This window comes from Acinetobacter sp. 3657 (assembly GCF_031456775.1).
Lineage (GTDB): Bacteria > Pseudomonadota > Gammaproteobacteria > Pseudomonadales > Moraxellaceae > Acinetobacter.
The window spans coordinates 57,672-115,342 of sequence record NZ_JAVDVH010000005.1 but is presented as its reverse complement, the minus strand read 5'-3'; the positions used below and the strand labels follow the sequence as shown (position 1 = coordinate 115,342).

The 57,671-nt window shown below is 39.5% G+C and carries 53 protein-coding genes (2 of these 53 cut by a window edge); 19 read left to right on the top strand and 34 right to left on the bottom strand.

The features are described 5' to 3' along the window. From J2Y37_RS07655 to J2Y37_RS07640, 4 genes are all read left to right on the top strand, one after another. Nucleotides 1-542, top strand: partial view of an RNA methyltransferase gene (locus J2Y37_RS07655; protein ID WP_349032443.1) — the 3' portion only. Its footprint begins 235 nt before the window's first position; 542 of the gene's 777 nt are visible here — the last part of the coding sequence; its start codon lies off the left edge, out of view; the stop codon is at nt 540-542. A 157-nt stretch (nt 543-699) separates the two neighbouring features. Beyond that, nucleotides 700-1,311, top strand: coding sequence for an RNA polymerase sigma factor (locus J2Y37_RS07650; RefSeq protein ID WP_349032532.1), 612 nt, complete (start codon nt 700-702; stop codon nt 1,309-1,311). Further along, nucleotides 1,304-1,630 carry a hypothetical protein gene (locus J2Y37_RS07645; protein ID WP_004668927.1) on the top strand — a complete coding sequence of 109 codons (327 nt, stop codon included), beginning with the start codon at nt 1,304-1,306 and terminating at the stop codon, nt 1,628-1,630. The genes J2Y37_RS07650 and J2Y37_RS07645 overlap by 8 nt, the downstream gene beginning before the upstream one ends. Further along, nucleotides 1,620-2,009, top strand: a complete 390-nt coding sequence (locus J2Y37_RS07640; RefSeq protein WP_349032442.1) for a DUF3106 domain-containing protein — start codon at nt 1,620-1,622, stop codon at nt 2,007-2,009. The genes J2Y37_RS07645 and J2Y37_RS07640 overlap by 11 nt, the downstream gene beginning before the upstream one ends. Nucleotides 2,010-2,089: 80 nt before the next feature. Here the strand turns inward: J2Y37_RS07640 and J2Y37_RS07635 are convergent, their stop codons facing one another. The 4 genes from J2Y37_RS07635 to cxpE all read right to left on the bottom strand — a co-directional run bounded on the left by J2Y37_RS07635 (nt 2,090) and on the right by cxpE (nt 8,436). Continuing rightward, nucleotides 2,090-4,519: a CSLREA domain-containing protein gene (locus tag J2Y37_RS07635; protein WP_349032441.1), complete on the bottom strand. Its 2,430-nt coding sequence runs from the start codon at nt 4,517-4,519 to the stop codon at nt 2,090-2,092. Between the two features lie 14 nt (nt 4,520-4,533). Continuing rightward, on the bottom strand, nt 4,534-6,408 hold the full coding sequence (gene rbtA, locus J2Y37_RS07630; protein WP_349032440.1) for a rhombotarget A: 1,875 nt from the start codon (nt 6,406-6,408) through the stop codon (nt 4,534-4,536). Between the two features lie 112 nt (nt 6,409-6,520). Continuing rightward, nucleotides 6,521-7,219 carry a DnaA/Hda family protein gene (locus J2Y37_RS07625; RefSeq protein WP_005195758.1) on the bottom strand — a complete coding sequence of 233 codons (699 nt, stop codon included), beginning with the start codon at nt 7,217-7,219 and terminating at the stop codon, nt 6,521-6,523. Between the two features lie 20 nt (nt 7,220-7,239). Continuing rightward, nucleotides 7,240-8,436 carry a chloramphenicol efflux transporter CxpE gene (gene cxpE, locus J2Y37_RS07620; RefSeq protein WP_349032439.1) on the bottom strand — a complete coding sequence of 399 codons (1,197 nt, stop codon included), beginning with the start codon at nt 8,434-8,436 and terminating at the stop codon, nt 7,240-7,242. A 133-nt stretch (nt 8,437-8,569) separates the two neighbouring features. Between cxpE and purM the strand changes: the two genes are divergently transcribed. Beyond that, the gene (gene purM / locus J2Y37_RS07615) at nt 8,570-9,640 is read left to right on the top strand and encodes a phosphoribosylformylglycinamidine cyclo-ligase (RefSeq protein ID WP_004668934.1); all 1,071 of its coding nucleotides are present in this window, start codon (nt 8,570-8,572) and stop codon (nt 9,638-9,640) included. Next, nucleotides 9,640-10,278 carry a phosphoribosylglycinamide formyltransferase gene (gene purN, locus J2Y37_RS07610; protein ID WP_349032438.1) on the top strand — a complete coding sequence of 213 codons (639 nt, stop codon included), beginning with the start codon at nt 9,640-9,642 and terminating at the stop codon, nt 10,276-10,278. Before purM ends, purN begins: the two co-directional genes overlap by 1 nt. 58 nt (nt 10,279-10,336) lie before the next feature. Here the strand turns inward: purN and J2Y37_RS07605 are convergent, their stop codons facing one another. Both J2Y37_RS07605 and sppA read right to left on the bottom strand, forming a co-directional pair. Continuing rightward, on the bottom strand, nt 10,337-11,131 hold the full coding sequence (locus J2Y37_RS07605; protein WP_349032437.1) for an alpha/beta hydrolase: 795 nt from the start codon (nt 11,129-11,131) through the stop codon (nt 10,337-10,339). A 146-nt stretch (nt 11,132-11,277) separates the two neighbouring features. Beyond that, nucleotides 11,278-12,315: a signal peptide peptidase SppA gene (gene sppA, locus J2Y37_RS07600; RefSeq protein ID WP_005195750.1), complete on the bottom strand. Its 1,038-nt coding sequence runs from the start codon at nt 12,313-12,315 to the stop codon at nt 11,278-11,280. Between the two features lie 136 nt (nt 12,316-12,451). On the opposite strand from sppA, the gene J2Y37_RS07595 reads away from it, so the two are divergent. Continuing rightward, on the top strand, nt 12,452-13,405 hold the full coding sequence (locus J2Y37_RS07595; RefSeq protein WP_349032436.1) for a lysophospholipid acyltransferase family protein: 954 nt from the start codon (nt 12,452-12,454) through the stop codon (nt 13,403-13,405). A 1-nt stretch (nt 13,406) separates the two neighbouring features. Here the strand turns inward: J2Y37_RS07595 and J2Y37_RS07590 are convergent, their stop codons facing one another. From J2Y37_RS07590 to J2Y37_RS07570, 5 genes are all read right to left on the bottom strand, one after another. Next, the gene (locus J2Y37_RS07590) at nt 13,407-15,833 is read right to left on the bottom strand and encodes a DNA internalization-related competence protein ComEC/Rec2 (protein WP_349032435.1); all 2,427 of its coding nucleotides are present in this window, start codon (nt 15,831-15,833) and stop codon (nt 13,407-13,409) included. A 91-nt stretch (nt 15,834-15,924) separates the two neighbouring features. Further along, a complete protein-coding gene (locus J2Y37_RS07585; RefSeq protein WP_004668942.1) occupies nt 15,925-16,338 on the bottom strand; it encodes a type II toxin-antitoxin system VapC family toxin in 414 nt (137 codons plus the stop codon). After that, on the bottom strand, nt 16,335-16,592 hold the full coding sequence (locus J2Y37_RS07580; protein WP_004668943.1) for a hypothetical protein: 258 nt from the start codon (nt 16,590-16,592) through the stop codon (nt 16,335-16,337). Before J2Y37_RS07580 ends, J2Y37_RS07585 begins: the two co-directional genes overlap by 4 nt. Nucleotides 16,593-16,664: 72 nt before the next feature. Continuing rightward, entirely contained in the window at nt 16,665-17,351 is a 687-nt protein-coding gene (lolD, locus tag J2Y37_RS07575) for a lipoprotein-releasing ABC transporter ATP-binding protein LolD (RefSeq protein WP_349032434.1), read from the bottom strand. Continuing rightward, entirely contained in the window at nt 17,344-18,579 is a 1,236-nt protein-coding gene (locus tag J2Y37_RS07570; RefSeq protein ID WP_349032433.1) for a lipoprotein-releasing ABC transporter permease subunit, read from the bottom strand. The genes lolD and J2Y37_RS07570 overlap by 8 nt, the downstream gene beginning before the upstream one ends. A gap of 25 nt (nt 18,580-18,604) precedes the next feature. Between J2Y37_RS07570 and J2Y37_RS07565 the strand changes: the two genes are divergently transcribed. After that, nucleotides 18,605-19,192, top strand: a complete 588-nt coding sequence (locus J2Y37_RS07565; RefSeq protein ID WP_241323029.1) for a PilZ domain-containing protein — start codon at nt 18,605-18,607, stop codon at nt 19,190-19,192. A gap of 19 nt (nt 19,193-19,211) precedes the next feature. Here the strand turns inward: J2Y37_RS07565 and J2Y37_RS07560 are convergent, their stop codons facing one another. Next, complete coding sequence (locus J2Y37_RS07560) at nt 19,212-20,105, bottom strand: EamA family transporter (RefSeq protein WP_349032432.1); 894 nt, start codon at nt 20,103-20,105, stop codon at nt 19,212-19,214. A gap of 7 nt (nt 20,106-20,112) precedes the next feature. Then, nucleotides 20,113-20,583, bottom strand: coding sequence for a YaiI/YqxD family protein (locus J2Y37_RS07555; RefSeq protein ID WP_349032431.1), 471 nt, complete (start codon nt 20,581-20,583; stop codon nt 20,113-20,115). Between the two features lie 241 nt (nt 20,584-20,824). Here J2Y37_RS07555 and J2Y37_RS07550 point away from each other — a divergent pair, with 241 nt between their 5' ends. Both J2Y37_RS07550 and J2Y37_RS07545 read left to right on the top strand, forming a co-directional pair. Continuing rightward, nucleotides 20,825-21,763 (top strand): hypothetical protein, encoded by a 939-nt coding sequence (locus tag J2Y37_RS07550; RefSeq protein ID WP_349032430.1) that lies wholly within the window; start codon nt 20,825-20,827, stop codon nt 21,761-21,763. A gap of 36 nt (nt 21,764-21,799) precedes the next feature. Beyond that, nucleotides 21,800-21,943, top strand: a complete 144-nt coding sequence (locus J2Y37_RS07545; protein ID WP_004668950.1) for a hypothetical protein — start codon at nt 21,800-21,802, stop codon at nt 21,941-21,943. Nucleotides 21,944-22,022: 79 nt separating this feature from the next. Here J2Y37_RS07545 and serC read toward each other — a convergent pair whose 3' ends face one another. Next, nucleotides 22,023-23,102 (bottom strand): 3-phosphoserine/phosphohydroxythreonine transaminase, encoded by a 1,080-nt coding sequence (serC, locus tag J2Y37_RS07540; protein WP_349032429.1) that lies wholly within the window; start codon nt 23,100-23,102, stop codon nt 22,023-22,025. Nucleotides 23,103-23,448: 346 nt separating this feature from the next. Between serC and J2Y37_RS07535 the strand changes: the two genes are divergently transcribed. The 4 genes from J2Y37_RS07535 to J2Y37_RS07520 are packed head-to-tail and all read left to right on the top strand — an operon-like array spanning nt 23,449 to nt 28,361. After that, a complete protein-coding gene (locus J2Y37_RS07535) occupies nt 23,449-24,945 on the top strand; it encodes a TolC family protein (protein ID WP_349032428.1) in 1,497 nt (498 codons plus the stop codon). A 12-nt stretch (nt 24,946-24,957) separates the two neighbouring features. Beyond that, the gene (locus J2Y37_RS07530; RefSeq protein WP_349032427.1) at nt 24,958-26,118 is read left to right on the top strand and encodes an efflux RND transporter periplasmic adaptor subunit; all 1,161 of its coding nucleotides are present in this window, start codon (nt 24,958-24,960) and stop codon (nt 26,116-26,118) included. Nucleotides 26,119-26,121: 3 nt separating this feature from the next. After that, nucleotides 26,122-27,252 (top strand): ABC transporter permease, encoded by a 1,131-nt coding sequence (locus J2Y37_RS07525; protein WP_349032426.1) that lies wholly within the window; start codon nt 26,122-26,124, stop codon nt 27,250-27,252. Then, the gene (locus J2Y37_RS07520) at nt 27,249-28,361 is read left to right on the top strand and encodes an ABC transporter permease (protein ID WP_349032425.1); all 1,113 of its coding nucleotides are present in this window, start codon (nt 27,249-27,251) and stop codon (nt 28,359-28,361) included. The genes J2Y37_RS07525 and J2Y37_RS07520 overlap by 4 nt, the downstream gene beginning before the upstream one ends. A 74-nt stretch (nt 28,362-28,435) precedes the next feature. Here J2Y37_RS07520 and gyrA read toward each other — a convergent pair whose 3' ends face one another. The 6 genes from gyrA to xerA all read right to left on the bottom strand — a co-directional run bounded on the left by gyrA (nt 28,436) and on the right by xerA (nt 36,120). Further along, entirely contained in the window at nt 28,436-31,174 is a 2,739-nt protein-coding gene (gene gyrA / locus J2Y37_RS07515) for a DNA gyrase subunit A (protein ID WP_349032424.1), read from the bottom strand. Nucleotides 31,175-31,649: 475 nt separating this feature from the next. Continuing rightward, the gene (locus J2Y37_RS07510) at nt 31,650-32,294 is read right to left on the bottom strand and encodes a hypothetical protein (RefSeq protein ID WP_349032423.1); all 645 of its coding nucleotides are present in this window, start codon (nt 32,292-32,294) and stop codon (nt 31,650-31,652) included. A 165-nt stretch (nt 32,295-32,459) separates the two neighbouring features. Beyond that, nucleotides 32,460-33,395, bottom strand: coding sequence for an FAD-binding protein (locus tag J2Y37_RS07505; RefSeq protein WP_004668958.1), 936 nt, complete (start codon nt 33,393-33,395; stop codon nt 32,460-32,462). Nucleotides 33,396-33,412: 17 nt separating this feature from the next. After that, on the bottom strand, nt 33,413-34,162 hold the full coding sequence (locus tag J2Y37_RS07500) for an electron transfer flavoprotein subunit beta/FixA family protein (RefSeq protein WP_004668959.1): 750 nt from the start codon (nt 34,160-34,162) through the stop codon (nt 33,413-33,415). Between the two features lie 466 nt (nt 34,163-34,628). Then, a complete protein-coding gene (locus tag J2Y37_RS07495; RefSeq protein WP_349032422.1) occupies nt 34,629-35,210 on the bottom strand; it encodes a hypothetical protein in 582 nt (193 codons plus the stop codon). Beyond that, a complete protein-coding gene (xerA, locus tag J2Y37_RS07490) occupies nt 35,200-36,120 on the bottom strand; it encodes a site-specific tyrosine recombinase/integron integrase (RefSeq protein WP_349032421.1) in 921 nt (306 codons plus the stop codon). Before xerA ends, J2Y37_RS07495 begins: the two co-directional genes overlap by 11 nt. Before the next feature lie 351 nt (nt 36,121-36,471). On the opposite strand from xerA, the gene J2Y37_RS07485 reads away from it, so the two are divergent. Then, on the top strand, nt 36,472-37,083 hold the full coding sequence (locus J2Y37_RS07485) for a LysE family translocator (RefSeq protein ID WP_349032420.1): 612 nt from the start codon (nt 36,472-36,474) through the stop codon (nt 37,081-37,083). A 2-nt stretch (nt 37,084-37,085) separates the two neighbouring features. On the opposite strand, the gene J2Y37_RS07480 is transcribed toward J2Y37_RS07485, so the two are convergent. From J2Y37_RS07480 to J2Y37_RS07460, 5 genes are all read right to left on the bottom strand, one after another. Then, nucleotides 37,086-37,691 (bottom strand): alpha/beta hydrolase, encoded by a 606-nt coding sequence (locus tag J2Y37_RS07480; RefSeq protein ID WP_349032419.1) that lies wholly within the window; start codon nt 37,689-37,691, stop codon nt 37,086-37,088. A 58-nt stretch (nt 37,692-37,749) separates the two neighbouring features. Next, complete coding sequence (dapF, locus tag J2Y37_RS07475; protein WP_241322976.1) at nt 37,750-38,604, bottom strand: diaminopimelate epimerase; 855 nt, start codon at nt 38,602-38,604, stop codon at nt 37,750-37,752. A 6-nt stretch (nt 38,605-38,610) separates the two neighbouring features. Next, nucleotides 38,611-39,861, bottom strand: a complete 1,251-nt coding sequence (lysA, locus tag J2Y37_RS07470; RefSeq protein ID WP_130161067.1) for a diaminopimelate decarboxylase — start codon at nt 39,859-39,861, stop codon at nt 38,611-38,613. A 22-nt stretch (nt 39,862-39,883) separates the two neighbouring features. Beyond that, complete coding sequence (locus tag J2Y37_RS07465; RefSeq protein ID WP_004668966.1) at nt 39,884-40,123, bottom strand: lipoprotein; 240 nt, start codon at nt 40,121-40,123, stop codon at nt 39,884-39,886. 130 nt (nt 40,124-40,253) lie between these two features. Then, nucleotides 40,254-41,762 (bottom strand): alanine/glycine:cation symporter family protein, encoded by a 1,509-nt coding sequence (locus J2Y37_RS07460; RefSeq protein ID WP_004668967.1) that lies wholly within the window; start codon nt 41,760-41,762, stop codon nt 40,254-40,256. 354 nt (nt 41,763-42,116) lie between these two features. Here J2Y37_RS07460 and radA point away from each other — a divergent pair, with 354 nt between their 5' ends. Together radA and J2Y37_RS07450 are read left to right on the top strand one after the other, a co-directional pair. Then, a complete protein-coding gene (radA, locus tag J2Y37_RS07455) occupies nt 42,117-43,508 on the top strand; it encodes a DNA repair protein RadA (RefSeq protein ID WP_349032418.1) in 1,392 nt (463 codons plus the stop codon). An 81-nt stretch (nt 43,509-43,589) separates the two neighbouring features. Then, nucleotides 43,590-44,594: a Tim44-like domain-containing protein gene (locus tag J2Y37_RS07450; protein ID WP_349032417.1), complete on the top strand. Its 1,005-nt coding sequence runs from the start codon at nt 43,590-43,592 to the stop codon at nt 44,592-44,594. Nucleotides 44,595-44,717: 123 nt separating this feature from the next. Here the strand turns inward: J2Y37_RS07450 and J2Y37_RS07445 are convergent, their stop codons facing one another. Then, a complete protein-coding gene (locus J2Y37_RS07445) occupies nt 44,718-45,212 on the bottom strand; it encodes a hypothetical protein (protein ID WP_349032416.1) in 495 nt (164 codons plus the stop codon). Between the two features lie 310 nt (nt 45,213-45,522). Continuing rightward, a complete protein-coding gene (locus J2Y37_RS07440) occupies nt 45,523-47,151 on the bottom strand; it encodes an inorganic phosphate transporter (protein WP_349032415.1) in 1,629 nt (542 codons plus the stop codon). A 436-nt stretch (nt 47,152-47,587) separates the two neighbouring features. Between J2Y37_RS07440 and metH the strand changes: the two genes are divergently transcribed. Beyond that, nucleotides 47,588-51,274, top strand: a complete 3,687-nt coding sequence (gene metH / locus J2Y37_RS07435) for a methionine synthase (protein ID WP_349032414.1) — start codon at nt 47,588-47,590, stop codon at nt 51,272-51,274. 44 nt (nt 51,275-51,318) lie between these two features. Here metH and J2Y37_RS07430 read toward each other — a convergent pair whose 3' ends face one another. From J2Y37_RS07430 to J2Y37_RS07405, 6 genes are all read right to left on the bottom strand, one after another. Then, on the bottom strand, nt 51,319-52,593 hold the full coding sequence (locus J2Y37_RS07430; RefSeq protein ID WP_349032413.1) for a hypothetical protein: 1,275 nt from the start codon (nt 52,591-52,593) through the stop codon (nt 51,319-51,321). A gap of 292 nt (nt 52,594-52,885) precedes the next feature. Then, on the bottom strand, nt 52,886-53,254 hold the full coding sequence (locus J2Y37_RS07425; RefSeq protein ID WP_349032412.1) for a hypothetical protein: 369 nt from the start codon (nt 53,252-53,254) through the stop codon (nt 52,886-52,888). 272 nt (nt 53,255-53,526) lie between these two features. Continuing rightward, a complete protein-coding gene (locus J2Y37_RS07420; protein ID WP_349032411.1) occupies nt 53,527-54,804 on the bottom strand; it encodes a glutaminase in 1,278 nt (425 codons plus the stop codon). A gap of 154 nt (nt 54,805-54,958) precedes the next feature. Beyond that, complete coding sequence (def, locus tag J2Y37_RS07415; protein WP_349032410.1) at nt 54,959-55,441, bottom strand: peptide deformylase; 483 nt, start codon at nt 55,439-55,441, stop codon at nt 54,959-54,961. 136 nt (nt 55,442-55,577) lie between these two features. Continuing rightward, nucleotides 55,578-56,069 (bottom strand): DUF2505 domain-containing protein, encoded by a 492-nt coding sequence (locus tag J2Y37_RS07410; RefSeq protein WP_005195693.1) that lies wholly within the window; start codon nt 56,067-56,069, stop codon nt 55,578-55,580. Nucleotides 56,070-56,176: 107 nt separating this feature from the next. Continuing rightward, nucleotides 56,177-56,518, bottom strand: a complete 342-nt coding sequence (locus J2Y37_RS07405) for a hypothetical protein (RefSeq protein ID WP_349032409.1) — start codon at nt 56,516-56,518, stop codon at nt 56,177-56,179. Nucleotides 56,519-56,573: 55 nt separating this feature from the next. Between J2Y37_RS07405 and J2Y37_RS07400 the strand changes: the two genes are divergently transcribed. Then, nucleotides 56,574-57,014: a universal stress protein gene (locus J2Y37_RS07400; protein WP_004668980.1), complete on the top strand. Its 441-nt coding sequence runs from the start codon at nt 56,574-56,576 to the stop codon at nt 57,012-57,014. Nucleotides 57,015-57,072: 58 nt separating this feature from the next. On the opposite strand, the gene J2Y37_RS07395 is transcribed toward J2Y37_RS07400, so the two are convergent. Beyond that, nucleotides 57,073-57,671, bottom strand: the 3' portion of a protein-coding gene (locus J2Y37_RS07395; protein WP_349032408.1) for an alanine racemase. 565 nt of this gene lie beyond the right edge of the window; 599 of the gene's 1,164 nt are visible here — the last part of the coding sequence; the start codon falls outside the window, past its right edge — the gene reads right to left on this strand; its stop codon occupies nt 57,073-57,075.

The following is a 57,671-nucleotide window of genomic DNA, read 5'->3' as shown; positions in this document are numbered from 1 at the left end:
TCATTAGCGAGTCTTTATATAAAGATTTGAGTATTTTAGAAACGACGCTGCCTTGTTTAGCGATTATTGATATACCTCAAAATTCACAAGATATTGACTTTAGTAAAGACACACTCATTCTTGAAAATGTTCAAGATCCAGGCAATGTCGGAACACTTTTACGTTCAGCCGCAGCAGCCAACATCCAACAAATTATCTGTACTCAAGGCTCAGCATCACTCTGGTCACCACGTGTCTTACGTGCAGGCATGGGTGCACACTTTAGTTTGAGCTGTTTTGAAAATATTGAACTCAAGGACATTCTTTCACAATTTGAAATCCCTGTTTTTGTCACCAGTTCACATCGCTCCACAAGCTTATACTCACAAGATTTAACCCAAGCCTGTGTTTGGATATTAGGCAACGAAGGACAAGGTGCCAGTGACTACGCTTTAGAACATGCCCAAGCTGTAGCGATTCCTCAACCCGGTGGACAAGAATCTTTGAATGTTGCTATCGCAGGTTCAGTTTGCTTTTTTGAAATGGTTCGTCAGCGCCAATAAAACGTTAAATTACATTAAAGCCGATTTTTTTGATGCTGAAATCAATTACACTACAAAAATAATTGCTTCAGTTGTCAACGCACCCGCCATTTTCAACGTTATATGATTAATGAATTGAGAATAATGGTGGGTATCCATGACAGGATTTTCCATCTCTATGGATTTAGCACCGAAACAGGCTCGAACTGACAACAGTACTGATTGTAGTACGGTTGAACAACGTCTTCGTTTTTTTATGCAAGACGTGACAGGTCGTGCGTTGGTCATGATGGAAAGTGCAACTCAAGGCCAACAAGGCATTGCCATGGATTTAGTACAAGAGGCATTTATCTCTTTACATAAATCCTATGCCGAAAAAAATACTGAAGAATGGTATCCACTGTTCTATACGATTTTAAATAACAAATTACAAGATTGGAGACGCAAAGAAGCACGTCGCGCAAATCCATTTTCTTTATTTAAAAAAATGAATTTAGATGACGATGAAGAAGTCATTGATATCGTAGATGAATCCACACCAAATCCATTCGAATTTCTGAATCAAGCAGTCACGATGGAAGAGATTCAAAACGCGATTCATCAACTCCCTGTTCGTCAACAACAAGCATTTATGCTAAGGGCCTGGGAAGGTTTCGATACGATGACCACAGCCCAGATTATGGATTGCAGCGAAGGCAGTGTCAAAACACATTACCACCGTGCGATTCAAGGGCTTAAAGTTACGTTAGCGCATTTAAATCCACACACGGGAGGATCATCAGATGAATAATAAAGATGAGTTCACCAAACAAGTGACTTCCAAACTTGATCAGCTTGAGAAAGCACAACATCACAATAAAATGTTAGTGATGAATCAGGTTTTGGATAAGGTTCAAAAAAAATCAACGTCCTACTATAGTATTTGGAAAATGGGTGGCTTTGCATTAGCCGCAGCCATTACGGGAATTGTGGTTTTACCGAACTCTATAGAATTAGCAGATAAACCACAAAATCAAGTTGTTATCAATCCAAAACTTTCACCACAAATGGTAGAAGACATGGAAATGTTAATGGTCTTGGGTGAGGATAAGGTCAGACATGGCAGCTAAACGATTAGCACTTGTTGTGTGTACATTAAGTTTATTACAAACCAGTTTTGCTGGTTCAGAACGTTTTTGGCCATTTTCAAAGCCAATCAAAGCAACGACTGAAGAAGCGTGGGATGATTTATCCCCAGAAGAACAAAAAGTTCTTATTCAACGCTATCAAACTTTAAAAGAAATTCCAACCGATCAAAGTTCGCAACTGCAACAACGGATGGAATGGTTTACACAATTACCTGATGATGAAAAACAAAAAATGCGTGATGTATGGCAAAAGATGAGTACACAAGAACGAACTACATTACGTAAACGTATGCAAAACGCCAGCTTAGAAGAACGTGTAAACATCAGAGAAGAATACTTAACCAAGTACGCTGAATATTAATAAAATGATCTCTATTAACAAAATATAAAATCAATCCCAAAAAATAGCGCCATCGATAGGCGCTATTTTTTGGTCTTAATCTATTTTCTTAAACGACGATAAGCAAGCAAGCCCAACAAACCAAATAAAGAAAGGATACCCGTACTACCGCCTCCGCCATGACTAGCTTTACGTGAGTCATCCGTGGTAGTCGCTGTACTGATCACCTTAACAGTAGCGAGATTTGATATGCTTGCATCAGCATCATATACCTGATAATTAAATGCAAAGTTAAATGGATTAAAAGAATTTGCTTCTTTAATATAAATATTTCCACCCACACACTTTTCTTGTTGATCAGGAGCAGGACATTTCCCTTCACGATCAGCGGTAATGATTAAATTACTCGACACATTAGATAAACGAATCGGCAACTCTATACCATCTGCATTTCTCCAGAACTGAGGTTTATTCGGGTTGTTTATCGGCCCCTTACGGCTTTCACCTGTATCCCCTTCATCACTTGCAAAATCTAGTAAATCTAACGTTACTTTTTGATTTTCAAGATACTTCAAAGTAACCGTAGTATCTTTTGCAATTGGTGGAGTGTTTACAAATGCAGCTTTGATTAGTCCAGAAGAAGTTGTACCAGTAATATTTGATTTAATAGTATATTTACAGAAAACCTTATCACCGGCCTGAGTAATCTCATCGTCTTTCCTATAAATTAAGAATTGTTGAAGTTCCTTATTCCATTCACAAACAAGATTTGGATCTGCTTTAACATTATAAACTTGTTCCTCAATTATTCCCTTTCCTAAAGTTTCAACCTCCACCTGATAATTTTTATCATCAAAAAATTGTAATCGATGACTACCATCCATTTGTTGAATATCTTCAGGAATTGGTAAGCTATACCTTCTTAAATCTACAAATATTGTGCGATATTGCATAGCATCTTGTGTAGTTTTCAAAAGATTTTTATAAATCTCAAGAAACTCTTTATCAGATGTAACCAAATTGGGATCATCTGGATTTTTTATTAGATTTTCATAACGTGTAACTTGGAGTTTATATCCTTCTATTAAAAGACTGAGGGATGTGTTAGATAAATCAATAATATCACCCGCTGTCAGTGTCTTTAATTCAACCGAACCTATATCACAGCTATTTCTCGCATCTGGATTAAAATATAAAGTTCCGTCAACTAATCTAGATAATCCACGCTGATCTTGTAAGCTACATTTAATATCATCTTCATGTTTTACATTAATAAGAAGATTATTCTTCGGATAAAATAAAGGTAAGAAGTTATTTTCTTCTGAAGCCTTTTGTAAGGGGCTTAAAAGAGTACCAATATTACCAATGTGATCAACACTTATATTAGTATTCTTTTCACCAAGTAATTTTTCTGGTAAATCACATTTTTTTGTCCCACTAAGTGATAATGCATTGTAATCTAAAACCAAACCAGTGTTCTCTTCTACTTTTGCTTCTCCAAGCAAATATCTACAAGCATACCCTCCATCATTAAATGCAATAAGATTGAATCCAAGTTCCTTATAACCTAACTTATCATATAAAAATATTGTTTTGGCGGCATTACTAACGATTGTATTGCTTTTTAATAAAAATATAGAACCATCGCTTAATATACTTGGATTATTCTGGGAAGCAGAACCTGAAAGTGTATCTCCAGTAAATTTGATTAGATTACCATTATTGAGGCTAGCCTGATTACCTGTAATTGTATTTGTATTCAACGAAACACCAGGTTCACCACAAAACTCAAACATACTTAGAGATTGTAAGTTACCATTCCCAATAATACTACTAGAATTAATTTTTATATCGCGCTTAGGGTATAAATTATCATTAAAGCATGTCATCGCTACGACACTACCCTTTGGTGAATTATTAAACTGTATTAGAGAATTATTAACCTCAAGAGAAGCAGATGGACCAGCTAGAAAAACAGCTCCACCACTTACAGCAGCTTTTGAATTTAAGATTTTAGTGTTTTCTAATTTAACATCCGAACCGGCATAAATTGCTCCACCACGATCCGTTGTTTGTCCATCACTTAAGACCAAATTATTTAGTGCTAATTTTGTATTTGACACTGTTGTATTAAACAACCGTGTATTATTTCTGGCCCGTATAGTTGTTTTTAAATCGGTTCGAGCAGGATATGCATTTGTTAATACATTCTTCTTCTCCCAATCAACAGGTAACTTCCCCATGATAGTCAAATCAACTTTAGGTACTAACTCCCTATCTAATATATATACACCTTCGTCTAACTGAATTTTTTTTTCTTTATTGATATCGATATTACCAATTGAACACCCACCATAAGATTTACGTAATTCTGCTGTACGTATGGCTTCTCTTAGGGAGCATGCATTAGGATTTTCATCATCTTCATCAACGAAAGTAGTTACTATAATCGCATCATTATTGGTAGCAGCAATCAAAGACATACTCGTTATAACGACTGATACTAATAATGCTTTTTTATAATTTTTCATCTCATCATCCTTGATTATGACTTAAAACGACGTAATCCTATTAAACCAAACAACATGAAAATTGCACTAATTCCAACACTTCCACCACTCACATTTACTGTTTTACTAGGGAAATTAGTTGATGGCTCTTGAAAGATCGTCGTCGGAATTTGAATATAGTAATTTGACACATCATTGAACCTAGTTGTAGTCGTCATTACGCGTAAGTTAAATTTATCTGCTCCATGCCAATTTCCATTGGGAATATAAGTAACATTACCTTCTTGATCTAAAGTAAGCTTACCTTTTGATGGTGTTTCTGTCTGAACTATCTCTAAGCAACCAGCTTGCCATGCAGATCCATCACTTCTTTTACCTAAAATATTCTCACATGAGGCAGGATCTAATAATTCACCATCTAATAGACTATCTGCTAAACTAAATTTAGCAATTTCTTGAAATTTAATATCTTTACCTGCAATTGAGATTTCATCTCTATTGATTATAATTTCGACTGTTCCTAGGTCACACAACTCCTGATAAATACTTCTTTCTTTGCCTCTTTGATCGAACCTCTCACAGGTAGCCAAGCCTACAGAACTACCATCACTATAAATACGACCTTTATTAACAATTAGAGAATCAGATAACTGAGCATAAGACATTAGTAATCGTGGCTTAAAATAACCAAGCATTTGTTTTTCAGGTGTAAAATAAGGGCATAATAAGCCGTCTTTTGGAGGTAAATCACACTTGCCTTCTACTTCAGACCCAGCTAACAATTTCTGACTACCAATAAGGAAATTTGGTCTTTCAGCCGGTGCATTTAAATTACAATCTGTTTCAGTTAAATTACTTTGAACAACCGATGCATCCGTTGAACTCGCTACACAGTTTTTATTATTTGCAGTGATAATACTATTAGCAATAAAAGCACTAGTATTTTCTTTTATAGTTATTTTATCACCCTCTGTTACTGTTGACTTCCATTTTGGTGCTTCCAAGTATAAACCACCAGAATTTTTTATCATTGTAATATTATTTAATATCATTCCCTCACGAATATTAACTACATAACCACCTTTATTATTAAATACTGTTGTATTACGCAGACCAGAAATACGATTAGTTAAAACTACTGGTGTAGTCTCATCTGTAAATCCAGTTTGGGAATATAAAATTGCTCCGTTACTACTCGTTGATGTAACCTCATTATCACGAACAACAGACTGATTAATAGAGTAAAGTGGCATTTCACTATATATAACAGCACCTTGCTCTGCTTTATTATTTTCTAATAAACTATTAAAAATCGTAATTCTACCAGCAGTTTTTTTAGCATCTGTATCTGATAGGATACCTGCATTATAAATTGCACCACCGCTAATTGCATTTCCATTGATTAGACGTGAATATTCTATTCTTAAATCCTCTCGATTCAAAATTAGACCACCATTACTATTTATTTTATTTGCTGAACCCTTAAGATCTAGGTCAAACAAGTTAACAATAACTAAAGCATTCTCAATACTACCATCATAAATATCAAATAAACGATGCTGCCCTTTAACACTAATCGTAGCATTATTTAAACCTCTAGTTTTATTACCAAAATCAGTACTAGCCTGAGTCGAGATCGTCATTGCTACTTTAATTTCAATTGGAGAGTTTAATTTATATTCTTGATCGCGTTTTAAAAGAATAGTTGAGCTAGAATCCTTATTGCCACATCCTTTGTAGCCATTTTCATATTCTGGTTTAGTTCGATTATTTAAAAAAAATACAGCTTCACGCAATGAGCAAACGGCATCATCCTTGTCTTCATCAACTAATGTTGTAACTTGAATATCTGCAGCATATACATGTCCAGTAATCGCAAATAAAGCACAGGCAAGCGTCCGCTTGAACATACCGTTCTCCTTCTATTTTTCATTTTTCTTAATATTGCAAAATCCAAATTTCGCAATCACATCCTTTGTGCGTACTTTGTCATAGCTCTCGTAATTACTCAAGTAGTTTATGCTATTGGCGATATTCGTCTATTAATGCGTAAATCTGCTTGATGGTGGTATTAGAGAGTTTGGTTCTTTCGCCTTTTAACATTTTTTCAAGCTGCGCGAGCGTCTGTAACAAGATCGAAGCTTGATGAGGTCCGTTTTGCAATAAGTAATCCACAATTTGTTGATCAAAATGAATTCCTCGTCGCGTCATCACCGATTGCAACAGCGCTTGTCGATCTATAAATGAACTTCCGCTCGGAACTTTAACACTGACGGCTTGAGTCAATCTTGATTGCAAGTCAGGGAGTTCCAACCGCAATTCTATCGGGGCTGACCGTGAAGAAAATACCAGTTGCCCTTCATGGTTATTCATCAAATGAAAAACAGCTTTTTGCCAATGAGGAACACCACTGATCGCCTCAATATCATCTAATGCGACCAAATCATAAAACTCTAATGAGGTAATTGCTTCAATCGGCGCATCCAATAATTCTAACAAAGAGACTTTGATTGCTGGGCGACCCAATTCTAAATAAGAATCACAAATTGCAGATAATAAATGGCTCTTGCCTGTACCTGCTCCACCGTAAACATAAAATCGGTTAACCAAACCTGCATGTAATTGTCGCACTGCATCAACCATAGGTCCCCAACCTGGCCCCGAAAAATCACTGATTCGGGCATCAAGTTGTGGTTCAATATCCAATTGCAGTTGACGCATAGATTTAATTTTTTCCCCGCTTATTTGGAGCCATCATTAGGGTTTGAAGTCTCTGTATCTTGAGAGTTTTTTATTTCAATATCAAGTGCGACCTGCTCAGTTTCCACACTAATATGTTGAGCTCCCCCGTCTATAGCCACTATTTCAGTTGGCAAACCATACAAGCGACTTTTTATATAGTTATCCCGTGCATGTCTTAGCAAAACAACAATTACCGCAGCCACAGGTAACGCAATCAACATTCCAAGAAAGCCTGCAAGTTGTGCCCCTGCGAGAACTGCGAATACAACAGCGACTGGAGATAAACCAATTTTATCACCCAATAGAAAGGGTTGTAGTACGTATCCTTCTACCATTTGACCAAACAAGAATACGCCACCCACCAAAAGTAGATGCACCCAATCCAAACCGAATTGAAATAACGATGCGATTACGGCAGCGATAATACCAACAGCAAATCCTAAATAAGGAATAATACTGGCCAAACCCGCAATCATGCCAATAATTAGACCGACTTCTAAACCAATTAACTGTAATCCAACTGCATAAATAATCCCTAACAACAACATAACCAAAAATTGCCCTTTCACAAAAGCGCCTAATACGCTGTGGCATTCACGAATAATGGTTAAAGTTGATGCTTCATAAGGACGTGGAATCAAACGACGGAAGCTTTGCAGCATTCTGTTCCAATCCAGTAAAAAGTAGAAAGAAATGACTGGAATTAGGACAATAAGCCCACCCAACTGAATAAAGTTCAAACCAGATTGAGCGAGACGTAACGCAAATGTTTGAACACTATCCGAACTGTAATTGGTTTGAACATATTCCATAACGACTTTAGAGATTTGGTCGGTATCAAGTTCCATTGGCACCAAATCAAAAGTTTCAGAAAGCCAAGGTAAAAAGATTGCATTAATCCAATGAATTCCCGCAGGAATACTATCCCGCGCATACATCAATTGCTTCCAAACAAGTGGAACAAGAAACCATAACACGACGGTTAAAGTCACACCGATACCGATAAACACAACACTGATCGCCAGCCAACGCGGCAATTTAATCTTAACTAAAACATCAACCAGTGGGCTAAATAGATATGCAATAAAAAAAGCAGCGACGAAAGGAATGACAATCGGTTTGAGTAAATAAATTACCCAAATCAACAATGCTAACCCAGCGAGGATAAAGATACGGCGGAGAACCAGATCTTGCATAAAATTTAACCTTTGTTCGTGTAATCGTTATAAATGGAAATAATTTTTAATAAAGATAGCATTTTCGAGCATAAATAACATAAGAGTTTCGTATATTCAGGTTATAATCTGCCGCCAATGCGGAGACTTCATTATGAGCAACTCAACCTCTACCTTAAACACAAGCTTAAGCTACAAAGATGCAGGCGTCGATATTGAAGCGGGCGACGCATTGGTCGATCGTATCAAATCTGTCGCTAAACGCACCACTCGCCCGGAAGTCATGGGTGGTCTAGGTGGTTTTGGCGCACTTTGCAAAATTCCAAAAGGTTATGAAGAACCTGTATTGGTTTCAGGAACTGACGGTGTAGGTACAAAATTACGTTTAGCACTTAACCTCAATCGCCACGATACAATTGGTCAAGATCTTGTCGCAATGTGTGTCAATGATCTACTAGTGTGTGGCGCTGAACCATTATTCTTCCTTGATTACTATGCAACAGGTCATTTGAATGTCGACGTTGCAGCAGATGTAGTGACGGGTATTGGTAAGGGTTGTGAACTGGCTGGTTGTGCGCTGGTTGGCGGCGAAACTGCTGAAATGCCAGGTATGTATGAAGGCGAAGATTACGATCTCGCTGGTTTTGCAGTGGGTGTAGTTGAGCACAGCAAAATTATTGATGGCACTAAAGTCAAAGCTGGTGATGTGCTTATCGGTGTTGCATCAAGTGGTGCACATTCAAACGGCTACTCATTATTGCGTAAAATCTTAGATGTGAAAAACGTTGATTTAACCCAAATCGTTGATGGTCGTCCACTTGCAGATGTCGCAATGGAACCTACACGTATCTACGTTAAACCTGTACTTGAACTTTGCAAACAAGTTGACGTTCATGCAATGGCGCATATTACAGGCGGTGGTTTACCAGGTAACTTACCTCGCGTACTACCAAATGGCGCTCAAGCCGTGATTAATGAATCAAGCTGGGAATGGTCTGAGTTATTCCAATTGCTACAACGTGAAGGCAATGTAGAACGCTTTGAAATGTATCGTACCTTTAACTGTGGCGTAGGTATGGTCATTGCAGTTGATGCGAGCGAAGCAGAAAAAACAATTGAAATCTTAAATGCTCAAGGCGAAAAAGCTTGGAAAATTGGTCATATCCAAGAAAATGCTGAATCAGTTGAAGGCGCAGACGAAAAAATTCGCGTGATCTTTGCATAATGAGAATTGCGGTACTTGTCTCCGGTAACGGTAGCAACTTACAAGCCCTGATTGATGCCCAAACTGGGCATCAATTTTCAGGAAAAATCATTGGTGTTCTGTCCAACAAAGCGGATGCTTATGCACTACATCGTGCAAAAGATGCCAACATCGCAACTGCTGTCATTTCTCACAAAGACTTTCCAAATCGAGAAGGCTTTGATGAAGCCATGCATCAACAACTGCTTGTATGGCAGGTGGATTTGGTCATTCTTGCAGGCTTTATGCGTATTTTAACGCCTAATTTTGTCAGCAAATGGCAAGGCAAGATGTTAAATATCCACCCTTCTCTGCTTCCTTTTTATAAAGGAATTAACACACATCAACGTGTGTTAAATACAGGTGATCGCTTACATGGGTGTACAGTTCACTTTGTAACCGCGGAACTTGATGCTGGACAGAGCATTGCTCAATCCGTCATTCAAGTCGGTTTAAATGATACAGCAGAAAGCTTAGCGCAACGTGTACATGAACTTGAGCATTTCATCTATCCTCAAGTCGTACAATGGTTGTGTAATGGTCAGCTCTCTTGCGAAAACGGTCAAGCTTATTTCAATCAAAAACCTTTAAAACAGCCAATTCAATTTGCTCAGTTTTGATACTAAAAAAACACATCTTCGGATGTGTTTTTTTATCTTTGATCGATTAAACCGAGCCTCATAATTCAATCAAAATTTTAATCTTTTCTACCGTTTCCAATGGATGCTCCAATGGGAACATATGCCCGCCATCAACTACAGAAAAAGGAATGCCTAATTTCTTTTGAGCCACTTGCGGGAATTTCTCTTTTAAGAAAACGCTATCACTTCCAACCACCAAGTGCACAGGAACAGGCGGTTTTGGCATAGGCAACCACCACATCGATGGTGTGGTTCTAAATAATGCAACTTCATCCGCTTTTGGAATCGTTAAAGTCACTCCACCTCGCTGAGGATCATTGCTTAATGCATGATCAATATAGGCTTGAAAACAATCAGCATTAAAGTGTTGATAAAAACCTCTTGAACCCAACAGCTCTGCCGCTTGCTCACGAGACTCCCAATGATCACGGCGACGTACCGACAAGCCCGCGGGTGTAATTCGATCCACCAATTTAGGTTTAAAGATTTTAGCAAGATGAAAAACAAACGAAGCTTTACCAATGATCAATGGTGGATCCAACATAATCACTTGTGAGAATAACTCTGGACGACGGTAAGCAGCCATCAAAGTCAAGACTGAACCTAAAGAATGTCCTAAACCAATCACTTTTCGTCCTTGAGCCTGTTGCACAATGCTATCAATCACTTGATCAACCAAATGTGTCCAACCATGTGTGATTGGATAACGCTTGTCTGTTCCAATCTCAGCGACATAGATAATGTCGTATTGATCTTTCAATTGATCAAACAGCTTTTGATAAACTTTAGATGGGACACCATTGGCATGGGCAAAATGAATAATAGGTTTCATGACAGTCTTTTAAGTTTATTAATCGATAAATTATCTTCCTCTCAAACCGTGTCGCAATACAAGAAGAAGAACTGAAGAGTAATTTTTAAAAAAACTCAGGACCGTAAATCCTTACAGCCCTGAATTTAAAGATTTTATGTCGATTGTTATTGTATTTTTGCGTTTTGACTGGTTTGCAACTGATCCGCAAGTGAACTACTGATTCCCTCACCGATCTTTGCGCCCATACGCCCTAAAATAGATTCGAAAGGATTACGCTGTACCGTATAATCAACTTTTTGCTCTACCTTAAGATCTCGCATCAATGTCGTTAAACTACCACTACGATCTGCAACACCCAGAGTAATGGCTTGTTCACCCGTCCAGAATAAACCCGAGAAAATAGCCGGATCATTCGATTTCAAACGCTTACCACGCCCTTCTTTTACTGCATTAATAAAGTGTCCATGCACATTATCCAACACAGATTGCACATGTTGCTTTTGTGCAGGATCAAGAGGTTTGGTCATACTGAGAATATCTTTGTTGCTACCCGAGGTCATGGTGCGGTCTTCGATCCCCAGTTTTTGGGTCAAACCACTTAAACCGTAATTCGGCATAATCACACCAATCGAACCAACTAAGCTTGATGGATTGACAATAATTTCGTCCGCAGCAGAAGCAATATAATAAGCACCTGAAGCACCCATATCACCAATCACCGCATAGACTTTTTTATCTGGATGTTGCTTTTTCAGATAGCGAATTTCTTGCCAAATTTCATCTGACTGTACTGGCGAACCACCTGGAGAGTTAATATTCAAAGCAACAGCTTTACTACCACTCGCCTCAAATGCACGCTTAAGCGCCTTATTGGTATCATCACTGTTTACTGTAGATGAACCACTAGAGGAGTCGATCGTACCGATAATATCAACAACAGCCAAATGATCACTGCTGATATTGGTGGTTGATTTTGTGGTTGAGGTGGTACAACTCTTACTCATTGCAATCAAGACAATCAGCAGATAAGCAAAGCCTAAACATTTAAAAAAGATACTCCAACGACGACTACGGCGCTGTTCTTCGACAGAAGCCAAAACAGCTTTTTCTAAAATTTGCCATTCTTTGCCTGTCACATTGTTACTATTTGGAGAATTACTATTTGTAGATTCATTTTGTGGTTTTGGTGGCCAATCGGACATAAGACTCCAATCCAATAATTTTAAAGTGGCTTTATTATATACGCTGATTTATGCAAAACTGTTTAATTAACTTGTTTTAACTTATAATTATTTTTTACATTATACTTTTATCTTGTAATTTTTGAATCTTTGATACATGACCCAACCCAATTCATCTCACTCTAGTTATCATTTGCTTAAGCTAATTAGTCGCCAACCGATTCAATTAGGGCGTTTTTTTGCACGCTTGGTGGCAATGTTGGTCAATACTTTCCAACTCTCTAAGATCTCAAAAATCATACAACTAAACTTAAAAATCGCGTTTCCTGACCTACCAGACTCAGAAAGACAACAGCTCACCAAGCAAGCCATTCGGAATGAGATCACCTCTTACTTTGAATTTATCAGTATTTGGGGAGCATCTAATGCTAAAAATATTCAGCGTATTCACAACATACACGGTGAACATTATTTTCATGAAGCTTTAGCAGAAAAAAAGGGACTGGTTTTAGTCATCCCCCACTTTGGCACATGGGAAGTGATGAATTCTTGGTTATCAAAATACACTCAGATGACGATTTTATATAAACCGGTCAAAAACCCTGATGCGGATCGTTTTGTACGGGATGCACGAAGCCGTGAACAAGCCAATCTCGTGCCCACAGATGAAAGTGGCGTTCGACAGGTCTTTAAAGCCTTAAAGCAAGGCGGAACAACCGCAATTTTGCCTGATCATACCCCTGATCATGGCGGAGAAATGGTCAATTATTTTGGTATTCCCTTAGCATCAAGTAGTCTCAGCGCCAAACTTATTCAGAAGACCAAAGCGAAAGCCCTCTTCATTTATGCTGTGCGTAATGATCAAGATGGTTTTGATATGTATATTGAACCCATCAACCCTCAGATTTATGCGGGTCATGCCGAAGATGGCACACTCATTATTCATCAAACTTTAGAACAATTAATTAAACGTCACCCTGCGCATTATCATTGGAGCTATAAGCGTTTTAGTGCCAATAAAGCCTTAAAGAAAATATACGATATTGATGAGACGGAAGCTTTAACACGCGTCGCAGAAGTCCGATTGCAAACATCGCAAGAAAATGCTTAGGCTATTCTCGCTCTAACCATTTTACTTGCTGGCGCTGTTGTTTCAGTTGCACCATTCCTTTGTCAAAAACAAAGCTGAGTGTTCCTGCTTGCGCAGTATTAAGCAATGGAATATTTAAGGCATGTAAACGCTTTAATACTTCTTGACTCGGATGACCATAGCGATTGTTTAACCCTGCTGAAGCAATCGCCAATTTTGGTTGAATGTGCGCTAAAAAATCATAAGCTGAACTATGCTTACTGCCATGATGACCTAGGACTAAAACATCCACCTTTAAATCGGGATATTGTTGCAACAGTTTATATTCGGTTTCCCAGCCGGCATCCCCCATAATCAGAAAATTTTGATACGGCTGCGCATGAAGAAACTGCAGGTATATCACACAGGAATATTCATTTTTTTGTTGCTTGGCATAAACCAATTCCTCAGCATGAGGAAATAAAACCTCAATCTTCAGATTTGGATATGTCCATTTTTGACCTTGATGGCATAAAGAAAAATTGTCATTAAAAGGAAGCTTATCCCCACGTTCATTTGACTGAACCTGCCCGATGGGAAATGCTTTTTGAATCGAGCTAAATGCACCACTATGATCCTGATCGAGATGCGACAAAATCACTTGATCAAGTTGGCGTATGCCCTGCTGACGTAAAAATGGAATCACAACCCGCTCGCCTAAGCTGAATTTGCTTTCATCAAACGAACCACCCGTATCAATCATTAAGGTGTGTTGCGGATGCTGTAATAAAATCGCTTGTCCCTGCCCGACATCCAATACATTCAACACAATCGGTTGAGCCTTTACGCCAAGCAATATTGGCAAGAAACACAGCAATGCCCAAACTTTTGGGACCGTTCCTCTTGGTAAAAACAAAATGAAAATACCGAAGATCAAACTCACGATTGCCCAAGGGGTATAACTGACACCATATAAATCTGGGGAAATATGTTGTAAAGCATTCAATATCGACATCAAAAGCGATAAAAACAGATCATTGAGCTGAAATAATAATCCCCCCAATATTGGGATCAGCAGCCAAAGACAAGCGGCGATAATATCTAAGGGCACAATGATGCCACTCAATAATGGAATGGCGATCAAATTCGTTAGTGGTGCAAGCCATGACACTTGCTGAAAGAAAATTAAAACCAGAGGCAGTAAAGCGACAAAGATTTTCCATTGTGATTCGATTAAGACCTTGCCTGCCATACGCATTTTCTGCGTGGGAGTCGCTACTTGATCTTTGGGTAATTGCACGATGCTTTGATAAATCCTCAGCAGAATAAAGCAAGCGCCATAAGACAGCCAAAATGCAGCAGAAAGAATACTAAATGGATCATAAATCAATAATAAACTGGCGCTATAAACCAATATCGCCAAAGGTTGAATCGATTGCCTGAATATAAGAAAGATACTGGCAATCGTCACTGTTAATAGTGTTCTCATGGCTGGTATTTCAAAACCAACAAAAGCCACATACAGCAGAACACTCGACACAAAGGGCAACAGCAACAACAATTGCCGAGGCTGTTTGAGATATAAGTGTGGATAATAACGTTGCACTATTTTCCGCAACAACCAAGTCAACATCAAAGCAAAAATCAAAACATGCGGCCCAGAAATCGCCAATAAATGTGAAATCCCAAGTTGTTGAAACTGTCGTTTTAATGCATTCGACAAAAGACTTTCATCACCAGTCAATAAAGCCAAGAGCAAACCTTTGTGCTGTAAGTTCGAAGCTTGTAACATCTGCCGAAATGCTAGACGTTTCATTTCCACACGGAGTAAAAAGCGAGCTTGAATACCTTGTTGTTGCTTCAAATGTTGTGGGTAGCCTAAACGATAAACTTCATCCGTTGTAATCGGCTGAATCTGCTTGACTGAAAATGCAGACATCACATTTTGTTGTAAGAACCATTTTTCTTGATCAAATGCCCCTGCAACGGCATAACTATGGGCAGGTCGAATTTCGCCATATACGCGATAATAGTGTCCAAGTTTCAGCTCAGACTCAGCGTTGGGTGAGTCTTTATATTTCTTTAAGTAAAAGAACCAATCAACAGGCTGAGGATACCGATTGAGCACTTCAGCGATTTGTTTCTGCCCATCATCACTCAGTTCATCAATCTTTTTAATATAAACAATCGCCTCAAATGACTGTTTTTCAAGTTCTCGAAACTTAAGTCGCTGCTCCAAAGCGGAATCAGCAAAATAGCCACCTGTACAAAATAATGCCCATGTCGCACTGATTAAAACCAAAGCCTTGTACAGTGGACGATGAAAATAGAGATGTTTTTTATAAAAAACTAGACTTAAAAAACTGAACGCAACGAGACACCAAATCCACCATGTCGCAGTAATGAAAGGGAACGTTTTCCCCATGAATGCAATACCAGCAATCCACCCCAATAAAATAATTTTTAACATCAGTTTTTAATTAAGTTTTTGATTTTTCTAGATGCAAAATTAAAGCCCTTTTTCAGGGCCTTAACAAGAGATTTCATAAAATAATTTTAAATCATTCAAATGGATTAATGACGGCTAAACCAACTGCTTTAAATGGTGCAATATCTCTTGTTGCAATCATAAAACCTCGACTAGACGCAATCGCAGCGATATAACCATCAGGCGTTGGAAACCCTTTCCCAGCCAATCTCGCCTCAACTGCTAATTTTGCATAATGTTCCGCAGCCGTAAAATCAAATGCCAAGATACGCTGCTCAAATAAAGGAACAATTTGAGCAAGCAGACTGGTCAATGCCTGTTTTCTCCGTCCTTCCGCAAGCACGCCTATCCCAAACTGCAACTCTGCTATGGTAACACTAGAAAGATATAAAGTTTCGATGACCTGTTCATTTAACCATGTTCGAACCGTTGGATTAGGTTCAGGTTTCATCATTTCAGAAATAATATTGGTATCTAAAACAATCATAAGAACTCCAACGGTTGGGCTGGCATCACATTCCGTGTTTGTTCTAATGATTCCACATCAGCATTGCTCAATCCTTGCGATTGTGCGAGCAAAGCCAATTGATCGCCCAAGCCTATAGCTTGGGTTGATTTAACTGCATTTTCTAAAATAGAACGAATTTCAGCCTCTGCACTACGTCCATGTTGGGCTGCTCTCATTTTTAACGCACGATGTACTGAATCAGGAACATTTCTTATGGTTAAGTTTGCCATCATTTACACCCCACTGCTTTCAATGCTTACACTTTTGTATAATGATAGCACAAAAAGCAATGGTGTATAAAAAACCTATTTTTCGTTGATCCACAACCCATCTTGCATATGCAAAATAGAATCCGCAGATTGTGCCAATTGCTCATCATGGGTGACGATCAGCATTGCCATATTGAGTTCTTTTTTTAAGTCAGTCAGCAACTCAAAAACACTCAGGGCAGTTTTGCGATCTAAATTACCCGTAGGCTCGTCTGCCAGCACCACAGCAGGTTTAGTGACGAGTGAGCGTGCCAATGCCACACGTTGGCGTTCACCACCCGATAACTCACCTGGTTGATGGTCCATACGATGAGATAAGCCCACTCGATCAAGTAAATACTCGGCCTGAGCTTTGGCTGATTTATACTGAACGTTTGAACGCAACATTAACGGCATTGCCACATTCTCTAAAGCAGAGAACTCAGGTAACAAATGATGGAACTGATAAACAAAACCTAAATACTGATTTCGTTTAAAACCACGCTCTGCTTCGCCCAAGTTATCAAAACGCTGACCTTGTAAAAACACTTGACCTTGTGTTGGTTGTTCCAAACCACCTAACACATGCAGCAGCGTACTTTTACCTGAACCACTCGAACCAACAATCGAGACGAACTCACCCGCCTTCACTTGTAACGACAAGCCTTTAATCACTTCGACTTTACTTTTACCATCATCAAAATGCTTATAAATATCGTTGGCTTCTAAGACAATCTTACTCATAACGTAACGCCTCAGCAGGTTGAACTTTAGCTGCACGTAATGCAGGGTAAATCGTTGCCAAGAAACTCAAGACCAATGAAACAGAGACAATCACAGCCACATCTTGCCATCTGAGATAAGAAGGAAGGTAATGTACAAAATAAGCATCGAATAAGTTCAGACCAAGCACCGTATTCAACCAAGAAATGATGTCACTAATGGTCAATGCTAAAGTCACACCTAAAATCGTACCTGCAATCGTTCCAATCACACCAATCACCGTCCCTTGCACCATAAAAATTTTGGTGATCATGGAAGGCGAAGCGCCTAATGTTCGCAAAATTGCAATATCTGATTTTTTATCGGTAACCACCATTACTAACGATGACACAATGTTAAATGCAGCCACCACAATAATCAGAAATAGTAATAAGCCAACCAGCGTTTTTTCCATTTGAATGGCATTAAATAAATTGCCATGGGTATAGGTCCAGTTCGATGCATAAAAATTGCTTGGTAATTCACTCACAATTTCATTTGCCACTTTTGGTGCTGCAAAAATATTATCTAACTTTAAGCGAACACCCTGTGCCCCATCTGGCAGACGCAATAAAGTTGAAGCATCATTCAATGCGATATAACCGACCATTGAATCAACTTCTGCCCCAATACTAAAAATACCCACAATCTTAAATCGTTTAAAACGAGGTACAACCCCCGCAGGAGATGGCGTTGCTTCAGGTAAAACCAAGGTTACATTGTCATTTAATCCTAGACCAAGCGCATCAGTCATGTCCTTACCTAGAACAATACCGAACTCACCCTTTTGTAAAGCGTTTAAATCCCCAGTGACCATATGATCTTGGATGATTGAAACCTTTTTCTCATATTCAGGTTCAATCCCCGTCACCATAATGCCTGCGACCTGCCCATGAGCAGTCAACATTCCCTGTAATTGGGTAAATGGTGCGACACCTGTAACCTGTGGATGAGTCTCAACTTTTTTTACAAGCTCAGGCCAATCTGTTAAAATTTGAGTAGAAGAAACAGTGGCTTGTGGTACCATTCCAAGAACACGCGTTTTTAATTCGCGATCAAAACCATTCATCACAGACAACACTGTAATGAGGACAGCCACGCCTAGGGTTAAACCAATCATGGAAACCAAGGCAATAAAAGAAATAAAATGATTACTTCGCCGAGCGCGAGTGTATCTCAACCCTATATACAGCGAAATTGGCTTAAACATACCATTTAGTCCGAGGTGATTTATTATGGAAAATTCACAACATCATCTTATTGACGACAACGCAGAACGTCGCGTGATGTCTCGTATTGATGCCGTGTTGAGAATCAACTATCAAATCATTCCAGATGATGTCGCCCTGAATGACCCTTATGATTCTCATTTTGTACTGCCACGCTATTTTCTACTACTTGCTGAATTAGATCAATTTGATCATGCACTTCGCTACGAATTAGAACAATTAAATGAAAAAGATCAACAAATTGCTCGCATCTTATCCCTTTTTAATCAGAAATTAAATCTGATTACGGGATCTTTCTACGACAATATCGTGCAATCTCAGCTCCCTGTACCAGAACAAGTGAACTTTTCAGAGAACGGCTTGAGCTTCTTTAGCACCCAAGATATCAACGAAGGGACGTATATTCATATCACCTTAAGCCACCCTGAAAACTTCTTCCATATCGCGGCAACGGCTCAGGTTGCCTACAGTACAGCAGAAGAACAAGGTAAATTTCGTATCGGCGCTTACTTTATTACCCTAAACCCACAAGATCGAGCCAAACTCACAGCCAGTGTAAAACAAGCACAAAAACTGGAAGTCAATGAACGCTAAAACGAAGCAAAGATAAAATTTATATTTTTAAACGGCGATAGGCTTGTAGATCTTTAAAGAAATAAAGGAATAATCCAAATAAAATAATCGTTGCACCGGCAAATACCTGTACCGACAATTGTTCATTATTAAAATATGCACCGATCAAGATTGCTAACATCGGTGTCATCACCGTGGTCAATGACAATGTTGTCGCCTTTAAGTTTTGAACCAATTTAAAATAACAAAACATCGCAATTAACGATGCCACAACTACAGTGTAAGCCAGTGCCAATAATGATTTTGCCGAAGGAATTTGTGTCGGTGCGTACTGCCAAATCCAAGGTAACAGCAACAATGCACATAAAGTCGAAATGAGAATCGAACCCGTGGCTTGCGCCATCGGTTGTAGATCTGCATTGATCTTCTTTACCCAGAAAATTGACAATGAATAAGAAAACACGCTCAATAACATCAAAACAATACCGATCGGCTGCACATGTTTTTGATTGCCACTGAGACAAATCATAGCCAGTCCAACAATCGAGATTGCCATTCCCAACCATTGCCAAGCAGCAAGTTTCTGTTGAAAAGCAAATCGCCCTATTAAGCCCGCCATAATCGGGGCTAAACCAAACATCAATGCAATCAAACCAGAACTTAAATAAGCTGTTGAAGCATAAGTAAAAATTTGTGAGCCAATCAGACTCAAAGCACCAGCAATATAACTCAATAGCGCAACTTTATCGGTTGGAAATTTAACTTTTAAAAATACTAAAACCGATATTGCTAACGGTAACGCGATTAAAAAACGTAATAGTAATGCCCACATTGGATGTAAATCAGAAACACTCCAAACAATTGCTAAAGGCGTTGATGCCCAAATAAAGATCAGCAAACCGTAAGTAAGCATTAAATTAATACGTGAGGGCATATTCTGCTCAAGAAGTTGTTTTACGTTTTTGTTTGAAAATCGTTTGGTCTAATGCGCTAGAAAATTCTCGCTTATCTCTTTCCGAAATCGGCGGTGGTCCACCCGTCTGAACTCCAGCACCACGTAAAGTGTCCATGAAATCACGTAAATGTAGCCGAGCTTTGACATTGGCTGTGGTATAAACTTCGCCACGAGGATGGATTGCAATCCCTCCTTTTTCAATGACTTGTGCTGCAAGCGGAATGTCTTGTGTAATGACAATGTCATTTTTACGCATTCGATCTACAATTTCTTGATCAGCTTGATCCGCCCCACTCATCACTTGAATCGAATTAATACGCATGGAGGGCGTAATTCCTACATTTTGGTTCGCAACAAAGGTCACCTCTAATTGATAGCGGTCCGATGCACGCAAAATAACTTCACGTAAAATTTTAGGTAAAGCATCTGCATCTACCCATAATTTAAATGGCAGCACGTTAGCGAAAGCTCATATAAATAAAAATATAGTGTAGCAGATTGGCATAGCGATAGAGCTAGCGGAAATAAACTTAAACGAGATCAATAGCCCCTAATTGATATTTAAAATATCGAACCTGTCATTTGCACTTTACATCAAGAAAGTAAATTAAATTTATAGAATTACATATCCAGACTTGAAATATGACAGTTACCCTCGATTTAATAGAATAAGTTCAATCTTTTTGCATCGCGCTTTTATGAAAAATCAAAACAGTCCAGAAACGATTACAATTCAAGATCAAAATTTCGGCAACCATGTTGAACACTGGAACTTGTTGACCGACACACCTGAAACCGATGTTCCCAAGTGGTTAGGGCTGGCACTGGATGCACCTGTGATGCCAATGGGTCTCTGTGAAGATGAACAGGAGATGGATCAATCCTTTTGGCTCATTCAAGGACCAAGTGGTGAAGCCGTTTCAATAAATCAAATTATTGCAGTTGAAGATCAAAAACCACGTGCTTTAAAAACGGCTTTTCCAAGTTTTGAAAGTCCATATAAATATGATGCAAAAATCGAGCGAATTACTCGTTGTGATTCTGCAACTCAAGCAGTATTACGTTTAAGTTTAAATACAAATACCGTTATTTATGCCTTTGATAATTTATTCAGTGTAAATCACTGCAAATATGATAAGAACCAAACTTATCAAGTCCAATTTAATGCTTGGGCTTATGAATTAGAAATCGTTGCTGATGGTGAGAAAATCATTGTTGATGACCCTGCTTCAATTAAACATCATCGTGCATTAAATGCGATTTTGACCGAACATAATGGAATTGCACCAGAAAACTTACAAGAACTTATTAATGACTGGCAACCAAAAACCCCAGAAGATCAAGAACCTGTAACTGTCGACTTTTCTAAAATGGTGGCCTATTTATTCGGGGAAACATTAGGCCAAGAAGATGAAGCTTGGTTCCAAGGAAATATCGTGGGTAAAACCACAATGCAGTTTATGCAAGATGAATATACCCTGTATGACGTGACTTTAGTTTTAGAAGATGATCTCCCTGCAATCGTCATTCGTATTGCAACTAAAAATGTTTTGTATAAAAACTTTAACATTGGCCAATATATTCGTGGCAATCTATGGATTCAGGCCAATATTTATGCTAAAACTGCTTTAAAGTGACAAAAAATCACATAAAGGGCATTTTTAGGCGTTCTAATGAAAATTATACCGGAACAAACGACCACCAGTCTTATTCATTCGAGTGATCAAGGCCTTAAACTTGATGTTGGTGCTTATTGCTTTTTTTTACTTGGTATGTTTTTAGCAGCACTTATTTTTCATCAAATTGGCTTGTTCTAATTTTTTAATCATCACCCTATTTATAAATAAAAGCCCTCATTTTGATTTGAGGGCTTTTTATTTGTCTAGTTGCTATAAATTAACCATGACGTTTGGCAAACTCATCCATAAAGTTCACCAATGCTTGAACGCCTTCTAATGGAACAGCATTATAAATACTGGCGCGCATGCCACCTACTGAACGATGTCCTGCCAAGTTAAGCAAATGACTTTGCTCTGCTTCTTTTAAGAAGGTCTTTTCCAGTGCTTCATCCGCCAGTGTAAATGGCACATTCATCATTGAACGATTTGGCAGTGCAATTGGGTTGTTATAAAAATCACTAGAATCAATATAACCATAGAGTAAATTAGCTTTCTCTTGGTTAACTTTATACATTGCGTCTACGCCGCCCTGCTCAAGTAACCACTCGAAGACGAGACCCGACAAATACCATGCATAGGTTGCTGGTGTATTGACCATTGAGCCATTTTTAGCTTGATCTGCATACTTTAAAATACTTGGAATATCCGCTTTTGCTTGATCAAGTAAATCATCACGAACAATCACAATCGTTAAACCCGCTGGCCCGATATTCTTTTGTGCGCCTGCATAAATTAAACCGAATTTGCTTACATCTAATGGCGCAGACAAAATACTTGATGAATAATCACAAACTAAAGGTGCATTTACTTCAGGAATACCTGCAAATTGTAAACCACCAATGGTTTCGTTATCCGCATAATGCACATAGGCAGCATCTTGAGAAAGATTCCAAGTACTTTGCTCAGTGATTGCATGTTTACCATCAATTAAAGTACCAGCCTCAACAACATTGATGTCGCCATAGCGCTTCGCTTCTTTTAATGCTTTTTCAGACCAAATTCCAGTATGAATATAGTCAGCCTTATTATTGTTTCCTAACAAATTCAGTGGAATCGCTGAAAACTGTAAGGATGCACCACCTTGTAAGAACAAAACTTTATAGTTCTCTGGAATGTTCATGAGCTTTCGCAAATCAGCTTCAGCTTTTTCTGCTACAGCAACATAGTCATTGCTACGATGACTCATTTCCATGATCGACAAACCTTTACCTTGCCAATCCAACATCTCTTGTTGAGCTTTTTCTAAAACGGCAGTGGGTAATGCAGCAGGACCAGCGCAGAAATTATAAGCACGCATGAATTTTCCTTTGTCAAAGTGGAACAAATTGAGATAGGAATTTAAGCACAGATTGACGCAGCTTGCAGCAGCTTATCGAGTAAATATTTCAATCTAATCATCTAAATCTTATTAATTTTTCAATCATGTTTATCCTTTTAAATTTATTTTAATCATCATTTGGATACATATTTATAAGCTTCAAAAACGAGATTTATCTTGTTTTTACTAGACTAAAAACTCTATTTTTTACAAATTGAATACACCAATCGGAGCGATATAACTATTTAATTAAAAACATAATATTTAAATTTTATAAAAACAATTTAGACTAACTCAGGATAATATTAAATTGCGACATACCATAATGTTGAAACGACATGATCGACCAAGTTTTAAGATCAAACGGCTGCCTAAACAACTGAGCTTGAGTATTCACTTGATTAGCTGTGCTCTATTCTCGACTTCGCTATTTGCCCAGACGTTGAGTTATAACCAAGCCGAACAATATGTTGTCGAAAATGCTTATGCTTCACAAGCACAACAAGCTTTGCAACAAGCCTCACAACTTGAAATGGAAGCAGTCAAACATTTAGGTCTTCCACGCATTGATTTAAATGCACGTGCTTACTCTTTTCATAGTGAAACCAGCGTACCGTTAGAGTCAAGTAAACGCCGACTCGAAAACTCCCTGACACGTGGATTTGATGACAAATTATCACAGTGGGAAAATGTACTTTCGCCCGAGGCGATTGATCAAGTCAGTCAAGGTTTCGATCAAACCGTAAATGATGGTCTCAATAAAGTTCCAAATAATCTAGATGTCACCATTAAAGATCATGATGTCCGTACCTCAGTCTCGATGGTCATGCCACTTTACACAGGTGGGAAAATCAATAGTGCCAAACAAATTGCCAATATTCAGGCACAGCGCTCCAATATAAGTGTGAAACAACAACAAGATTCACAGCGTTTTGAAATGATTCAATCTTATTTCAATGTGCAATTACAACAGCAATTGCTCAACGCGAGTCTGTTTAATTTGAATGCCATGCAAGAACACTATAACAATGCCCTGAAATTGGAGCAGCAAGGCTTTATTAATAAAGGGCAACGCATGCAATTTGAAGTGGCACGCAATAATGCTGAACGTACTTATCAAAATGCACAGTCGAATTTGCGTGCCAGTCAGTTTAGTCTTCAAAATTTATTACAGACTAAAGAAGGCTTAAATCTCAGCACCCCCCTCTTTGTAAATACCGCAGAAAACCACTCTCTGGATAAATTGCTTGCCAGCTATGACCAAAATTCCAGCTTGGTCAAAAAGCTGCAGATGGATACTCAACTCGCCAATGAAAATGTAAGAATCCAACAAGCAGCCAAAAGACCCAGCCTTTTTGCTTTTGGTGAATATGGTCTAGATGACAAAGAAAACTGGATCGTCGGTGTTATGGCAAAATACAATTTATTTTCAGGAGTAGATAAAAATAAAAATGTGCATGCCGCCGAATTAAAACGTTATGCAGCCGAACTCATGACCGAACGAACCAAGCAAGAAATTGAAAATGTTTTATATAAATCTTATAGCGAATTAAATGCTTCCCAGACCAGTCATCAACTCCTGACTCAAAATACCAAAGCTGCACAAGAGAACCTACGTATTCAACAGCTCTCTTTTAAAGAAGGCATGGGCACAGCAACCCAAGTCATTGATGCTCAAAACGCATTAAGCGGGTTAAGAAGTGAAATGGCAGTGAACGCTTATAAATACATTTTATCTTTAGCGACTTTATTACAAAGCTACGGTTCAATTGATGAATTCAAGCTTTATGTGAACCAACCACGTACTGACTATATCCGTTAATTGGAGAATCTTATGAGCCAGAATCAATCCCCATCCAATTCAGAACGCGATACGAATGACGTGGAAAAAGTGACCGAAGCCGAAACACCAAAAAGCGTAAATGAACCAAGCTCTACGACAGAACAAGTAGACTCTGCTGATAATGCAGTTACATCTAATCCACCAAACTCGCCGACTGAGCCGCCTCAAAAATCTAAAGCTAAAATCATTGGCTTAATTATCTTGATCTTAATTCTAGGTATCATCGCGTTTGGTCTGTGGAAAGCTTATCAACCCAAAACCATTGAATTACAAGGTCGTGTAGAAGCAGAAACCGTGCATATCAGCACTAAAGTGCCAAGTCGTATTGAAGAGTTTTATGTGTCTGAAGGACAAATCATAAAAAAAGGACAACCATTAATTCGTTTTGTTAGCCCTGAATTAGAAGCCAAGAGAGAGCAAGCACAAGCAGCATTGCAAAGTGCGACAGCCTTTCATTCCACTGTCTATCGCGGCGCCCAACAGGAAAATATCGAAACCCTATATGCCAATTGGCAAGCGATGAAAACGCAAGCAGATTTAGCGGCAACCACTTATAAACGTGGAGAAACGCTATTCCAACAAGGCGTTATTTCTCGTCAACGTCGGGATGAAATGTTAGCAACTCAAATTTCGGCTCGTGAAACTGCGGAAGCTTCTTATCAACAGTATGCTCGTGCGAAACGAGGCAGTACTGAGCAACAAAAATCAACAGCCGATGCACAAGTTGCCATGGCACAAGCAGCAGTGAAAGAAGCCAATGCACTGACCGAAGAAACCAAACTCTACTCGCCAATTGACGGTACTGTTTCCAAAACCTATGGCAAACCAACAGAATTGGTCGCAATGGGTGTACCTGTGGTTAGCATCATTGAAGATCATGAATTGTGGGTGAGTTTAAATGTTCGTGAAGACATGTATAACAGTGTTTATAAAAGCAAAACACTTGAAGGCTTTATTCCTGCCCTGGATCAGAACGTCACTTTTAAAGTGAAAAATATTGATGTTGAAGGCGACTTTGCCACCATTAAAACCACACGTCAAACAGGCGGTTATGATATCCGTAGCTTTAAATTTCATTTAGTACCAGAACAATCCATTCCTGATCTCAAAGTCGGAATGAGCGTACTATTTAAAATTAAAGAGGCAAAGTAACCGATGTTTGCTGTCATACTTCGGGAGCTGCGTTATTTAAAACGCCATAAAGTAGATGCTTTTATGGCTATTATTATGCCGCTACTGGTGATTGTCTTTTTTGTCAGCATGCTTTCCGCCGGCAAAGCTGAACATTTACCAATCGCCATTATTGATCAAGACCAAAGCCAGTTAAGCCAAAAAATCATCCATAACCTGAGTATTAATCCCAGTCTGAAAGTGAAGACCATCAGCGCCAGCCAAGATGAAGTTGAACGGATGATTAATAATACTCAAGTTTGGGGTTTTGTTTTTATTCCAGAAGGCGCTGAACAACGACTGGTACAGGCAAAAAATGCTCAAATCAGCATCGCCTATAACCAATCTTTTTTTAGTATTGGCAATACAATTGCCTCTGCGATGCAAAGCAGTACCTTAAATGCAATTGGTGATTACTTAGGTAATAGCTATTTAGCTAACAAGATTCCCTATGCTGAGTTTCCAACACCGCATGTCAAAGTTTCTATGCTGTATAACCCGAGCATGAGCTATGAGCTATTTTTAGAACCCTTTATCGTGCCTGCGGTACTGCATTTATTATTGTGTTGTTGCATTGCATTTGCCATCGGGCAGGAATTTAAACGACATACCTTTGCGGACTGGATTGGTTCAACGCATATCGTGTCTCGATTCTTTGCCAAGATTCTACTCTATGTCTTCATTTTCTGTTTTTGGACATGGTGCTGGATGTTCTGGCTAACACAGATCAAAGGCTATTTTATTGCAGGTTCACTCAGCTTTCTGTTGATCGCTCAATTTGTGTTTTACTTTGCCTATGCCATGATTAGCAGCAGCGTTATTTTAGCCACAAAAGACCTGCCCAAAACCTTTGGTTTTATTGCATTGTACGGGGGGTCATCGATGAGTTTTGCTGGCGTGACGCTTCCTTTAAATAACGCACCGATATTTACTCAGTTCTGGTCAATGATTATTCCATTTACACCATATGCCAAGTTACAAACTGAACAATGGGTTATCGGAAGTGATATCGTGGTTTCAATTGCACCATTCGTAATTTTACTTGTTTTTGCGGTGCTATTTACTGCGTTAAGTCTTCGCTTATTAAAGAAAAATGTTCAGGAGATTCACTCATGAAATTATTTTTCTTCTATTACAAGCAGACCTTTAAAAATATTGTGAAAAACAATTCAGTGTTTACCACACTGATTGTCTCAATCATCATGTACAGCTTTTTCTACCCAACCGCCTACAAAGCACAGGTTGCGGAACATATTCCGATCGTCATTGTCGATGAAGAACAAAGTGTTTTAAGCTCTAAAATTATTAGTCAAACTGCAAATAGCCCACATATCCATATTCAAGCGGTCACGAGTGATTTTCTTGAAGCGGAGCAAATGGTCAAAAACCAAAAGGCTGAAGCCATTCTATTACTGCCTGAAAATCTAAGTCAAAGTCTCATGCGTGGCGAAATGGGTGGTATCGGACTCTATCTCAGTACTGCGTATTTTCTGCAAACCAAAGAAGCAGGTACAGGTCTTGCCACCTCTATCGAATATGCACTGAAAGATTATATGGAGAAATTTGGTGATGCTTCACAGTTTGAAATCGAAATGCCGATTCACGAAATCCCGCTGTTTAACACCTTATCGGGTTATGGCAGCTATATCTTTCCTGCAGTTGCCAGTCTAATTATTCATCAAACCATTTTGCTCGGCTTAGCAATGCTCATCGCCAGTTATCGTGAACAAGGCTGGTCAGCGCAACCTACCGAATTCTCGGCCATTTTTGCGACCATCTTTACGATTAGCGGCTTAGGAAGTCTCTATTTATATGGTTTTACCTTTTGGCTCTATGAATACCCACATGGTGGAAACTTCTGGGGAATGCTCCTCGCTGTACCGATCTATGTGAGCTGTGTCATTGGTCTTGGTCTGTTACTTGGTTCGCTTGTGGATATGCCTGAACGTGTCGGGCATTTAGTCGTAGTGACGTCCATTCCCCTGTTTTTACTAACAGGTGCAGCTTGGCCACATGCTGCTATGCCTGAATGGATGCAAGCACTCGCATGGATACTACCATCTACTCATGGGGTACAAATGTTTGTACAACTTAATCAAATGGGTGTACCAACAGCAATTGTCGCACCAAAGTTAATTTATTTGGCTACTGTAAGTGCAGTCCTATTGACGCTTTCCTACTATCGCTTAGTCATCATGAAACCCATCAATAAGGAAGCTCAGTAGCTTCCTTTCTTTTTTAAAGTAACCCCCATAAAAAAACCCAAAGATAACTTTGGGTTTTTCTGTTAAGAGATTAATTATTCTTCAATCGCATCATCTTTAGATTCAGATGAAATTTCGTCAGAAGTCGTGGTATCAGGAGAAGTATTTACAGCTTCTTCTGTAACCTCTAACACTTCATCATCTTCCACTTCAACAGCTTCAATCGAAACAACACCAACCAATGTTTCAGCTTCGCTTAAGCGAATTAAACGAACACCTTGTGCATTTCGACCTGTAGTGGCAACCTCTGACGCACGGGTACGAACTAAAGTACCACCATCAGAAATCAACATCAGCTCTTTGCTCTCATCAATCGAAACAGCACCTACTAGCTCGCCATTACGATCAGAAGTTTTGATCGCGATTACACCCTTACCACCACGTTTCTTGGTTGGGAAATCACCCACTGGAGTACGCTTACCATAACCATTAGCACACGCACAGAGCACTTCACCTGTTTCTGGAACAACCACAAGCGACACAATACGGCTGATGACGTTTAATTCAGCTACATCATCGCCATCATCTGATTCATCATTTTCAATGATGTCTGTCTCTTCGACTTCCAGCACACTACTCGCAAAGCTGACGCGCATACCACGGACACCTTTCGCAGTACGACCCATCGCACGAACATCGGTTTCAGCAAAACGAATTGCTTTACCTTCGTTCGAGAACAACATGATTTGCTGCTTGCCATCAGTGATTGCAACACCGATTAAGGTATCTTCTTCATTGAGTTCAATTGCACGTAAACCATTTGAACGGACATTGCTAAACTGTACTAGCTCGACACGTTTTACCGTACCCGATGCTGTTGCCATAAAGACATAATGATTTTCAGGGAAATCTTTGAGTGGCAAAATTGCAGTTACTGTTTCATTCGCATCAAGTGGCAGCAAGTTAACAATTGGACGACCTTTGGCACCACGCGAAGCCTGAGGTACTTCAAACACTCTTAAGCGATAAACTTTACCAACGTTGGTGAAACACAATACCGTGGCATGGTTTGAAGCAACAATTAAATGTTGGATGATGTCATCATCTTTCATTGATGTCGCAGACTTACCACGACCACCACGACGCTGTGCTTGATAATCAGAAAGTGGTTGGGTTTTCGCATAGCCTGTTTGAGAAACAGTAAGAACGACTTGTTCTTCTGGAATCAAATCTTCACGGCAGAAATCGACACCAGACTCAATAATCTCTGTGCGGCGCGCATCACCATACTGTTGGATGATTAAAGCAAGCTCTTCACGAATCAAATTCATCAACAAGTTGAAGTCATTGAGAATTGCTGTTAATTCAGCAATTTGCCCTAATATTTCAGTATATTCTGCATGTAGCTTGTCTTGCTCTAAACCCGTTAAGCGATGTAGGCGTAACTCTAAAATTGCAGAAACTTGTGTTGGTGATAAACGATAGATGTCACCAGACAAACCAAATGGACGAGTAGGATCTTCACCTTCAATCTCATCTGGACGAACAGAAATTGCACCGGCTTTTTCCAATAAAGCAATGACACCACCACCTGCCCACTCACCTGTTTGTAAACGCTCACGCGCTTCGGCTGGGTTTGCAGAAGTTTTAATGGTTTCAATGATCTTATCGATATTTGCTAATGCAACTGCTAAACCTTCTAAGATATGCCCGCGCTCACGTGCTTTACGCAATTCGAACATGGTACGACGAGTCACCACTTCTTGACGGTGACGAATAAACGCCGCAATAATCTGTTTTAGGTTCATCAATTTTGGTTGGCCATTATCTAGACAAACCATATTGATGCTGAACGAGTTTTGAAGCTGGGTATGCAGAAATAAATTATTTACAACAATTTCTGCATTTTCACCGCGCTTCAAATCAATCGCGATACGCATACCATCTTTATCAGACTCGTCACGAAGCTCAGAAATACCTTCTAATTTCTTCTCTTTAACCAACTCAGCAATACGTTCAATCGTTCTTGCTTTATTGACTTGATAAGGAATTTCAGTAAAGACAATCGTCGTTCGACCTGATTTCTGATCTTCTTCGAAGTGATATTTACCACGAATATGTAAACGACCTTTACCCGTACGATAAGCATCAACGATGCCTGCTTTACCGTAAATAATACCGCCTGTAGGGAAATCTGGACCAGTAATATGCTCCATCAATCCTTCTACAGAGATATTTGGATTATTTGCATAGGCTAAACAAGCATTGACCACTTCGGTCATGTTGTGTGGCGCCATATTAGTCGCCATACCCACCGCAATACCCGTGGTTCCATTGATCAGAAGATTTGGAATACGCGTTGGCATGACTTGAGGAATACGCTCAGAGCCGTCGTAGTTGTCTTCCCAATCGACCGTATCTTTTTCTAAATCAGCCAAAATTTCATGGGTCAACTTCTGCATACGAACTTCGGTATAACGCATTGCAGCCGCGCTATCCCCATCAACTGAACCGAAGTTACCTTGACCATCAACCAACATGTAACGCAAGCTAAAGTCCTGTGCCATACGAACAATTGTTTCGTATACAGCACTGTCACCGTGGGGGTGATATTTACCGATCACGTCCCCGACAACACGAGCAGACTTTTTGTATGATTTGTTATAATCATTGCCCAATTCATGCATTGCAAACAACACACGACGATGAACAGGTTTAAGACCGTCTCTTACATCTGGTAATGCACGAGATACAATTACGCTCATCGCGTAATCTAGATATGAATGCTTGAGTTCGTCCTCAATGGCAATCGGTCTGATTTCCGATACGCTCATGCATACTCCTTGTTTACAAGTAGATGGATCTACCTGTTTTTATGTCTTCAATCTTGCAAAATTTAGCCCAAAAACTTGAGCTAAAAATAAAAAAATACAGCGAAAAATTATAGCATAAAGCACAAGCTAACTGGGAGTTTAGAGATCTGAAAATAGCATTTTTTTACAATAAAAAAATCATTAGAATTAACAAGTTAAAAACACTAAGTGATTAACTGTCAGATAAAGCGCAATCTACTTTTTTTTTGAACAAAAGATCACCGATTTATTTTGTATTGGTATCGCATTTAATATTATAAAATTGGTGATACTGCACATATTCGCCCCAGAAAAATTAGAAATTCGCACTAATGTTTTTATTATATTTGGCATCGAATCCAAGCGACCGCGTCACTCAGATTCTCAATATCAAGTTTATGGCAATAAAACACCCCGATTTTAACAACTGCCGCTCACCAATGCCGCACCAGAACAATCACTTTACTTCGATCTGCTCTACATGAATCATTGATGTTTCATTGACGATTATTTTGTCCCACTGCATAAAATAAAAGGCTGCACAGAATAATGCTAAAATAAAGGGTACCTCATACAGCTCCTCTACCACATCAGGCTGAATGGTGTTACTCAACAACCATGTATCAATAAATCGATGGTGCTCAACGCTATCAGCAAAAAATAAAGAGACACACGCAATCAACAAGTACCAGAATGGGAATGGAACAGAATTGAATTTATATTTAATTTCTTCACGCAACTTTGAAAGAAAAGGCATGAACACAACAGGTGCAATCACGAAAATCGAAATGATTCGAAAATAAAGATGTGGAATATCAGGAAAATAATCACGTCCCCAGCTAATACTACGGCCAAAAAACATAAACCACCATGCAATCGCCCAAAGCCAAAATAGTTTTTTTGATTCTGTTAAGTGTTTCGGTTTCATATAGAACCATGTGAATGCTACACATGCCAATAACACCAAGGCTTGCGCATCTTCGATCAGATGAACTTTCCACGTCATTAAGAAATGTGAATCAACATTTGTCAAAAACAAGATCACCAACAACAGTGTCAGTAAAGCCACGGTCGTGTAATTAAAACGTAAATCAAACTTCATGGGAGAAAAAATATCCAAAATGGATCAAAGTGTATATTTTAGCAAAAGTGTACCAACAAGTACACTTAACCTCACTTCTAATAAAAAACGCTCCTGAGCAAAGCAGTAAAGCATCGCTTTAACTGCTTGCGCAAGAGCGCTTTTTTACCTTAATTCAAAAAAGAATTAAAGTTTAGATACCAATTCAGGTACAACAGTGTTCAAGTCACCCACTAACCAGTAGTCAGCAACGCTGTTGATTGGCGCTTCTTCGTCTTTGTTGATCGCAACAATAACTTTAGAGTCTTTCATACCCGCCAAATGCTGAATCGCACCAGAAATACCGATTGCCATATAAAGATCAGGCGCAACGATTTTACCAGTTTGACCTACTTGGAAATCGTTTGGTACGAAACCAGCATCAACCGCAGCACGAGACGCACCTTGAGCAGCGCCAAGTTTGTCAGCCAATGGATCAAGTACTTTGTGATAGTTCTCACCAGAACCAACACCACGACCACCAGAAACTACGATACGTGCAGCAGTTAATTCTGGACGATCAAGTTTCACGATTTCTTCGTTTACGAACTTAGAAATACCCGCATCATTTGCTTCCGCAACTGTTTCAACAGCAGCAGAACCGCCTTCAGCAGCAACCGCATCAAATGCAGTGCCACGAACTGTACCAACGATGATTGCTTCATCAGATTGAACAGTTGCGATTGCATTACCCGCATAGATTGGGCGCTTGAATGTATTTGCAGAATCAACAGCAATGATGTCTGTAATCATGCTTACATCAAGAAGTGCAGCAACACGTGGGAGCAAGTTCTTACCCGTCGTAGTAGAAGCAGCAAGTACGTATTTGTAACCGCCTTTTGCGATGTCAGCAACTAAGCCAGCAACGTTTTCAGCCAATTGGTTTGCATAAGCAGCGTTGTCAGCAAGCAATACTTTGCTTACACCAGCAACTTTAGCAGCAGCATCAGCAGCTGCTTGAGCGCCTGAACCCGCTACTAATACAGTAATATCACCACCGATTTTTTGAGCTGCCGCAACAACGTTTAAAGTTGCACCGTTAAGTGTCTGGTTGTTGTGATCAGCGATAACTAAAATACTCATGATTTTATCCTTCTGTATTAGATCACTTTCGCTTCATTTTTCAATTTTTCTACAAGCTCGTCTACAGACTTCACTTGCACGCCAGCTTTACGTTCAGCAGGTGCTTCAACTTTAATTGTTTTAAGCTTAGTACCAGTTGAAACGCCATAATCAGCAGGTGATTTAACATCAAGCGGCTTTTTACGAGCTTTCATAATGTTTGGAAGCGCAGCATAACGTGGCTCATTCAAACGCAAGTCAGTTGTAATGATTGCAGGAAGACCAAGCTCAACAGTTTGTAAACCACCGTCGATTTCACGCGTTACTTGAACCTTTCCACCATCAACTTTAACTTCAGATGCGAAAGTACCTTGACCAGCACCAAGTAAAGCGCCAAGCATTTGACCTACTTGGTTAGAGTCATCATCAATCGCTTGTTTACCTAGAAGGATAAGTTCTGGTTTTTCAGCATCAACAACGCCTTTTAAGATTTTAGCAACTTCTAAAGCGCCGACTTCATCAGCAGTTTCAACTAAAATACCGCGGTCAGCACCTAAAGCCATTGCAGAACGAATTTGTTCTTGAGCGTCTTTAGAACCCACTGAAACAACAACGATTTCTGAAACCGTTCCTTTTTCTTTTAAGCGAACCGCTTCTTCCACTGCGATTTCACAGAATGGGTTAATTGACATCTTAACGTTGGTAAGGTCAACCCCACTATTGTCCGGTTTAACACGAACTTTAACGTTGGCATCAACCACACGTTTTACAGCAACAAGAGCCTTCATGTAATCCTCGGCTGTTCTAAACAAGTAAATGTAGTAAAGAGCATTCTAACTCTTCGATCGAAACTTTTTAGGTGCCCTATCTTGCAATGTATTTGGCATTTTGGTCAAGTCACAATTTCCGCTACGACCAGAAAAAAGATGAAATGCCCAGTTCACAAATTTAAAACACCTATTCAGCATATAAAGTTGGGGTTTGATTAACATTAATATTACATTTTGATTTTTATTATAATTTATAAATTCAACGACCTCGAATCGATATATTTTATCGAATAAACAAGATCCGCAAGCGATCATGGTCAGTGAGTTTAGCGATTGCATCTATTTTGCAAAAACTTGGCAATAAAGTAAGAATACCAATTAAACAAATTTTCATGACAAAGTTGAAAACTATCGACTATTAAACACTCAATTTTGCAACATAATATATCGCTTCAGCCTTATAGCGTGGTGTTAACGACTGAATTTACCATTTAAACATCGGTAACGGGCTCCACGGTTTTTGCAATAAACGCTTCATACCCAAACAAATCAAAGTCTTGTGAAACCCAGAGTTTGGAAACTGTTTGGTTAATTTTTTAAACTCGCGCATTGGAATATTTGAACGCAACAAACCTAATGAAAAATCTGCATAATCGGCTTGTCTAAAGTATTCAACCAGTGGGTATTCGGAAGATTCTGCTTTGGTTAACTTATGATGCTCTGTAATCATCAATGTGATTTCTTGCTCCCAATCTAAGCGCTGATGTGCAACAAGATATTGATGCATTTGTTCAACTGATGGTGAGATATAGTCAATCGTTTTCGCAGTCCAAATACCAATATCGTGAAAAGCCACAGCGATCGCTATTTTATAAATTGTGTCACTCCGATTATCTTGGCTTAAACTCAAACAACATGCTGCAACACGCTTACAATGATTAAGATAGCCTTGATAATCTAGCTGAATAACCGTTCGATATTCCTGCAAAATCGTTTCAATCCAAGTGCTACATTGTATAAATGCATCATGATCTAGCGATAGATTAAATTGTTGTTTAATGCTCATTTTTCTGCGCTCTTGGATGGGCTTGGTCATATACTTTTGCGAGTTGATCAAAGTCCACATGCGTATAGATTTGGGTCGTTGAAAGATTACTATGCCCTAACATCTCTTGTACAGAACGTAAATCCCCACTGGCAGAGAGCATATGGCTGGCAAAACAATGTCTTAATAAATGCGGATGTAAATCGACATCGACTCCAGCTCTTTGCGCTTGCAGCTTTACTCTGTTTTCAATTTGCCGTGGTTTTAATATTTGACCACGTTGGGTAATAAATACCGCTGAATCTGCAGTAAATTGCCCCGCCCAAATCCGATAGACTTTAAGCCATTCAATCAAACTTTCCTTAGCTTTAGCCCCAAAAGGAACAATACGTGTTTTATTACCTTTACCTGTAATTCTTAATAACTGTCGATTGAAATCAATATCTTTAATGGTCAAGCCTTGCAACTCAGCCAAACGTAAACCACTAGAATAGAGCAGTTCCAATATTGCTTTATCCCGCAACCACAATTGTTGATCAATCGGTTTTTCAGGCGCTGTTTGGTCTAAGATTTGATTGACAGTTTCAATATCAATCAGACCGGGTAAAGGTCGAGATTGGCGTTTCAATTTAAAATCTTCTGATGGATTTTGTACTAAATATTGCTCCTGTTCCGCCCATTTCATGAATTGGCGAATTGAAGTCAAATGCCGTTGCAAACTACTTGCACCAAGTTGATCTCGTTCAACTCGCTCAGCCAAATACTGTCTGAGATCGGATGCCTCAACATCTTGTAACTGAAGTTGTTTATGTTCACAAAATTGAAAAAAATCGGTTAAATCACGCCGATAAGCCGTAATGGTATGCTCGGACTGATTTTGAATCATACGTTCTTTTAGCCACATAGAAAGCAGTTTTGCAGGGGTTTCCAAATAGCTCTCCATGTTATTGAATTCATCACGCCTACAGTCTAACAATTTTTTTATGCTGATGTATTAGGGTCTGTTGACATTTCACCTTACGCGCTATAGCTCTCATTGCGACATGAGCCATTTTTGGCGCAAGATTTTTTAGATGGTACAAGGCATGTTTTTCGAAATTTAGTCATTCTAAATGATGAGAAACACTGTTTCGCAAGATAACGTAGTATGAGGAACAACGTTCCGCAAGTAAAATATCCCTGTCCTCGAGCTTCGCTTTGCGCTGCGATCAAAGCAGTGCTTTGTTCTTGCTCAGGGTTGTAATACAATAAATTTCAAGTTTTAGATTTTAAGCTTAGCATAATGACAACAATTCTAATCCCTTATCTGATCGCTATTACATTACTCACCATTACTCCGGGTCTCGATACGACCTTGATTATTCGTACAGCGACACTCGAAGGTAAAGCAAAAGCATTTCAAGCAGCTTTAGGGATTAATTTGGGTTGTATTGCTTGGGGTGTCATCGTCGCTTGTGGTTTAGGGGCTTTGTTGATGACCTCCGATCTAGCCTTTGATGTTTTAAAATGGATCGGTGCCGCTTATCTCGCATGGCTTGGACTCAATATGATCTTCAAACCTAGAGCAGAACTTGCAAGTACAGCGAATTCTGGATCGAATCAAAATTGGTTTATCAAAGGATTTTTTGGAAATTTGCTTAATCCCAAAGTTGGTATTTTTTATATTTCATTTCTCCCTCAATTTATTCCACATTCTGCCTCACCGATTGCGTGGACGATGGGACTGGTCATGATTCATGTGTTCATCGGGTTTATCTGGTCTGTGTTTCTAATTTCTGCCATGCAATCCGTATCACATTACTTAAAACAGCCAAAATTTATTCGCTACATGGATCGAATCACAGGCAGTATTTTTATTCTATTTGCACTGAAACTTGCATTCAGCAAACGTTAAAACTACAAAATTCTGTTTAGGTAGTTGTTGATGTGCTCAGCAGCAATTTGTGCATGTGTATGCGCAAACTGGTGATCACCGCCCTGAATGACATGTAATTCAGCATGTGAAAAACGCTGACTTAAGTACTCTCCAACAACAGGGGGACTTAATGGATCTTGGTCTCCCCACAACAACAATACGTCGTTTTTGATTGAACCCAATTCAGCTTCAAAGTTGATATTGGTGGTCACAAACCAATCAGGATATTGTAAATAATGCTGACGATATCCTTCTCTCCAATCTTGTACATCAAAAGGTTCCAGTGAAATTCCACCAGATGTCGCAACCAAAACCAATCCTTTTACCAGTTCAGGTTTTGATAATGCCGCAGCCACAGCAAAAATACCACCCATTGATTGAGCAACGATGATACATTCTTGTTGTATTTGACCAACGACATAATCAATCAGTTCATCAAAACTTGTTAAGTCATGATTCGCTTCAACACTGCCAAATCCCGGATAACTGATAATTTCTTTAGTATAAGTGGATGGCAATAAGTCACGAACAGGCTGCCAAAAGCTCAGATCACCAGAAGCACCAGGCAAAAAGATAATTTTATTCATAAGCAACTTTGTATGAGCCTAAAACAAAAAAGCACCATCATCTGGTGCTCTTTTTTGGTTAACCTTGAAAATATCTTAAATCTAACCGTGCATCATAGACATGTGTGGTTGGACCTGTCATCCAAACCACATCTCCTTCACGCCACGCGATATGTAACTTCCCACCCGCAAGCTGAACCTCAACTTCACTGGCAAGTAGACCACGGCGCATACCACTCACCGCTGCTGCACACGCCCCTGTTCCGCACGCTAAAGTTTCACCTACTCCACGTTCAAACACACGTAAACGCACGTGTTTTTCATCCAAGATTTGCATAAACCCTGCATTGACACGTTGTGGAAAGCGAACATGAGATTCGACTTGAGGCCCCATCCCTGCAACATCAGCAGTCAGCACATCAGGAACAATGGTTACGGCATGGGGATTACCCATATTCACCACATCAATGTTGATACTTTTATCGTTGGCTAAACCAAGTGCATAAAGACCTTCAGCATCTTCATGTGCATCAGTTAAAAATGGGATCTCTTGTGGTAGAAACTTCGGATAGCCCATATTCACACGAACCAAACCATTTGCACCCAGCTCAGGCTCAACAATACCCGCTTTGGTCTGCACACGGATTTTGGTTTTCGTGGTTAATCGACGTTCATGCACAAAGCGTGCAAAGCAACGTACACCATTACCACACTGCTCGACTTCAGAACCATCCGCATTAAAAATACGATACTTAAAATCCACATCTGGAAAATCAGGTGGCTCAACAATCAAAAGTTGATCAAAACCCACACCAAAATGACGATCGGCCAAACGTTGGATCGTCACGGTATCTAAATAAGCGCGCTGGGTAATCAGGTCAACAACCATAAAGTCATTGCCCAGACCATGCATTTTGGTGAATTCTAAATACATCCCGATTTACTCCTGAGGCAACAAATGCTCTTTTTCCCAGAGTGATTCTATTGTTTCACGTTCACGAATTAAATAGGCTTGATCACCATTGACCATAACTTCAGCAGCACGACCGCGGGTATTGTAGTTTGAGCTCATTACGAAACCGTATGCGCCAGCACCTAATACCGCTAATACATCATTTTCCTGCAATGCCAAATCACGCTCTTTACCTAGAAAATCGCCTGTTTCACAAATGGCACCCACTAAATCCCAAGTTTTAGTTTCAACATCGGCATTCGGGTTTACGGATTGAATATCCATCCATGCTTCATACAAAGCTGGTCGAATTAAATCATTCATTGCCGCATCAATGATGGCGAAATTGCGATGATTGGTTGGTTTGAGTAAATCAACTTTAGTCAGTAATGCACCAGCATTGGCAGAAATACTACGACCCGGCTCCATATATACTTTTAAACCGAGCTTTTCTAAAGCAGGTCGCAGTGCATTGGCATATTCTGCAACAGTAGGCGGTATTTCATCTTTATAACAAACACCTAAACCGCCACCAATATCAATATGTTTTAGGGTGATACCTAGGCTTTTCAACTGCTCGATCATCAACATCACACGATCAAGTGCATCCACAAAAGGCTTGGTCTCAGTCAATTGAGAACCGATATGACAATCAATCCCGACGATCTCTAAGTTCGGAAGTGATGCTGCATATTGATAAGTTTCATTTACAGTATCGCTCGGAATACCAAACTTATTTTCTTTCAAACCCGTTGAAATATAAGGATGGGTTTTAGCATCGACATCAGGATTGACACGCAAAGAAATCGGGGCTTTTTTCCCTAATTTAGCCGCAACTTTTTGAATCCGATCAAGCTCGGCATAAGATTCAACATTGAAGCACGCGATACCGACATTTAAAGCTTTTTCAATATCCGCTTCAGATTTACCTAAACCAGAGAATACGATTTTTGATGGCTCACCGCCTGCTGCAAGCACACGCGCCAACTCACCGCCCGTCACGATATCAAAACCAGCACCAAGTTTTGCCAAGACATTCAGAACAGCGATATTTGAGTTTGACTTCACCGCAAAACAGATTTGATGATCAATAAAATCAAAAGCACGATGCATATCCAAATAATGCTTCTCCAAAGTCGCTTTTGAATAAACATATAAAGGTGTGCCGAATTGCTGTGCGAGCTGATCCAATGAACATTGCTCAGCATGCAATACTCCATTAATGCGCGTGAAACTCATGAAAATGTCCTTGTTTACAAACTTAAGGTGACGTTGGTTGTGATTCAGTCGTTGATAATGTTGCTTGGCTTTCCACTTTCGCTTCATCCTTATTTAGATCAGATGATACTTTGGCTGTAGATGCTTCATTTTTATAAAGCAGGTATTTTGCACGCTTATCATGATTTGGATCAGAAGGAAGTTGCAATGCACCCGACTGACCACATGCGCTTAATACAACACAACTCAACAACACACTGATAGAACAAATGACTGGACGCATCTGAGCACCTAACTTTTACAATTCGCAGCAGTATAGCGTGATCAATCGATAGGCTAAAGTCTAAACATAAAAAAACAGCCACTGGGGCTGTTTTTTTATGTTGGGCGATACTTAACTAGAGAAAACTAGATCATTTTTTTTGTTCTTGTTCTTTTTCTTTCTTCAAACGATCTTCCCAGAATGTTGCATTACGGATTCCGAGTTTGACTGGATCAAAAGTAAACTTCGTCACGCCTGCTTTTTGTTGTTGCTCGTAATCGTTGAGTGCCTTGATGGTTGGTTTCCAAATAAAATAGGTCATGATAATACCAATGATATTAATCCATGCCATTAGACCAACACCGATATCACCAATTCCCCAAATATAACCCGTCGCACTAATCACACCATAAATAACGGCTGAAAGAATGAAACACTTAGTCAGGAACATTAATGAAGGTGTTTTGGTGATATAGCTGAGATAAGTAATATTGGTTTCAGCAATATAGTAGTAGGCAATAATTGTCGTGAAAGCAAAGAAGAAAACCGCGAGTGCGACAAAGATTTGACCAAAACCACCAAAGACCGTACTTACAGCCATTTGAGTGAATGCTGGTGAACCAATTTCAACAGAAGCACCGACATTTTGCACAATAAATTGACCTGCTTCTAAAGTACCTTGAACGTTATACATCCCCGTAATCAAGATCATGAACGCGGTCGCTGAACAAACAAATAAAGTATCAACATAGACAGAGAAAGACTGTACTAAACCTTGTTGTGCTGGATGTTGAACTTCAGCCGCCGCTGCTGCATGAGGGCCTGTACCTTGGCCTGCTTCATTTGAGTAAACACCACGTTTTACTCCCCAACCAATCGCAGCACCGATACCTGCCATTGGTGAAAAAGCATCAGCAAAAATCATTTTAACCACACCCGGAAGTTCCTGAATGTTCATAAAAATGATCACCAACGCCATGATAATGTAGCCCAGTGCCATAAATGGTACAACAAACTGAGCAAATCGAGCGATACGTTTAATACCACCAAAAATAATGACAGATAATAACGTGACAATGATAACAAGTGCCAACAACTTATAAGCACCGACATTGCCAAAAACAATGGCACCGTCACCTGTAATTTGCGTAAATGCATTTCCGACTGCATTCGCTTGAATGCCCGGCAAGAACAAACCACAGGAAATAATTGCAGCAATCGCAAAGAGAACACCTAACCAGCGCTGCCCTAAACCTTTATCAAAATAAAAAGCGGGACCACCACGATACTGTCCTTGATATTCAACTTTATAAATTTGACCTAAAGTCGATTCGACATAAGCGGTACTTGCACCTAAAAATGCAACCACCCACATCCAAAATACAGCACCCGGACCACCAAAACCAATCGCTGCGGCAACCCCAGCAATGTTACCTACACCAACACGACCAGAAAGTGAAACGGATAACGCCTGAAATGATGAAATACCCTGTGAAGAGGATGTTCCTTTAATTAATAGCCTTCCCATCTCCTTAAGCTGTCGTACTTGGACAAAACGCGTAAGAATAGAGAAAAATAAACCTGCACCTAAACATAAATAGATTAGCGCGGGGCTCCAGATAATGCCATTTACCCAATTAACAATTTCTGCTGCACTCATATATATCAACCTTTTTTATTAAAATTGGAAATATAACAACCGTTATATTTCCATTTGCTTGAGCATCAGCAATATCTATGCCAATCAACCGGAGTATCATGCCAAGAATTGAACAAATGCTCAAAACCGTCCATGGAAAAAGTGAACTGAACAAGTATATTAACTCAAAAACACACTGTATCTTACTTGTAAAAGTCTTATATCATGTTATTTTGCTGAGCACTTCCCTTTAACCAGTGAGTTACGAAAATCGCCCTTTTCTCTTCATCCTTATTAAGAGAAATACGATTGGCGCAATGTTTTCGTAATTACTTTACTTTTTAACTAATTTACAGAAAATTTTCAATTTTAAATATGGCAAAAATTAAAACTATTTACCGTTGTGAACAATGTGGCGCAGATCATCCGAAATGGGCTGGGCAATGTACCGAATGCGGTGAATGGAATTGTCTCACTGAAATCCGCATAGAACCGAGCGTCACTCATCGTAGTCAACCCAAAATGGGCGGTGGATATGCAGGTCAAGCAGCAAGCATTACCACATTAAATCAAGTCTCCGTTTCCAATGAAACCCGCTTAGCCACAGGGGTGAGTGAGTTTGACCGTGTTTTAGGTGGTGGCTTAGTCACAGGATCAGTGGTCTTGATTGGTGGCGATCCGGGGATTGGTAAGTCTACAATCTTGCTGCAAACTGCCACCCACATGGCCAGCAAAAAAAGCTCAGCACTCTATATCACTGGCGAAGAATCACTTTCTCAAGTTGCATTGCGGGCACAACGTTTAGATTTGCCTACCGATCAACTCAAAGTCATGGCTGAAACCTGTGTTGAACGTATCTGTGATGTTTTAGCACAAGTGCGTCCTGCTGTTGCCATATTGGACTCCATTCAAACCTTATATACCGAAACCTTACAATCAGCACCTGGTGGCGTCTCACAAATTCGAGAATCCGCTGCATTACTCACCCGTTACGCCAAAAATAGCGGCACTGCTTTGTTTCTCGTAGGTCATGTCACCAAAGAAGGTGCACTGGCTGGTCCTCGTGTTTTGGAACACATGGTCGATTGCGTGCTCTATTTTGAAGGTCAATCTGACTCACGTTATCGCATGATTCGTGCAGTCAAGAACCGTTTTGGTGCAGTCAACGAACTTGGGGTCTTTGCAATGACCGATAAAGGTCTACGTGAAGTCGCCAATCCATCCGCAATTTTCCTGAGTCGTTATGATGAAGCCATTCCGGGTTCAATTGTAATGATCAGCCGTGAAGGTACTCGCCCTCTCCTAGTTGAAGTTCAAGCCTTAGTCGATGATGCACATGGTCAACCTCGTCGTGTCGCACTGGGTTTAGAACAAAACCGTTTAAATATGTTGCTTGCAGTCATGCATCGACACGGCGGGGTTCAAACTGCTGGTCAAGATGTTTATATCAATGTGGTCGGTGGTTTAAAAATCACCGAGACAGGTTCTGACCTTGCGGTTCTACTTGCCTGCGCATCCAGCTTACGTGGCAAAGCCTTACCTCAACAATTGGCTGTTTTTGGCGAAGTTGGGCTATCAGGTGAAATCCGCCCCGTTCCAAATGGTCAGGAACGTTTAAAAGAAGCCGCTAAACATGGTTTTAAATATGTGATTTTACCTCGAGGCAATGCACCACAAAAACCAATCGAAGGTGTTCAAGTGATTGCTGTAGCACGATTACATGAGGCATTAACGGAAGCAATGCAGCTCAGTGATGAATTGTCATAAAAAAAATGCTTTTCTAGTTGAAATTCAGTGCAAATGCCTGCATAAATACACTTACTAATTGGAACTAAATAGGGATTTTCGATGCAAGTACACCAGCGTGGCTTGATGGCCGCTTTATTAATGGCAACCTTGGTTGCTGCACCACTCGCAGAAGCGAAACGTGCAGGCGGCGGAAAGAGTCATGGTATGAGCAGATCTAACTCATCTAGCCAGTCTTATCAACAACCTCGCCAAGCGACTCCACCAGCACAACAACAAGCCGCTCCGACTGCTGCACCTCAAAAAGCAGGTCCTGGTGTCGGTGGTATGGTTGCCGCAGGTGTCGCTGGCGCAGCATTAGGTGCCGTTGCAGCAAACGCAATGGCAGATGATAAAGATCCAGCTCAAACAGAACAACAAGCTGTTGCAGCCGAGGAGGAGAAACAAGGGCTTCCTAGTTGGATTTGGGTTCTACTTGCAGCCGCCGCCGCCTTCTTTGTGTTCCGCAGATTAGGCGCAAAAAAAAAATTAGCAGCAGATAATCCGTACGCTCCGAACAATAGCGGTCGAAATAATTTTAATCGTCAAACAACATCACAACCAACTGCTCGCCAAACAGGTGACAACACCAATATCTTTGGTCAATCAGTTGGTGGTGGTGCTGCGACTCAAGCACCTTTCGGCAATGCTCCAACTCAAGCACCATTTGGTAGTGCTTCGACCAGCAATGGCAATCAACTGCCAGATGGTACTGAACCGGCGGCATTCTTGCGTACTGCACGTCAACGCTTTAACCACATCCAATCAGTGAACAACGCAAATAATATCGAAGAAATTCGTCGTTATTTATCACCAGAGCTTTACAACTCGATGTATAGCGACATTATGGCCAACCAAGATCAAGATGTGGCTGAATTTAGCAACCTCAATGCAATGGTGGTCGAAAGTTCAACTGAAAATGGTCAATACGTTGTCAGCGTTCGTTTTACGGGTACTGTGAGCGAAGATCTGAATAGCTTGCCACAGCCATTTACTGAAATTTGGCACTTTGTTAAACCTGCTGGCTCACAACAAGATTGGGTTGTTGCAGGCATTCAACAAGCTTAAAACCTAATAAATAAAAAATGGCTACTTTAGAGTAGCCATTTTTTTGCCCATTTTAATCTAAAAGAAGATAGAACATACTCAGCCAAAAGCAACGTATTCCTTTCTATACAAGTATCTTGCTTCTTATCTCAATTGTTTTGAAATTTGTTGAAAACGATCATTATCCACTTGGTAATACACGGTTTCACAAATTTCTTGATTACCAAAACGACTCCCCACAGCCATGACCAAACGACTGTCTTTTTGGTAAACAATATCATTTTGAGTAAAGCCTTTCTGTTCACTATAACAATCAGCAAAGGTATCAGGCAACATAAAGCTCTGCCCTGTTTTGGCATTATAGGCTAAAGCAAAGCTGCATCCCCCACCGCAACCAACCGTTTCCATAACATAGTGCCCTGCAAAATTTGGTTTTTGTTTGGACATCTCTTTAAATAAAGTGCGGTATTTTTGGCTATGTGGATTGAGTTTTAAGGGGTAATTTCCTCCTGCGTACTTTTTTGCAGGATAATCCTGAAACGTGGGTGTTTTGGCATAGAGTGATGATGAGCCCAAAACCAATAGGATCGTATAAAAAACAGCGCGTAATTCAGCCCAGATTCTAGATAAAAAATACATTTCCATTCCCCTTATACGCCATATGCTTGTCAACTTTAAAACGCTTTACTGCGCTGAAGAACTATTTCAAAGTGGTTCTCTCACTTACTGTTTGGTTCAGCATAGCATTGAGCCTCATCATTATATTTGCTGATTAACCAAAACTTAATTCTAGAAAAATGATGAACAGTACAAGCATTACAAGCTTATTCATTTATAAATTATAGGCTTGAATATGCCGTTAAGAACAGATTTAAGCAAGAGAGCCATTTAAAAAACAAAAAAGCCTTGCCGAAGCAAAGCTTTTAACATCTAAAATCGAATCGTTAAATCAAGAAACAAACTGTAGGAATAACCAGTATAGGCCACCTGATAAACAGATCGTTGCTGGTAAAGTAAATACCCATGCAGATAGAATCGTTCTGACTGTGGCAAAGTTCAAGCCTGACTTATTCGCAACCATGGTACCCGCAACCGCACTGTTTAAAACATGCGTTGTAGAAACTGGCATACCAAAACCATCAGCCGCCGCAATCGTACTCATCGCAACAAGCTCAGCAGACATCCCTTGACCATAGGTCATGTGATTCTTACCAATACGTTCACCGACAGTCACTACAATACGTTTCCAGCCCACCATGGTACCGAGACCAAGCGCAAGTGCCACTGCCACTTTTACCCAAGTTGGAATGTATTGTAAGAATGAATCCATATTGCTGCGATACTCTTTCACCACTTTCTTTTGTTCATCATTCATCACTGGCAATGCTTCAGCTTTGTCTAGACGTTTAAAAGCAGTCGTACTCAAGTACATGTCATTACGTAACTCTGCCACACCTTCTTCTGGAATGCTTTTGAGGTCACCATAAGCTGCAACTTTCTCGCCTAAATGATTGGTGATACTTGCCAATGCAGGTATAACTTCTGGCGTTTGTTCTTTGGTTTGAATATAGGTGGTCAGCACTTCACGCGCTTTTTCATCAGAATAATCTTGTCGATCAACATTTAAAACCAAAGCCGTTTGAGAAGACAATTGTTCAAATGACTGTAAATGTTTTTCATCTAAATTTTTATTTAATGAATATGCCAATGGAACCAAGCCAATCAAGATCAACATGATTAAGCCCATTCCCTTTTGACCATCATTTGAACCGTGAGCAAAACTGACCCCAGTACAAGTGAAAATCAAGATACCGCGAATTAACGGCGGTGGTGGCTTATTGCCAACAGGTGGTTGGAACAACTCCATTTGGTTTTTAAATATCTTCTTAACCAACAAGAATAGAACCGCAGCGAAAGCGAAACCAATCATTGGCGAGAACAGTAGAGCCTTACCAACTTTAAGCACTTGATCCATGTCAATGCCACTGGTCGCACCAGTTGAAGCATTGAGCAAGTGGTTCATAATCCCCACACCCAAAATTGAGCCAATCAATGTATGTGAGCTAGAAGCAGGAATACCGAGAAACCATGTTCCCAGATTCCACACAATCGCTGCAATCAGCAATGCAAATACCATCGCAAAGCCTGCACCACTGCCTACATTCATAATCATTTCAACAGGAAGCAATGCAATAATACCGTATGCAACTGCACCACTGGCAACCATAACCCCTAAGAAGTTACAGAAGCCCGCCCACATCACCGCTACAGGTGCAGGAAGTGCATTGGTATAAATGACCGTCGCTACCGCATTGGCAGTATCATGGAAACCATTTACAAACTCGAAAGCCAAAGCAATAAAAAGAGCCGTTGATAATAAAATGACAGAATATAAACTTAAAGCAGGAACATGTGCTAAGTCAGCACTCACCTGAAAACCGATATAAATAAGTGTTGCAACAATAATCGTCAAAAACACCGGCATAAAAAATTTCGGTGTTGGTACATGTACATTCGTTGATTTTGCCGCTGGGTTGGCAAGTGGTGAATCCGAAGCAGGGGGAAGATTAGAATTCATGTAGACGGACAGAGGATGATGAAATCCCCCGTATTGTTTAATTAAATTATGACAATTATATGACAAAGGAATGCCATATGAAGCCAAAATTTCATACTTTTACATCAATTTTTCATGTTTTTTGGCGACAAATCCACCTTATTACTTTATTAAAACCAATAAAAACAAACAATTAATAAAACAAAAACACTTTAAAAACTGTTTGTCTGATTTTGCAACAAATGCTACGAAAGTTGACATGTTATTGTCATATTTCAGGACACTGTTTTATTTTTAAACATTATTACTTTTAATTATTGCAGTTTAATGAAACGTTGAAGACATTTTTAATGTGAACTGACAGATCATCACTCTACTGTACTGAAAATATACGCATTGATACGGCTTCTGTTACAATGCCCCTGCTTTTTATCTTCATCATATACTGGGGTTCCTTATGTCCACACTTGCCACCCTAAAATCACTTCTCGCCCAGCGCATCCTGATCATTGATGGTGCGATGGGAACTATGATTCAACGCCATAAATTAGAAGAAGAAGATTATCGTGGGGAACGTTTTGCAGACTGGGCATCGGACCTTAAAGGTAATAATGATTTATTGGTTTTAACACAACCACAAATTATTCAAAGCATTCATGAAGCGTATTTGGATGCTGGTGCTGACATTATCGAAACCAACAGCTTCAATGGTACTCGCGTCTCAATGTCCGATTACCACATGGAAGATTTGGTTCCAGAGATCAACCGTGAAGCTGCGCGTTTAGCCAGAGCTGCCTGTGATAAATACTCAACGCCAGATAAACCACGCTTTGTGGCTGGTGTATTGGGGCCAACATCACGCACCTGTTCAATTTCGCCAAATGTAAATGATCCTGCGTTTCGTAACATTACTTTCGATGAACTTAAAGAAAACTATATAGAAGCAACCCATGCTTTGATCGAAGGTGGTTCAGACATCCTCCTGATCGAAACCGTTTTTGATACCTTAAACTGTAAGGCTGCGATCTTCGCGGTCAAAGAGGTCTTCAAGCAAATCGGTCGTGAACTGCCATTGATGATTTCAGGCACGATTACCGATGCTTCTGGTCGTACCTTAACAGGTCAAACTGCCGAAGCATTCTGGAACTCTGTCCGTCACGGCGATTTACTTTCTATCGGCTTTAACTGTGCTTTGGGTGCAGATGCGATGCGTCCGCACGTTAAAACCATTGCCGATATTGCAGATACCTTTGTCTCAGCGCATCCAAATGCAGGCTTGCCAAACGCGTTTGGTGAATATGATGAAACACCTGAACAAACGGCTGAATTCATCAAAGAATTTGCTGAAAGTGGTTTAATCAATATCACGGGCGGATGCTGTGGTACCACACCAGATCATATTCGCGCTATTTATAATGCCGTAAAAGATATTAAACCGCGACAAATACCTGAAACCGTTCCTGCCTGTCGTTTAAGTGGTTTAGAGCCATTTAACATTTATGATGACTCACTCTTTGTGAATGTCGGTGAACGTACCAACGTCACAGGTTCAAAAAAATTCCTGCGTTTAATCCGTGAAGAAAACTTTGCAGAAGCCTTAGAAGTTGCTCAGCAACAAGTGGTAGCAGGCGCACAGATCATCGATATTAATATGGATGAAGGGATGCTCGATTCGCAAACTGCGATGGTGCATTTCCTGAATCTTGTGGCATCTGAGCCTGATATTTCTCGTGTACCGATCATGATTGACTCATCAAAATGGGAAATCATTGAAGCAGGTTTGAAATGCGTACAAGGTAAACCCGTCGTCAACTCGATTTCATTAAAAGAAGGTTATGACGAGTTTGTCGAGAAAGCACGCTTATGCCGCCAGTATGGTGCTGCTGTGATTGTCATGGCTTTTGACGAAGCTGGACAAGCAGATACCGCTGCGCGTAAACGCGAAATCTGTAAACGCTCTTATGACATTTTGGTCAATGAAGTCGGCTACCCTGCTGAAGATATTATTTTTGACCCGAACGTCTTTGCCATTGCAACAGGTATTGAAGAACACAACAACTATGCTGTGGACTTTATCGAAGCAACGGGTTGGATCAAACAGAACTTACCCCATGCGATGATTTCAGGTGGTGTATCTAACGTCTCATTCTCATTCCGTGGGAATGAACCTGTCCGTGAAGCGATTCACTCAGTATTCCTCTATCATGCCATCAAACAAGGCATGACCATGGGGATCGTCAATGCTGGGCAAATGGCCATTTATGATGATATTGACCCTGACCTCAAGGCAGCAGTTGAAGATGTGGTTCTCAATCAAAACCAAGGTGAGTCGGGTCAAATCGCCACTGAAAAGTTGCTTGAAGTTGCTGAAAAATACCGTGGTCAAGGCGGTGCACAACGTGAAGCGGAAAACCTTGAGTGGCGTAATCAATCTGTAGAAAAGCGTCTTGAATATGCCCTTGTTAAAGGCATCACCACCTATATTGATGAAGATACAGAAGAAGCGCGTTTAAAAGCAAAACGTCCACTTGATGTCATCGAAGGCGCATTAATGGATGGTATGAACGTCGTCGGTGACTTATTCGGTTCGGGCAAAATGTTCTTACCACAAGTGGTCAAATCTGCGCGCGTGATGAAACAAGCGGTGGCATGGCTGAATCCGTATATCGAGGCGGCAAAAACAAATAGCAAGCCTAAAGGTAAAGTCCTGATGGCAACCGTCAAAGGCGACGTTCATGATATTGGTAAAAATATCGTGGGTGTGGTACTTGGTTGTAATGGCTACGACATCGTTGACCTTGGAGTCATGGTTCCTTGTGAAAAAATCTTGCAAACGGCGATTGATGAGAAATGTGACATCATCGGTTTGTCGGGTTTGATTACCCCGTCACTCGATGAAATGGTGTTTGTTGCCAAAGAAATGCAGCGCAAAGGCTTTAATATTCCGCTATTGATTGGCGGTGCGACCACATCGAAAGCCCATACCGCAGTAAAAATTGACCCGCAATATTCAAATGATGCGGTGATTTATGTTGCCGATGCATCGCGTGCGGTGGGTGTTGCAACAACCCTACTTTCACCTGAAATGCGTGGTAGTTTTATCGCAGAACAACGTGCTGAATATGCCAAAATTCGTGAGCGCTTAGCCAATAAGCAACCTAAAGCGGCAAAACTGAGCTACCCAGAATCTGTTAAAAATGGCTTTAAGGTCGATAAAGACTATGTGCCGCCGATTCCAAATACATTGGGCACACACGTTCTCACCAACTACCCACTTGCAACCTTGGTGGAGTATTTCGACTGGACACCATTCTTTATTTCTTGGAGTTTGGCAGGAAAATTCCCGAAAATCTTACAAGACGAAGTCGTGGGTGAAGCAGCAACAGATTTATATAACCAAGCTCAAGCGATGTTAAAAGACGTGATCGACAATAAACTGTTCGATGCACGTGCTGTGTTTGGTTTGTACCCTGCGCAACGTACTGGTGCGGATACGGTCAGTGTATTTGATGAATCGGCTCAACAACTCACGCATACTTTTGAACATGTACGCCAGCAATCTGACAAAGTCACAGGTAAACCAAATCTGTCTTTAGCTGACTTTATTAAACAATCTGAGCAGCCAGAAGATTATTTAGGTGGTTTTACCGTGTCGATCTTCGGTGCGGAAGAATTGGCAAATGAATATAAAGCCAAAGGTGATGACTATTCTGCAATTTTAATTCAGTCTTTGGCAGATCGTTTTGCTGAAGCATTTGCAGAACATTTACATCAGCGTGTCCGTAAAGAGTTTTGGGGCTATAAAGTCGATGAGACTTTGGACAATGATGAACTGATCAAAGAAAAGTATGTCGGTATTCGTCCTGCACCGGGTTACCCTGCTTGTCCAGAGCACTCTGAGAAAGCAGTGCTATTTGATTGGTTAGGTTCGGAAGAAAAGATCGGTACGAAACTGACTGAACACTTTGCGATGATGCCGCCTTCTTCTGTCAGTGGTTTCTACTATTCGCATCCTGAAAGTGAATACTTTAACGTGGGCAAGATTTCTCAAGATCAGCTTGAAGATTATGCGAAGCGTAAAGGTTGGACACTGGATGAAGCGAAGCGTTGGTTAGCGCCTAATTTAGATGATTCGATTGGATAAACTTATGTGATAAAAAACCCCCTCGATTGAGGGGGTTTTTTTCCTTATCTTGAATTAAGGACTCCTGCGATGTAAATCGTTCCATTTAATACATCTTTTCCTAATTTAACATTATCAAATTTAAAAGTTTTTTTATCCGAATTGATTGATAAGCCTAAACAAGAGTTATTACGATCTCCGCAGGTTATCTTTGATTCACCATCAACACTTTCAATTGATAGATTTCCGTTAAACTCTTGAATTATATTTAAAAAATATGATTCAGAATAATTCTTTAAATTGATTGCATATATTTTCTGATCATTAATGACATAAGCGAAATCAATCCTTGAGGTTGATAATAGAACATTTTCATTGTTGAGGCTTAAATTAGAGATATTTCTAGGGATATCAAAATTTATATTTAATATTTTATTTATATCTCTTTCTTTATCATACAATTTTAAGTTTTCCATATTAATTGATAATATTTTTCCATTATCTGTCCATGAGATAAATGAAGCTGGAACAAAGTCATCAAAGGAAAAAATTAATTTACCTTTTTTATTATAATTAATAATTTCTAAGCGTGTATCCTTGAATGAATTACTCTCTGCTACACCTTGGTAAATATGAATACTAATAGTCTCTTCATCATTTTTAAAATTAAGATGGTCTACACTACTGATATACTCACCGCTACCATCTCTATAGAAAACAACGTCGGAATCTATCTCAGATAGTTGATAAGTTTGATCATCAAATTTTAGGCTTCCTTTTTTCTTTATTTCTGGAAATCGATTTTTATTGAAAGCTAGCCAATTAGATGGAATTTTGAATTCCAAATCACCTGAAATAGTTGCAGGTATAGCTCTTGCACTCTCTCTTTCCGCTTCCTCTACGTAATCTCTAATCAGTTGATTAGAATTTTTTTTAAAACTTACCTTTAATTTTCGACCAACTTCGTCAAATCTATAACTAGTATTATCGGCACATTCCAAATAACTGATACAGAATAAAAAACTATATTTGTAATTACTTCCCCAAGCAAGTGTAGCAAAACTAGCTTTTTTATTTTCCGCTATAAGTCTTAGATCTCCGTAAAAAAAATCATTTAATTTATCAAACTCCCAAAAAGAAAGAGTTACGTCAGGGTCATTTCCTTTAGCACTTAAACTATAATTTCCAACTTTCAAATTTAGCTTAATTTTATCGTTAAACTCCTCAGCTTGAATTGTGAGTATATTTTTTTCAACTGAACCTCCTACTTTCTTATCACTACCACATCCAGTGATAAGAAAAACTGTTAATACACTTATACTTATTAATTTAAAATTCATAAATCACCTAATTATTTTATAATATACAAGAATTTAATAATTACAGATAAATTTGTTTCTGTGAATAAAATTCGTTTTTTAAAATTTAGCGAGCCCTCCCTGACCTTAAAAGTTGAGAGATACTCATACCAACTATTTAACCTATATTTTTTTAATCCTCCCTAACCATCCTTTAAAAATGAGAAGGTACAGATAATAAAATAACAACTTTAGATTTACGACAGCCCTCTTTACTAAAAGGTATTGCAATCTCTGTTTCCAAAAAAAATAACTACTTGATACAGATTAGAATTTAGAATAAATCACTTAAATGACAACTTTTTCTTTCTGTAACATCACTAATTGAATCAACTAAAAGCATATTCTTACTCCCATCACCTCTATAAGCTCCAACAACCTCAGCATATACAGGTTTTATCATATCTTTTTCCTTAGATAAAAAGTTTGAAACTGCTTTTTCACCACTCCATTCAGCATCTTTTAGTTCATATATATTTCTACTAATATCACAACGCGTCAAAATCACTTTCTTGTTTTTAACATCCAACGTCCCAATGAAAATATCCATCACCTCATTTGATTCAATAGACTCAGCAAAAGCAGCCAAAGGATTCAGCAACATATACAAAATTAAAGCTAATATGAGGTAAGTTTTTTTCATTGAAACGCTCCTAACGTGTGATGTAAGAAAATACGAAAATATATTCGACATCTGGTTTAATCAATTCTATTGTTTGAGTTTAGTATATTTATCAGGGGATGGCTGTTTCAAATTTTTATAATAAGGCTTCATTAATCTCCACTTTTAAGCAGACATCTGCTCTGCAAACAACACGCCATCCAAGTGATCCATGTATAGCGTGATGCCAAAACTGTATTTAAGCAAACCTCACCGCCGCAATTCAGACGAATGCTATTTAAGGCTCTTTCTTCTCACAGCTCTTTCTGTTTCTCAATCAAATCATCAAGGTTCTGATAAACACGTAAGATACGATCTTTATGAGTTCGTGCATGATCTAGACGTTGTTCAGGATCGACCAAAAGCAAGGTATGCCCATCATCAATCAAACGATCGACTCCCTCTAGGAACATACGTTTACCGACATCATGAATGATTGAAATTTGAGTCAAATCAATCACGATTGTGCTTTGATCAATCGGCTCGGCTTGTAAAATACGCAATAACATTTCTGCTTCAGTAAATTTCAAAACGCCCCGAAGCACATACACACTTAAGGATGCATTTTTCCCAGTACGATAATGACTCTGTACAATGGTCTGTGCTGAAGGTGTGCCTTCCATCAGATGCAAACCCATATCACGAGATAATCTTTCCAAGATATCAATGCCACGGACACTATTGCCGTGTTCATCGAGCTTCGGAGAAAAAACAGCAATACTGACCTGACCTGGCAACACACCTAATATTCCGCCTGCGACACCACTTTTGGCAGGAATTCCAACAGTCGTGAGCCAGTCACCTGCTGCATCATACATGCCACAGCTCATCATCACGCTCAGGACTTGTCGTACCACAGCGCTATTCAATAAACGTTTTCCTGTTTTAGGATCGATCCCCCCGTTGGCAAAAACACTGCCCATACGCACCAGATCTTTGACTGTTACCAATATCGAGCATTGACGAATATAGCCATTCACAATATCAACAGGATCAGTTTCCAAAATCCCGACTGTTCTCAACATATAACCGATTGAGAGATTGCGATATGCAGTTTTCACCTCAGAATCATAAACAGCATCATCAAAACGCAGTTCACGTCCTGCAAGCTCACTCAAAAATTGCCGTAAAATTTCTGCGCTAGATAAATTTTCTTTAGCGGGGATCAATGAATGTGTGGTGATTGCACCTGAGTTAATCATCGGATTTTTAGGACGGCGATCTTTACCCAATGAAATTTCATTAAATGCCTCACCCGATGGTTCAACCCCAACTTTATCTAATACAGCGTCAATGCCAAGCTGTTGTAGCACATAGGCATAAGTGAATGGTTTAGACATCGATTGAATTGTGAATTCAATCTCATCATCCCCAACTGAATAGATTTCACCATCTACTGTGGACAAAGCTAGCGCCAAACGATTGGGATTTGCATTTGCCAACTCAGGAATATAATCGGCTAGATGACCACCGTTATCGATATCACAGGCATCAATCACATGTGCCAAATAATCAGGAAGAGGAGTTTTCATGGTCATCTAGCCTTTGAATGTTTCAAGTTATAATTTAGATTAAGTCTTATAGTACAGATTACTGATAATATTGAAATTATAGCTTTTGTAATAATTTAAAGGTTGCCATACACCGTGTAAACTTAAAGTATGTTTTAAAATGCCATACATCAAACTAATTCATCCGCTCCACAAACAACACACCATCCAAATGATCAACTTCATGTTGAACAATACGCGCAGGAAAACCCTCATAAGTGGTTTCAACCACCTCACCTTGCAAAGTGTAATAACGTACTTTGATCGCTTGTGCTCGCTCCACTACCCCGCGCTGATCTGGCACACTCAAGCACCCTTCTTCACCTAAACAAGTGGCTTGAGAAAAGGCTAGAATCTCAGGATTCACCATCACTACTGCATCCATTTCAGGCGCATCGGGATAGCGTATATTTGGACGAGAAGCGACAATAATAATTCGTTTTGAAATATAAACCTGCGGTGCAGCAATCCCAACACCATTACGATCAAGCATGGTCGCATGCATCGCTGAAGCAAGTTGCATCAACCATTCACTATTAAACTCTCCATCCCCAACGGTTGCAGCTTTAAGGGTTAAAATATCTTCACCGCGCTGTGCTACAGCTAAAACCACACTCATAACAATGACCTTATTCTTGATCAAATAGTAAATAACATAGTATTGGATATTTCATGTGGCTTCTATCATTTTCACGCTAAAATAAAAAAACGCTCCGTATTGATGGTACGAAGCGTTTTTTCTAATCTAAGTTAAATTAAAGATTTTTCTTTAATTCATCAGCAACAATTTCAATTTCGAGTTGGCTAAATTTACGAATTTCACCTTCAGCATGTCTTTCTAGCATACCGCCGATCAATGGCACTTTTACTTTTACAGTCCAAGTCAAAGAGATATTTACTTTTTCACTGTCACCCGTAACACTACGCTCACCTTTTGCTTCTAAAGGTAAATTTGCACCCAACTCAACCGTTGAAGTTAAATTTTTCAAATGGGTAATATCAGAACGTTTTAAGCGGAATGCATTTTTTAACAACTTTTTCGCAACATCTGGAATATTTACATCAAGATTATATTCACGGCGCAGCGTATAAGTATCACCGTTTATAGCAGATTCAATAATTTCTAAGTTTTCCCCAGGAATACGTTTACACACTGCTTCATGCAAAGCTGTATTCGCAACCAGTCTTGAAAAGTCTTCAATTGAAACACCATGAATTGTTTCATTTACCGTAAATTGATGTGCCATTTTTAAATTTCCATTTCGTTTTATTTAGGATTTCATCACCGTCTGAAGTATATCATTCTCATTTGAATCGCAAAGTCTGAACCAGCAAAAATTGGTGACTGCTCCGATTAGTTATTCTTATTGTGATTTTCTCGTATGCCTAATTTTACAGCAACTGATGTTGTACGACTGATCGATAAATATTGATAGCCATATTCAATCACAGCATAGAACTGTTCAGCACCATCGTCTAAGCCTGTTGCCGACCATGTCGTACCTTGAGGAAATTCATTTAACCACGTCGCCTTATAAAAATCTGAAACCGAATCAAAACATAAATATGTTTCAGGATCGGCGATTATTTTAGTTGCTATCTGGTCGAATTTTTGCTGTTTAAAAGCATCTAAGCTGAGTAACACAAAGGTTCCTATTTTTATTTGCTTGAGGCGGCTTAAGTATGTTATCAACATATTAGGGTCTTCAACAAACCCAAATGATCACAACGATAAATTATAAGGAGTAACCATGTCTTATCAAAATATTTTAGTCCCTGTGGACGACTCTCCAATTTCTTATGCGGCGGTTGAACATGCACTGTCTTTGGCGAAATTATCCGGTGCAAAAGTCACAGTGCTGAGTGTGGTTGCAGTTGATCCTTATGTGGGCGTGGACTTTTACCAAGTTGCACCTGCGATAACTGAGCATTTTATGCAAGCTGAGGCACATGCAAAAACACAGTTACAGGACATTGCTCAATCATTTAGTCAAAATGATATCAATGTTGCCACTAAAATTTATCATGGCTCGGCCAGTGAAGGCATACTTTTTGTTGCTGATGAAATTGGGGCAGATTTGATTATTATGGGTTCGCATGGTCGTACTGGGGTAAAACGTTTATTGCTCGGTAGTGTTGCTCGTACAGTCCTGACTGAATCACACATTCCAGTTCTGGTCATAAAGCAATAAAGTATCTTCTGATTCAAAAACCTTGTGCTAAATCACAAGGTTTTTTATTGGATTGAATCTATTCTCGAAAAGTCGCACAGCTTTCAAAAACATGCTGCTTATATACCTTTAATTCAGAAAACTGAGGAATAATTGCCTCGCTTTGTGTCGGTCTTAAAAACACAAAATCATCTACTTGAATATCACAATCTTTCGGGACATTAACCAACTCTTGATTGCTACTACGTCCATACAAAACATGTGGGTGTGCTTGTTTTGGATAGACATAATTTGCTAGCCAATATCCTCCATAAATAAACAACGCCTTAGATTTATGTGGCAATTTATCGAGGAAAGACATAGACGGAAGCTGAGTAAAAGGCAGTACTTTTAATACGGGCGCGGCAATCCATAATGCAGGCTGCAAAGCTTTTAAAAAATCACTGTCAAAATCACTCGGTTTTAATAACATCGAACCAAAAGATAAGTCGTTGCAAACACTTTCAGTGGTATGAAAACTGAAAGTTGGACTACCACCACCATTAAAACAAAGTCCATCACTCCATAACGTTTGGAACTGTTTTTGAATGAAATTTTGATAATTGGCATAGGTCTGTTGTGATTCTATATAGGCAAGTTCAGGCTTTTTAATGATGGCTGGAATTTTAGTGACATGTG

Bases quoted from the DNA above. Each gene is read 5' to 3' on its own strand.
- J2Y37_RS07650 (WP_349032532.1), top strand. From the start codon at position 700: ATGGATTTAGCACCGAAACAGGCTCGAACTGACAACAGTACTGATTGT.
- J2Y37_RS07645 (WP_004668927.1), top strand. From the start codon at position 1,304: ATGAATAATAAAGATGAGTTCACCAAACAAGTGACTTCCAAACTTGAT.
- J2Y37_RS07640 (WP_349032442.1), top strand. From the start codon at position 1,620: ATGGCAGCTAAACGATTAGCACTTGTTGTGTGTACATTAAGTTTATTA.
- J2Y37_RS07635 (WP_349032441.1), bottom strand. From the start codon at position 4,519: ATGAAAAATTATAAAAAAGCATTATTAGTATCAGTCGTTATAACGAGT.
- rbtA (WP_349032440.1), bottom strand. From the start codon at position 6,408: ATGTTCAAGCGGACGCTTGCCTGTGCTTTATTTGCGATTACTGGACAT.
- J2Y37_RS07625 (WP_005195758.1), bottom strand. From the start codon at position 7,219: ATGCGTCAACTGCAATTGGATATTGAACCACAACTTGATGCCCGAATC.
- cxpE (WP_349032439.1), bottom strand. From the start codon at position 8,436: ATGCAAGATCTGGTTCTCCGCCGTATCTTTATCCTCGCTGGGTTAGCA.
- purM (WP_004668934.1), top strand. From the start codon at position 8,570: ATGAGCAACTCAACCTCTACCTTAAACACAAGCTTAAGCTACAAAGAT.
- purN (WP_349032438.1), top strand. From the start codon at position 9,640: ATGAGAATTGCGGTACTTGTCTCCGGTAACGGTAGCAACTTACAAGCC.
- J2Y37_RS07605 (WP_349032437.1), bottom strand. From the start codon at position 11,131: ATGAAACCTATTATTCATTTTGCCCATGCCAATGGTGTCCCATCTAAA.
- sppA (WP_005195750.1), bottom strand. From the start codon at position 12,315: ATGTCCGATTGGCCACCAAAACCACAAAATGAATCTACAAATAGTAAT.
- J2Y37_RS07595 (WP_349032436.1), top strand. From the start codon at position 12,452: ATGACCCAACCCAATTCATCTCACTCTAGTTATCATTTGCTTAAGCTA.
- J2Y37_RS07590 (WP_349032435.1), bottom strand. From the start codon at position 15,833: ATGTTAAAAATTATTTTATTGGGGTGGATTGCTGGTATTGCATTCATG.
- J2Y37_RS07585 (WP_004668942.1), bottom strand. From the start codon at position 16,338: ATGATTGTTTTAGATACCAATATTATTTCTGAAATGATGAAACCTGAA.
- J2Y37_RS07580 (WP_004668943.1), bottom strand. From the start codon at position 16,592: ATGATGGCAAACTTAACCATAAGAAATGTTCCTGATTCAGTACATCGT.
- lolD (WP_349032434.1), bottom strand. From the start codon at position 17,351: ATGAGTAAGATTGTCTTAGAAGCCAACGATATTTATAAGCATTTTGAT.
- J2Y37_RS07570 (WP_349032433.1), bottom strand. From the start codon at position 18,579: ATGTTTAAGCCAATTTCGCTGTATATAGGGTTGAGATACACTCGCGCT.
- J2Y37_RS07565 (WP_241323029.1), top strand. From the start codon at position 18,605: ATGGAAAATTCACAACATCATCTTATTGACGACAACGCAGAACGTCGC.
- J2Y37_RS07560 (WP_349032432.1), bottom strand. From the start codon at position 20,105: ATGCCCTCACGTATTAATTTAATGCTTACTTACGGTTTGCTGATCTTT.
- J2Y37_RS07550 (WP_349032430.1), top strand. From the start codon at position 20,825: ATGAAAAATCAAAACAGTCCAGAAACGATTACAATTCAAGATCAAAAT.
- J2Y37_RS07545 (WP_004668950.1), top strand. From the start codon at position 21,800: ATGAAAATTATACCGGAACAAACGACCACCAGTCTTATTCATTCGAGT.
- serC (WP_349032429.1), bottom strand. From the start codon at position 23,102: ATGCGTGCTTATAATTTCTGCGCTGGTCCTGCTGCATTACCCACTGCC.
- J2Y37_RS07535 (WP_349032428.1), top strand. From the start codon at position 23,449: ATGTTGAAACGACATGATCGACCAAGTTTTAAGATCAAACGGCTGCCT.
- J2Y37_RS07530 (WP_349032427.1), top strand. From the start codon at position 24,958: ATGAGCCAGAATCAATCCCCATCCAATTCAGAACGCGATACGAATGAC.
- J2Y37_RS07525 (WP_349032426.1), top strand. From the start codon at position 26,122: ATGTTTGCTGTCATACTTCGGGAGCTGCGTTATTTAAAACGCCATAAA.
- J2Y37_RS07520 (WP_349032425.1), top strand. From the start codon at position 27,249: ATGAAATTATTTTTCTTCTATTACAAGCAGACCTTTAAAAATATTGTG.
- gyrA (WP_349032424.1), bottom strand. From the start codon at position 31,174: ATGAGCGTATCGGAAATCAGACCGATTGCCATTGAGGACGAACTCAAG.
- J2Y37_RS07510 (WP_349032423.1), bottom strand. From the start codon at position 32,294: ATGAAGTTTGATTTACGTTTTAATTACACGACCGTGGCTTTACTGACA.
- J2Y37_RS07505 (WP_004668958.1), bottom strand. From the start codon at position 33,395: ATGAGTATTTTAGTTATCGCTGATCACAACAACCAGACACTTAACGGT.
- J2Y37_RS07500 (WP_004668959.1), bottom strand. From the start codon at position 34,162: ATGAAGGCTCTTGTTGCTGTAAAACGTGTGGTTGATGCCAACGTTAAA.
- J2Y37_RS07495 (WP_349032422.1), bottom strand. From the start codon at position 35,210: ATGAGCATTAAACAACAATTTAATCTATCGCTAGATCATGATGCATTT.
- J2Y37_RS07485 (WP_349032420.1), top strand. From the start codon at position 36,472: ATGACAACAATTCTAATCCCTTATCTGATCGCTATTACATTACTCACC.
- J2Y37_RS07480 (WP_349032419.1), bottom strand. From the start codon at position 37,691: ATGAATAAAATTATCTTTTTGCCTGGTGCTTCTGGTGATCTGAGCTTT.
- dapF (WP_241322976.1), bottom strand. From the start codon at position 38,604: ATGTATTTAGAATTCACCAAAATGCATGGTCTGGGCAATGACTTTATG.
- lysA (WP_130161067.1), bottom strand. From the start codon at position 39,861: ATGAGTTTCACGCGCATTAATGGAGTATTGCATGCTGAGCAATGTTCA.
- J2Y37_RS07465 (WP_004668966.1), bottom strand. From the start codon at position 40,123: ATGCGTCCAGTCATTTGTTCTATCAGTGTGTTGTTGAGTTGTGTTGTA.
- J2Y37_RS07460 (WP_004668967.1), bottom strand. From the start codon at position 41,762: ATGAGTGCAGCAGAAATTGTTAATTGGGTAAATGGCATTATCTGGAGC.
- radA (WP_349032418.1), top strand. From the start codon at position 42,117: ATGGCAAAAATTAAAACTATTTACCGTTGTGAACAATGTGGCGCAGAT.
- J2Y37_RS07450 (WP_349032417.1), top strand. From the start codon at position 43,590: ATGCAAGTACACCAGCGTGGCTTGATGGCCGCTTTATTAATGGCAACC.
- J2Y37_RS07445 (WP_349032416.1), bottom strand. From the start codon at position 45,212: ATGTATTTTTTATCTAGAATCTGGGCTGAATTACGCGCTGTTTTTTAT.
- J2Y37_RS07440 (WP_349032415.1), bottom strand. From the start codon at position 47,151: ATGAATTCTAATCTTCCCCCTGCTTCGGATTCACCACTTGCCAACCCA.
- metH (WP_349032414.1), top strand. From the start codon at position 47,588: ATGTCCACACTTGCCACCCTAAAATCACTTCTCGCCCAGCGCATCCTG.
- J2Y37_RS07430 (WP_349032413.1), bottom strand. From the start codon at position 52,593: ATGAATTTTAAATTAATAAGTATAAGTGTATTAACAGTTTTTCTTATC.
- J2Y37_RS07425 (WP_349032412.1), bottom strand. From the start codon at position 53,254: ATGAAAAAAACTTACCTCATATTAGCTTTAATTTTGTATATGTTGCTG.
- J2Y37_RS07420 (WP_349032411.1), bottom strand. From the start codon at position 54,804: ATGAAAACTCCTCTTCCTGATTATTTGGCACATGTGATTGATGCCTGT.
- def (WP_349032410.1), bottom strand. From the start codon at position 55,441: ATGAGTGTGGTTTTAGCTGTAGCACAGCGCGGTGAAGATATTTTAACC.
- J2Y37_RS07410 (WP_005195693.1), bottom strand. From the start codon at position 56,069: ATGGCACATCAATTTACGGTAAATGAAACAATTCATGGTGTTTCAATT.
- J2Y37_RS07405 (WP_349032409.1), bottom strand. From the start codon at position 56,518: ATGTTGATAACATACTTAAGCCGCCTCAAGCAAATAAAAATAGGAACC.
- J2Y37_RS07400 (WP_004668980.1), top strand. From the start codon at position 56,574: ATGTCTTATCAAAATATTTTAGTCCCTGTGGACGACTCTCCAATTTCT.